This is a genomic window from Citrobacter sp. Ce006, from assembly GCF_030336535.1.
Taxonomy (GTDB): domain Bacteria; phylum Pseudomonadota; class Gammaproteobacteria; order Enterobacterales; family Enterobacteriaceae; genus Citrobacter; species Citrobacter europaeus.
In genome coordinates this window covers 115,344-173,014 of record NZ_JAOWDO010000071.1, presented here as the reverse complement: position 1 = coordinate 173,014, position 57,671 = coordinate 115,344, and the positions used below count along the sequence as shown (strand labels likewise).

Below are 57,671 nucleotides of genomic sequence, written 5' to 3'. Positions count from 1 at the left end.
GGGTCAGCGACGTCATGAAGCCGGGTAAAGATGTGGTCTGGCTGCAGGTACCGTTCTCTTCCCTGCCAGGCGAGCAGAAAGATATTGATACCAAGCTGCCAAACGGCGCCAACTACGGCTTCCCGGTGAACACGATGCATATTGTCGCCAATAAAGCCTGGGCGGAGAAAAACCCGGCTGCAGCGAAACTGTTTGCCATCATGAAGCTGCCGCTGGCGGATATCAACGCGCAGAACGCGATGATGCATGACGGTAAAGCGTCTGAAGCCGACGTGCAGGGTCACGTTGACGGCTGGATCAAAGCCCACCAGCAGCAGTTTGACGGCTGGGTGAACGAAGCGCTGGCCGCGCAGAAATAACCGGCTCGCAGGCCTGATGAGCGTAGTTTCATCAGGCACTGTAACCATACCAATGCCTGATGGTGGCGCGATGCGCCTTATCCGGCATAGACGCCCTCCCCCCAATCGCACAATTCATCACCCAACAAATCAGCAACATTTAATCACTTCCGTTATGATTGTTTTCTGCAACCCATTACTCAGTTGAAAACAATGACGAAAACCACTCAGGGACTTAGCCCTTCGCTGATCCTGTTAATGTCTATCGCCACCGGCCTCGCCGTCGCCAGTAACTATTATGCTCAGCCGTTGCTCGACACCATCGCCCGTAACTTTTCACTATCTGCCAGTACCGCAGGGTTTATCGTCACCGCGGCCCAACTCGGCTATGCCGCTGGCCTGCTGTTTTTAGTCCCGCTTGGCGATATGCTCGAACGTCGGATGCTGATCGTCTCCATGACGCTGTTAGCGGCAGGCGGCATGCTGATTACCGCCAGCAGCCAGTCGCTGGGCATGCTGATCCTCGGTACCGCCCTGACCGGGTTGTTCTCGGTAGTCGCACAGATTTTAGTTCCGCTGGCGGCGACACTTGCCACGCCAGACAAGCGCGGTAAAGTCGTCGGCACGATTATGAGCGGCCTGCTGTTGGGCATTCTGCTGGCGCGCACCGTAGCGGGATTACTGGCCAATTTGGGCGGCTGGCGCACTGTGTTTTGGGTGGCATCGGTATTAATGGCGCTGATGGCGATTGCGCTGTGGCGCGGTCTGCCGAAGATGAAATCAGAAACGCATCTTAACTACCCGCAACTTCTGGGTTCGGTATTCAGCCTGTTTATCCACGATAAACTGCTGCGTACCCGCGCGATGCTGGGCTGTCTGACCTTTGCCAATTTCAGTATCCTCTGGACATCAATGGCGTTTTTGCTCGCCGCACCGCCGTTTAACTATTCAGAAGGCATGATTGGTCTGTTTGGCCTGGCGGGGGCCGCCGGGGCGTTAGGCGCGCGTCCGGCGGGCGGTTTTGCCGATAAAGGTAAATCTCACCTGACCACCACCCTTGGGCTGTTATTGCTGCTGCTCTCCTGGCTAGCTATTTGGTTTGGGCACGCTTCCGTCCCCATGCTGATTATCGGCATTCTGGTGCTGGATCTCACCGTTCAGGGCGTACATATCACCAACCAGACGGTTATCTATCGCATTCATCCGGACGCGCGTAATCGCCTGACCGCCGGATACATGACCAGCTATTTTATTGGCGGAGCAGCAGGGTCGCTGATTTCAGCCTCCGCCTGGCAGCATGCCGGGTGGGCTGGCGTTTGTCTGGCCGGTACGACCGTTGCCCTACTCAATCTGTTGGTCTGGTGGCGAGGTTTTCACCGTCAGGAAGCCGTAAATTAAGCGTATAGTGCATGTTTACCGCTGATTGGGCTCCACAGGGTGTTAAGGAGCCCATCAGTCTGCTAAGGTTATAACTCATTGAACCAAGTTATATTAATTTCGGTAATGAAACCTATAACCCTATGGAAAGCCCTATACCCCAGTCTGAACCCAGTTCTGCAACGCTAACTGAAGGATTCAAAGACAGCCTGCCAATAGTCATTAGCTATATTCCGGTCGCTTTTGCATTTGGTCTCAATGCCACTCGCCTTGGCTTTTCTCCCGTTGAAAGCGTCTTTTTCTCCTGCATTATCTATGCGGGAGCCAGCCAGTTTGTCATCACCACGATGCTCGCTGCAGGCAGTTCTCTGTGGGTTGCCGCTCTGACCGTCATGGCCATGGATGTACGCCATGTTTTGTACGGCCCTTCCCTGCGTAGCCGAATCGCCCAGCGACTGAGCAAACCCAAAAGTGCGCTGTGGGCCTTTGGCCTCACCGATGAAGTCTTTGCCGCCGCAACCGCAAAGCTGGTACGGGATAACCGGCGCTGGAGTGAGAACTGGATGATTGGCATTGCGCTATGCTCATGGGCCTCCTGGGTATTTGGCACGGTGATCGGCGCGTTTTCCGGCAGCGGTTTACTTAAGGATTACCCGGCCGTTGAGGCGGCGCTGGGCTTCATGCTCCCGGCGCTGTTCATGAGCTTCCTGCTGGCCTCTTTCCAGCGTCAGCAGGCGCTCTGCGTCACTGCGGCGCTAGCCGGGGCGCTGGCTGGCGTTATGCTGTTTTCTATTCCTGCCGCCATCCTTGCCGGCATTGTCTGCGGATGCCTGACGGCACTCATCCAGTCATTTTGGCAGGGGGGTCCTGATGAGCTATGAGGTCCTGCTGCTTGGCCTGTTGGTCGGCTGCGTGAACTACTGCTTTCGCTATTTACCGCTGCGCCTTCGAGTGGGTAATGTTCGCCCGACCAGGCGCGGCGCAACGGGCATATTACTCGACACCATTGGCATAGCATCAATTTGCGCCCTGTTGGTGGTGTCTACCGCGCCAGAAGTGATGCACGACGCTCGTCGGTTCGTACCGACGCTGGTGGGGTTTGTCATACTGGGCGCAAGCTTCTATAAGACCCGCAGCATCATCATTCCAACCTTACTGAGTGCTCTGGGCTACGGATTAGCCTGGAAAATGCTGGTTGGCTTATAGATAAAAGAAATCAATTTAAATAAATAATACATTTACTTTATTTGTCACTGTCGTTACTATATCGGCTGAAATTAATGAGGTTATACCCAAATGGATAGTTCGTTTACGCCCATTGAACAAATGCTAAAATTTCGCGCCAGCCGCTACGAAGAGTTCCCTTATCAGGAAGTGCTTCTGACTCGTCTCTGCATGCACATGCAGGGTAAGCTGCTGGAAAACCGCAATAAGATGCTGAAAGCTCAAGGGATTAACGAGACGTTGTTTATGGCGTTGATTACGCTGGAGTCTCAGGAAAACCACAGTATTCAGCCCTCTGAACTGAGTTGCGCGCTCGGCTCGTCACGCACTAACGCTACCCGCATCGCGGATGAGTTAGAAAAACGTGGCTGGATCGAACGTCGCGAAAGCGATAACGATCGCCGCTGTCTGCATCTGCAATTGACCGAGAAAGGCCATGCATTTTTGCAAGAGGTATTACCGCCTCAGCACAACTGCCTGCATCAGCTCTGGTCGTCTCTCAGCACCACCGAAAAAGATCAGCTCGAGCAAATTACCCGTAAACTTCTGACCCGTCTTGATCAGATGGAGCAGGATGGTGCGGTGTTAGAAGCGCTGCGCTAAGGCGCCGACTCGCTCAGAAATCCAGATTTATAAATGAAAAAACCGACAGGCCAGCACGCACACTGCTGGCCTGTCTGATAAACAGGTCGGCTCAGCCGATGTGAAAAAAAAGAAGATCGTGGAGAACAACATGAGCGCAAATGCGGAGACTCAAACCCCGCAGCAACCGGTCAAGAAGAATGGCAAACGTAAAAGTACGCTGCTCCTTCTGACCTTGCTCTTTATTATCATTGCCGTGGCATATGGGATTTATTGGTTTTTAGTACTGCGTCATGTCGAAGAGACAGACGATGCGTACGTGGCAGGGAACCAGGTTCAAATCATGGCGCAGGTATCAGGCAGCGTGACGAAAGTCTGGGCTGATAACACTGATTTTGTAAAACAAGGCGATGTACTGGTCACCCTTGATCAGACGGACGCAAAACAGGCATTTGAAAAAGCCAAAACTGCGCTGGCTTCCAGCGTGCGTCAGACGCACCAGTTGATGATCAACAGCAAGCAGTTGCAGGCCAGCATTGAAGTGCAGAGAACCGCACTGGCGCAGGCGCAAAGCGACTTTAATCGCCGTGTTCCACTGGGCAACGCCAACCTGATTGGCCGCGAAGAACTGCAACATGCGCGTGATGCTGTCGCCAGCGCGCAGGCCCAGCTTGATGTCGCAATTCAACAATATAATGCTAACCAGGCGATGATTCTGGGTAGCAAGCTGGAAGACCAGCCCGCCGTGCAACAGGCTGCCACTGAAGTACGCAATGCCTGGCTGGCACTGGAACGTACTAAAATTGTCAGCCCAATGACCGGCTATGTTTCCCGTCGTGCCGTGCAGCCTGGCGCGCAAATTAGCCCAACCACGCCGCTGATGGCAGTTGTTCCGGCCACTAATCTGTGGGTGGATGCTAACTTTAAAGAAACACAGCTCGCGCACATGCGTATCGGCCAACCGGCGACCGTTATCAGTGATATTTACGGCGATGACGTGAAATACACCGGTAAAGTAGTCGGCCTGGATATGGGTACGGGCAGCGCCTTCTCCCTGTTACCAGCGCAAAACGCGACCGGTAACTGGATCAAAGTCGTCCAGCGTCTGCCGGTACGTATCGAACTGGATGCGCAGCAACTGGCGCAGCATCCGCTGCGTATTGGTTTGTCTACGCTGGTAACCGTTGATACCGCTAATCGTGACGGGCAGATTCTGGCAAGCCAGGTTCGCACCACGCCGGTAGCAGAAAGTAATGCACGTGAAATCGACCTTGCTCCGGTCAATAAGATGATCGAAGAGATCGTGCGGGCCAACGCGGGCTAATTAAAGGTGCGTGTGATGCAACAGCAAAAACCGCTGGAAGGCGCGCAGCTCGTCATTATGACGATCGCGCTGTCCCTGGCGACATTCATGCAGGTGCTGGACTCCACCATTGCTAACGTGGCGATCCCCACTATCGCCGGGAACCTGGGCTCTTCGCTGAGCCAGGGAACCTGGGTGATCACCTCTTTCGGGGTGGCGAACGCTATCTCTATTCCGATCACCGGCTGGCTGGCAAAGCGCTTTGGCGAAGTCAGGCTCTTCATGTGGTCCACAATTGCCTTCGTCATTGCGTCCTGGGCATGTGGGATGTCCACCAGCCTGAACATGCTCATTTTCTTCCGCGTGATACAAGGGATTGTCGCCGGTCCATTAATTCCTCTGTCACAGAGCCTGTTGCTGAATAACTATCCTCCCGCCAAGCGTTCCATCGCCCTCGCGCTATGGTCGATGACGGTAATTGTTGCTCCGATATGTGGCCCTATTCTTGGGGGCTATATCAGCGACAACTATCACTGGGGCTGGATATTTTTCATCAACGTGCCAATCGGTGCTGCGGTGGTATTGATGACCCTGCAAACCCTGCGCGGACGGGAAACCAAAACCGAGCAGCGGCGCATCGACGCCATTGGTCTGGCTCTGCTGGTCATCGGTATCGGCAGTTTGCAGATTATGCTCGACCGCGGCAAAGAGCTGGACTGGTTCGCCTCGCAGGAGATTATCATCCTGACGGTGGTCGCGGTTGTCGCTATCAGCTTCCTGATCGTCTGGGAGCTTACCGACGAGCACCCCATCGTCGATCTCTCGCTGTTTAAGTCGCGTAATTTTACCATCGGCTGCCTGTGTATCAGCCTGGCCTATATGCTCTACTTCGGCGCAATCGTCCTGCTGCCGCAGCTATTGCAGGAGGTTTACGGCTATACGGCAACCTGGGCCGGTCTGGCGTCCGCGCCGGTAGGGATCATTCCGGTGATCCTGTCGCCAATTATCGGCCGCTTTGCGCACAAGCTGGATATGCGTAGGTTGGTGACGTTCAGTTTTATTATGTATGCCGTCTGTTTCTACTGGCGTGCGTGGACGTTCGAACCGGGTATGGACTTTGGCGCATCAGCCTGGCCGCAGTTTATTCAGGGGTTCGCGGTAGCCTGCTTCTTTATGCCGCTGACGACCATCACGCTGTCCGGCTTACCGCCTGAGCGTCTGGCCGCAGCATCAAGTTTGTCGAACTTTACGCGAACGCTGGCAGGTTCTATCGGCACGTCGATTACGACAACGATGTGGACGAACCGCGAGTCGCTGCACCATGCGCAGTTAACGGAATCCGTAAACCCCTACAACCCAAATGCGCAGGCCATGTACGATAAGCTGCAGGATTTAGGGATGACGCAGCAGCAGGCGTCAGGCTGGATAGCTCAGCAGATCACCAATCAGGGTCTGATTATTTCCGCCAACGAAATCTTCTGGATGTCGGCGGGGATCTTCCTGGTTTTGCTTGGCCTGGTGTGGTTTGCCAAACCGCCCTTCGGCGCAGGCGGTGGTGGCGGCGGCGCACACTAAGCTTCTGATAAAAGGGATCTGCGGATCCCTTTTTTATTAGACTCGCGATCAGAAGTAATATTTAAATCTCAGGCGCCCGCCGTAGCGTGCATCTTCGCTGTTATCGCCATTATTCGGATCGGCCTCAACCCATGAGGCATAGGCACCGAGGTAGATGTTAAAGTTTTTCATATCCAGTACGTTGGGGAACAGATATGAGGCATGAATGGTGTGAATATCATAACTGCCAGGATCGGTTATCCAACAATCTTCCTCGCAAACGGCTTCAAGATTAGTGGCGTTGAAGGCGTCAATGTTGTTATGCGCATAGATATAACCCAGCTCAAACCGGTGCCACAACGCATTCACCCCGGCGGTAAAATCGGTCTCGTCGGTCGCATCCATATAGGCGGTGTTCAGGTTAATCACCGCACCATCTTCTGGATCGGTTTTCTGACCATCCCAGGTCATAGTAAAACCATAGCCTGTACGATCGGACTGATCGATCCACTTCCCATTCTCATAATAGCCATAGGCGTTGTTGACGACGTTACTTTCCATCGCCACCGCCGTCGAGAAGCGTCCGCTTTGCCAGGCTATCACCGGACGCACATAGGCCACGTTTTTATCGTTGGTTAAGTCCATTCCGTGGTACTGCTTCTCGGTATAGAGCGTACTGCCATTTTCCATCAATGTGTTCACTTCGAAATACCAGTTATCGATGGTTTTGCTGATCAGGAAGTTACCACCGCTGTCGCTACGCCCCCGGCCCTCTTTCATCATATATATATAACCGTAGCCATCGCTGTACAGGTCATTCGCCGTATTACCTGAATATTCAATAAAGGTATCCTGATTCAGCGGGAACATATCGTAAGCTTCAAAGCGTCCAACCTTAATTTGCCAGTCTTTTTCTTGTCCAAAGAAGAATACTGCATCATCGAGGTTCATTTTTCCTGTCAGGTCTGCCAGGGGCTGGACCGAGAACCCGGCAAAATTACCGTTATTCAGTCGTTGGTAACCATCAAAACCCAGCAAAATACGACCGTTGATATCCCAACGCTCATTTGTTCCTGGCGCCCAATCTTTATTCACAGAGGTTCTCGTTGATGTCAGGCTGCCGGAACGGCTTGCTGCGTCCATATTAAATTCAACATCACCATAGAATTTAATATCGCTAAAACCGGATAATGTTAGTTTAGGTGGGTTTTCCGTAGCGGCGACGGGCTCAGCTGACTGCACCTGTACGGTCGGTGCTGTGGCTACCTGCTGTTGCTTCAGCGACGGATTTGCGACTCGGCATCAGCAGCCCGCTGCTCGGCATTAATCACACGCTGCTCCAGTTCGGCAAGACGCTGCTCAATAGCGGTATTCGCTGCCCAAAGGTTATGCGAAAAGCAAGCGCCGACCACTAGCGCTAAATATTTCACCTTCATTTTTTATCCCTAAAGTTAAATGTATACCAGATAAGATTTGATAAAAACCTCATCCACCGGCTATTAAAAGAGTCTTGTTATTACCCGGATATCTGGTGCATTCCATTATGTTTTTCTATTAATTATTTATGTTTTTTAATTTATGTGATCAATGCGGTCTGGCATCGTTAATCATCCGCCACTTTCTGTATACCAGATCACATTTTATTATTTCTCTGGCTATGCTTTAGTTAATACGTGATGTATTTCCTCCACAAATATAATAAATACAAATTATGTTAAGCAATAAAAAACCCCGGCTACAAACCGGGGTTAATTTAAATACTGAAACAGCTAATTAGTAAGACTAAATATGCAGTTCCTGCAGTTTCTCTTTCGGCAGCGCCAGCTCTTCATTGCTGTTAACGCGCACATCATGCTCCAGAATATGACGAGCGATATCCTGCGCTTCGCTAAGCGAATGCATCTGATACGTACCACACTGGTAAACGTTCAGTTCTGGGATCTGGTTTTGATCCTGCACTTTCAGCACGTCCGCCATCGCCGCTTTCCACGCGTCGGCAACTCGCTGCTCGTCCGGCGTACCAATCAGGCTCATGTAAAAGCCGGTGCGGCATCCCATCGGAGAGATATCGATAATCTCAACGCCGTTACCGTTGAGGTGATTACGCATAAAACCTGCAAACAGGTGTTCCAGCGTATGGATACCTTTCTCAGGCATCACTTCTTTGTTCGGAATGCAGAAACGCAGATCAAACACGGTGATTGCGTCGCCATGCGGGGTGTTCATCGTTTTTGCAACCCGGACCGCGGGAGCTTCCATCCGGGTGTGATCGACAGTAAAACTATCTAACAACGGCATTTAGCCACCTCCGATAAATTTTTTAAAAATAATCTGAACTCTTTGTTCCGGGGCGAGTCTGAGTATATGAAAGACGCGCATTTGTTATCATCATCCCTGTTTTCAGAGATGAAATTTTGGCCACTCCCGAGTGGCCTTTTTCTTTTGTATCAAGCGTGCTTTTCCAGCCACACGCTAAACGGCTCAGTATCCGCCGCTTCGATCTCCTGCTGACGACGCTTTGAAGCCTCGGTTTCAGCAATAAATTCAGCTTCCTGCAATATTTCTAACGGCTCTTCACGCAGTAGATTTCGGTAAGCCTCACCCAGCGCTTTGCCCGTGCCACCGATGCCTTCATCAATCATAGACCGAAGGATCCGTGCAGAGAAAGTCAGTTCAGGATTGTCAAAACAGGCAACCAGTTCATCACAGACCTTCTGATACTCCTCTCCCCCATCGATGCTGTCCAGCGTTTGTGCCACGCGTTTCAGATCGCGGAACAGATCTTTACCTACCTTCGGCAGCGGGAACTGGGCTGTTTCACAGCCAATACCTAGCGTCAGCCCAGGCTTACGCCCTTCGAGGATCACACGGTTCCAGTTTTTACGCGTACACAGCAATTCATCGCTGCTCATTTCCGGGGCATCGGCCAGCGCACACCAGACCATAAACAGATCGAGGAAGCGCACCTGCTGCTCGTCTACGCCAATCGGTGAGAACGGGTTGATATCCAGCGAGCGAACCTCGATGTACTCAATACCGCCGCGCAGAAGCGCGTCAGAAGGTGTTTCACCACGACGAGTGACACGTTTCGGGCGAATAGGCGCATACAGCTCATTTTCAATCTGCAGAACGTTGCTGTTGATTTGCAGACGCTTACCATCCTTCTCCAGACCGATCGCCGCGTACTCCTCGGAAGGAGTTTTAATCGCGCGCTTTAATCCTGCCACATACTCATGCAAATCGTTAAACGTAATTCCGAGATTGCTTTGCGACTTATTGGTATAGCCTAAATCACTCAGACGCAGCGACGTCGCGTATGGCAGGTAATACATCCCACAGTCGGTTTTTTCAAACGGCAGGGTTGTCGGTTTTCCTTGCAGGAAGGAGGAACAAATGGCCGGAGAGGCACCAAACAGATACGGGATAACCCAACCAAAACGGTAGTAGTTGCGGATCAGGCGGAAGTAACCTGCGGAGATCTTCTCTTTCGCATCTTCACCGTCCGTTACGCCGCATTTCGCCTGCCAGAAAGCCATCGGCAGCGAGAAATTGTAGTGTACGCCAGAGATAGTTTGCATCAACGCGCCGTAACGGTTTTTGAGGCCTTCACGATACAGCGTTTTCAGACGACCAGTATTCGACGTACCATACTGCGCCAGTTCGATATCCTGGCCTTCGGCAATATAGCAAGGCATGCTCAATGGCCACATACGCTCGTCGCCCAGATTTCTGGCGGTATAACGATGCAGATCGCGCATGAACGTGAGCATTTTCTCAATATCGTCGCCAGGAGGCGTAATAAACTCCAGCAGCGCTTCGGCAAAGTCAGTGGTTATCCATTTATGCGTTAGCGCTGAGCCTAACACCTCAGGATGACCTGTCGTTGCTAATGACCCGTCTGCATTAACGCGCAGCGTTTCGCGCTCCAGCCCACGTTGAATCCCCTTTAACGCCTGAGGATGGTTTTCCAGCCAGGCCAGCGCCTGTGATACGTCCGGGATCAAATTGACCTCCCGCCTGTCAAAATCGTTTTAATTAGCATAATGGTATTGGTTACCCTGTAGGCTATCTCACAACACAATTAGTGCCACCACATAATGCCTTGCGTCGTAACCGCTGCGACAACAACATAGCGCAGCGCCTTGCCAAGACATAAGAAAAAGAGTACCGGGCCCCACGAGATGCGCATCCATCCAGCTAACAGGCACAGTAAATCACCCACAACCGGCATCCAGCTTAATAATAGTGTGACAGCGCCATAGCGCCGCAGCCAGCCAGTGGCTTTTTCTTGCCAGCGCGATGTTTTACGCAATGGAAAGAAACGCCCAAGGATAACGTTAGTTAACCCTCCAAGGCTATTACCCATTGTTGCTGTTAAGACTAAGACCCAGGGATGACTTACCCCAGAAACCAGCAAAGCAACTAAAACAACCTCAGAATTACCGGGTAATAGCGTAGCGCTGAGAAAACTGCTGGCAAACAGTGACAGGAGCGATAGTCCATCACTCACAATAACCGGACATCCACAGCATCCATTCCCGCGGCACGCGCCGCCTGCAGTCCAAAATCAGCATCTTCAAACACCACACAGCGCGCCGGAACAACGCCCATACGTTCAGCACAGAGCAAAAACGTATCAGGAGCAGGTTTATGGCGTTGAACGTGATCGGCTGCGACTACAGCATCAAAATAGCGACGCAGCCCAAGATGAGCGAGCAGAGCTTCTGCAATCGCGCTTTCACTCCCCGTACCTACCGACATAGGACGGCGACCATGCCAGGCCTTCACGACGTCAACCAATGGCAAAGGTTGGACGCTATCCAGCAGCATGCTTCTCACCTTATCGGTTTTTTCACGTGCCAGGGCATGTGGGTCAAGATCGGCATGATTCAACTCAATTACCGACTGGGCAATACGCCACGTTGGGGAGCCATTGAGGGCGACCATGGCTTGTTCATCAAAACGTAGCCCATAATGCCCCAATACCTCATGCCACGCCTTACGGTGCGTAGGCTCGGTATCCAGGATGGTGCCATCCATATCAAAAATCAAACCCGCATAACGTTCGTACATCGTCTTCTCACAAGCCGATTGACCAGACGTTATTTTATCGTAATTGATTGATTTTGTCGCTGACAGCGAATTAAAGGGTGTTCCGGGAGTATGAGGAAATGATTCGAAAGGGGGAAGATGGTGCTGGCGATTATCTCGCAGACCATGAAAAAACAGTTTCGCTGTTATCTCGGAGAAGATGGTGCATCCGGGAGGATTCGAACCTCCGACCGCTCGGTTCGTAGCCGAGTACTCTATCCAGCTGAGCTACGGATGCATCGGTGAAACTTGCTTTACTGCCGACATTGATACCACTGCCAAAGCGCTATCAAGTAATATGGTGCATCCGGGAGGATTCGAACCTCCGACCGCTCGGTTCGTAGCCGAGTACTCTATCCAGCTGAGCTACGGATGCAAATGGCGGTGAGGCGGGGATTCGAACCCCGGATGCAGCTTTTGACCGCATACTCCCTTAGCAGGGGAGCGCCTTCAGCCTCTCGGCCACCTCACCAACACGCCTCTTGCGAGTGCTTCGAAGAACTTGTTTCTGCTCATCGTCGCTGCGTGGCGCACATATTACTTTCTGGGACTTATAAGTCAAACAATTTTTCCAGAGCTTTTATCGTTTGCACATTTCACGCGCAATTAGTCTGCAAAAACGGCAAAAAGAGTGTTTTATCAACAGATAAATTGGCAATTTCCTGAAGCAGTGAACAAACGGAAACGTCGCAGGAAAAGGCAATACGCGCAGTGGAATCGAAAAAATGGGGAAGACAAAATAGAAAAGAGAAGAAAAAGGACTATTCAATCAGGTTGCGCCTCACCAGAAAGGTGAGACGCGAAAACCTTAGTAACTGGACTGCTGGGATTTTTCAGCCTGGATACGCTGGTAGATCTCTTCACGATGGACAGAAACTTCTTTCGGGGCGTTTACGCCAATGCGCACCTGGTTGCCCTTCACCCCTAAAACTGTCACGGTGACCTCATCGCCTATCATGAGGGTCTCACCAACTCGACGAGTCAGAATCAGCATTCTTTGCTCCTTGAAAGATTAAAAGAGTCGGGTCTCTCTGTATCCCGGCATTATCCATCATATAACGCCAAAAAGTAAGCGATGACAAACACCTAAGTGTAAGCAGTCACGGCATCACATTCTGTTAAACCTAAGTTTAGCCGATATACACAACTTCAACCTGACTTTATCGTTGTCGATAGCGTTGATCCAACCGCTGCGGACTGAAGTCCGCAGCGTCGGCTTACGCTTATAATTATTACAGTTTTGCGCTGACCCAGCCTTTCACACTGGCTAACGCTGCAGGCAGAGCCGCTGCATCCGTACCACCGGCTTGCGCCATGTCCGGACGACCGCCACCCTTACCGCCTACCTGCTGAGCGACCATGCCAACCAGTTCCCCTGCTTTCACGCGATCTGTCACGTCCTTAGACACACCCGCAATCAGAGAAACCTTACCTTCCACTACCGTTGCCAGAACGATAACGGTAGACCCCAGTTGATTTTTCAGATCATCAACCATGGTACGCAACATTTTCGGCTCAACGTCCGCGAGTTCGCTGACCAGCAGCTTCACGCCGTTGATATCAACTGCTTTGCTGGAAAGATTTGCACTCTCCTGCGCCGCAGCCTGTTCCTTCAATTGCTGCAATTCTTTTTCAAGTTGACGCGTACGCTCCAGTACGGAACGAACTTTGTCACCGATATTCTGGCTATCGCCTTTCAGCAGCTGCGCAATATCGCTTAAGCGATCGCTCTCAGCATGCACGGTTTGGATAGCGCCTTCACCGGTTACGGCTTCGATACGACGAACGCCCGCCGCGGTGCCTGACTCGGACACTATGCGGAACAGACCGATATCCCCCGTACGGCTGGCGTGAGTACCGCCACACAGTTCGGTAGAGAAATCCCCCATGCTCAGAACACGCACGTGATCGTCATATTTCTCACCAAACAGCGCCATTGCGCCTTTGGCTTTCGCCGCTTCGAGATCCATGATGTTCGTTTCAATCGGCAGGTTGCGACGAATTTGCGCATTCACCAGATCTTCAACGGCACGGATTTCATCAGGCTTCATAGCTTCGGTATGAGAGAAGTCGAAGCGCAGCACTTTATCGTTAACCAACGAGCCTTTCTGCGCTACATGCGTACCGAGTACCTGGCGCAGCGCCGCGTGCATCAGGTGCGTTGCGGAGTGGTTCAGGCGAATACGCGCACGACGTGCATCATCAACATCGGCCTGTACTGCATCGCCAATTTTCAGAGAACCCGTAGACAGCTTGCCGATGTGACCAATGGCCTGGCCATATTTCTGTGTGTCGCTGACCGCAAAGCTAAAGCCCGCGCCTTTCAGTTCACCCTTGTCGCCAACCTGACCGCCAGATTCCGCATAGAACGGCGTCTGATCCAGAACGACAACTGCGTCCTGACCTGCGTTAATTGCGTCTACTGCTTTACCATCAACAAACAGCGCGGTCACTTTGCCGTTCAGTTCCAGGTGTTCGTAGCCTTTAAATTCAGAGGCGCCATCAACGCGAATCATCGCATTGTAGTCTGCGCCGAAGCCGCTGGCTTCACGCGCACGACGGCGCTGTTCTTCCATTGCAGCTTCAAAACCGGCTTCATCAACCTTAATGTTGCGCTCACGGCAAACGTCTGCCGTCAGGTCAACCGGGAAACCGTAGGTGTCATACAGACGGAATGCGGTTTCGCCATCCAGCGTATCGCCGGACAGTTTTGCCAGTTCTTCATCCAGCAGCGCCAGACCACGCTCCAGAGTACGTGCAAACTGCTCTTCTTCGGTTTTCAGAACCTGCTCAACCATAGCCTGCTGACGCTTCAGTTCTTCACCTGCTGAGCCCATGACTTCCACCAGCGGACCAACCAGCTTGTAGAAGAAGGTATCCTTCGCGCCCAGCATATTGCCATGACGTACCGCGCGACGAATGATACGGCGCAGCACATAGCCACGGTTTTCATTCGACGGAACAACGCCATCGGCAATCAGGAATGCGCAGGAACGGATATGGTCGGCGATAACGCGCAGCGACTTGTTGCTCAAATCGGTCGCGCCAGTAACTTTTGCCACGGATTCGATCAGTGAGCGGAACAGGTCGATTTCATAGTTGGAGTTAACGTGTTGCAGCACTGCCGCAATACGCTCCAGACCCATACCGGTATCCACGGACGGTTTCGGCAGCGGTTCCATGGTGCCGTCAGCCTGACGGTTGAACTGCATGAAGACAATGTTCCAGATCTCAATGTAGCGATCGCCATCTTCTTCTGCGCTTCCCGGAGGGCCACCCCAGATGTGGTCGCCATGGTCGTAGAAAATTTCGGTGCACGGGCCGCAAGGACCGGTATCACCCATCTGCCAGAAGTTGTCGGAAGCATAAGCCGCGCCTTTGTTATCACCGATGCGGATGATACGTTCGCGTGGAATACCGACTTCTTTCTCCCAGATTTCATAGGCTTCATCGTCAGTTTCATAGACGGTGACCCACAGACGCTCTTTTGGCAGGGCAAACCAGTTTTCACCGGTCAACAGCTCCCACGCGTATTGAATGGCGTCGTGTTTGAAGTAATCGCCGAAGCTGAAGTTGCCCAGCATTTCGAAGAAAGTGTGGTGACGTGCAGTGTAACCGACGTTTTCCAGGTCGTTGTGCTTACCGCCCGCACGTACGCAACGCTGCGAGGTGGTTGCGCGGGAATAATTACGCTTGTCGAGGCCAAGGAAAACATCCTTGAACTGGTTCATCCCGGCGTTGGTAAACAACAAAGTAGGGTCATTGTTCGGTACCAGGGAGCTGCTGGCAACTACCTGATGTCCTTTACTATGGAAAAAATCGAGAAACGCCTGACGGATCTCAGCGGTGCTCTTGCTCATAATTATCCTGAAGAAATCAAGCTAACGAAATGTCATTACCAGCATCGGCACGTAAACTGCGCCTCTGGCAATCGAAAAGTGGGAATAAGATAAGTTTTCTTTACTGGGAAGTAAAATCCCGTATGCGCTCAATCGTCAAAATTTCGCCATATTGCCTGAATATCTTCCATCAGATAGCCACGATAGAGCAAAAAACGCTGGACCTTTACCTTATCTGAAAAATCTACAGGTAAAGGTTCTCCGTATTTCCGAATGGCCTGATCGCGCGCAAGAACTGCCCAGTCAATTTCGCATTCGCGCATGGCCCGCTCGATAGCCTCACGCGTGATCCCCTTTTGGTTTAGTTCCTGACGTACGCGCGCAGGTCCATAGCCCTTACGGCTACGGCTGGCGATAAACTGCTGAACGAAGCGGCCATCATCCAGATAACGACTTTCAATACACCAGGCGATGACCTTGTCGTAATCCTCTGGCGTAGCATCAATGTCTTCCGGTCCATTTTTCCCCATCACTGGAGCGGCCAGCTTGCGCCGCAGTTCCTGCTCGCTGTGATCGCGCATTGCCAGAATACGTACGGCGCGGTCAAGAAGTCGTGAATAAGCCGAACGGCGAGAAGTTGCTTCTGTCATAGTGAGCCTTCAGAAATGAAAAAGGGCTGCATGATATGCAGCCCTTTACTATATGCGATTCAAAACATGCGATTCAAAACAGATTATCAGAAATCTTCGTTCGTTTCTTTTACGTCTTCACCGCTGTCATCAACGGAGAAATCAGGCGTTGAATCCTGGTTGTTGAGCAGTAACTCACGTAACTTCTTCTCAATTTCTTTCGCAGTTGCCGGGTTTTCTTTCAGCCAGTTGGTCGCATTCGCTTTACCCTGACCGATTTTCTCACCGTTGTAGCTGTACCATGCACCTGCTTTTTCAATCAGCTTCTCTTTCACGCCCAGGTCAACCAGTTCGCCGTAGAAGTTAATACCTTCACCGTAAAGAATCTGGAATTCAGCCTGTTTGAACGGCGCTGCAATTTTGTTTTTCACGACCTTAACACGGGTTTCGCTACCAACCACGTTGTCGCCTTCTTTCACCGCGCCAATACGACGGATATCCAGGCGGACAGAAGCATAGAACTTAAGGGCGTTACCACCGGTGGTGGTTTCCGGGTTACCGAACATCACGCCAATCTTCATACGGATCTGGTTGATGAAAATCAGCAGCGTGTTGGACTGCTTAAGGTTACCGGCCAGCTTACGCATTGCCTGGCTCATCATACGTGCCGCAAGGCCCATGTGAGAGTCACCAATCTCGCCTTCGATTTCTGCCTTCGGCGTCAATGCGGCAACAGAGTCGACAACGATAACGTCAACCGCGCCGGAGCGCGCCAGCGCATCACAGATTTCCAGCGCTTGCTCACCGGTATCCGGCTGAGAACACAGCAGGTTGTCGATATCAACGCCAAGTTTGCGCGCATAGACAGGATCCAGCGCATGTTCCGCATCGATGAACGCACAGGTTTTACCTTCGCGCTGTGCGGCGGCAATAACCTGCAGGGTCAGCGTCGTTTTACCGGAGGATTCAGGCCCGTAGATTTCGACGATACGGCCCATTGGCAGACCGCCCGCGCCCAGTGCGATATCCAGAGAAAGCGAACCGGTGGAGATGGTTTCCACATCCATGGAACGGTCTTCACCCAGGCGCATGATGGAGCCTTTACCGAATTGCTTTTCGATCTGACCCAGCGCTGCCGCCAACGCTTTCTGTTTGTTTTCGTCGATAGCCATTAATTACTCCTGTCATGCCGCTTTCGGGTTAAACCGCGAAACGTGATAGATAATGTTCTGTTGAGGCAATTATACTGTATGCTCATACAGTATCAAGTATTTTGTAGAAATTGTTGCCACAGGGTTTGTAACGCGTAGGCGGTCGCCTGTCGACGTACCGCGTCGCGATCGCCGCTGAAGCATTCCCGGCGGGTAATCCCCTCGCCGCTCACGCTGGCAAAAGCGAACCATACCGTCCCCACGGGCTTTTCTTCACTGCCACCATCCGGCCCCGCAATACCGCTTATCGAAACAGCGAAATGCGCGCGGGCGGCTTTTAGCGCGCCAATCGCCATCTCCACCACGACAGGCTCGCTCACCGCGCCATGCTGGGCCAGCGTCTCTTCGCGCACGCCAATCATCTGCGCTTTAGCTTCATTGCTGTAGGTCACAAACCCACGCTCAAACCAGGCGGAGCTGCCGGCAATATCCGTAATCACTTTGGCTACCCAGCCGCCAGTGCAGGATTCCGCCGTTGTTACGGTTGCACCGCGCGCCTTCAGCGCCAGGCCAACCTTCTCGCTTAACTGCATCAGTTCACTGTCAGTCATTTCAGCCTCTGTCAGTTAAAAAAATATGCCGGACAAGATAGCACTTTCATAACCAATGTGGGGATGGAGAGAACGATTTACGAGGAGGATTCCAAAAATTGCTCCGTGGCATAAATAAGACCTGCCGGATGGCGATACCAGGGCGTCTTATCCGGCCTACAAGAGATATCTTCCGGTAGGCCGGTGGAGCGATTACTGCACGCGCGCCAGTGCGACAGCCTGACCCAATTGCCACACGGCCATCGCGTAGTGGGTACTGTGATTGTAGCGGGTGATGGTGTAGAAGTTCGGCAGTCCATACCAGTACTGATAACCAGTACCGATATCCAGGCGCAACAGGCTGGCCTGCTGATGATTCCCCAACGACTGCTGCGGCGTCAGGCCCGCGGCGGCAAGCTGAGATATGCTGTACTGGGTTTTAAAGCCGTTCGCCAGCCCAGGCGCCTGACCATTGGCCGGAACCGCAACCGTATCGCCTTTCACCCAGCCGTGACCTTTGAAATAGTTTGCCACGCTACCGATAGCATCAACCGGATCCCACAGGTTAATGTGGCCATCGCCATTAAAATCAACGGCATATTGTTTATAGGAAGATGGCATAAACTGGCCATAGCCCATCGCCCCGGCGAAAGAACCTTTCAAATCAAGCGGATCGTCGCTTTCATCTCGCGCCATCAGCAGGAAGGTTTCCAGTTCACCAGAGAAATATTCTGCACGACGAGGATAGTTAAACGACAACGTCGCCAACGCATCCAGAATCCGCGTTTTACCCATCACGCGGCCCCAGCGAGTCTCTACGCCAATAATGCCAACGATAATTTCCGGCGGTACCCCATAGACCTGCCAGGCACGGTTAAGGGCATCTTCATATTGGTTCCAGAAGGCCACGCCGTTTTGCACATTATCCGGCGTGATGAACTGTTTACGATACCGCAACCATGCGCCGTTAGGCCCGGCTGGCGGTTGAGTCGTCGGTGCCTGGCGGTCCATCAATCGCAATACCGAGTCCAGACGCTTGGCCTGCGACAGGATCTCTTGCAACTGCTGGCGGTCAAAGCCGTGCTTGTTCACCATTTTCTCGATGAACTGCTGCGCGTTCGGATTATTGGCAAAATCGCCGCCCGTTTGCATGACATTATGCTGTGGCTCAAGCAGGAAACCGCCGGAAGGCGTACCCGTAGTCGTTTGAGTCTCTGAAGGTTTAGGTTTGCTGCTACAAGCAGCAAGCAATACGAAAAGGGGAAGTAACGCTACATAACGACGCTTGAACATGAGACATCCATTAAACAAATTCAGCCTGGGAGAAGTATGGTAAAGCATCCTCCTCCATACAAGGAAGTAGTAGTCACTCTCCTTCATAGAATTTCCCCCCTCTTGCCCCCCCGACCGGCACATTTGCGATCCCTTACGCACAATCTTTCAAATTAAAATATTTATCTTTCATTTTGAGATCAAAATAACACTTTTAAATCTTTCGATCTGATTAAAATTAGTTACCGTTTGGCAAGATAATTAAAAACCCTACAGGAGAGAATAATGATCGACACCATCACACTCGGTGCTGAGTGGTTTATCGGGTTGTTCCAGAAAGGCGGAGAGGTCTTTACCGGCATGGTAACCGGTATTCTGCCCCTGCTGATCAGTCTGCTGGTCATCATGAATGCGCTAATTAACTTTATCGGTCAGCAGCGCATTGAACGTTTTGCCCAGCGCTGCGCCGGAAACCCGCTGTCCCGCTATCTGCTGCTGCCATGCATCGGCACATTTGTGTTTTGTAACCCAATGACGCTGAGCCTGGGCCGCTTTATGCCAGAAAAGTACAAGCCCAGCTACTACGCCGCCGCCTCATACAGTTGCCATTCCATGAACGGCTTATTCCCACACATCAACCCTGGTGAACTGTTCGTCTATCTGGGGATCGCCAGCGGACTGACCACGCTGGGTCTTCCGCTCGGCCCGCTGGCGGTGAGCTATTTGCTGGTCGGTCTGGTGACCAACTTCTTCCGCGGCTGGGTGACTGATTTCACCACCGCCATCTTTGAGAAAAAAATGGGCATTCAACTTGAGCAGAAAGTGCATCTGGCGGGAGCAACATCATGACACGTATTCGTATTGAAAAAGGCACCGGCGGCTGGGGCGGCCCGCTTGAACTGGATGCCGAACCGGGCAAGAAAATTGTCTATATCACCGCCGGGACTCGCCCCGCAATAGTCGACAGGATAGCAAGTCTGACCGGTTGGCAGGCCGTTGATGGCTTCAAAGAAGGCGAGCCGCCGGAAAACGAAATTGGCGTGGCGATCATCGACTGCGGCGGCACGCTGCGCTGCGGGATCTATCCCAAACGTCGTATACCGACGGTGAATATTCACGCTACAGGTAAATCAGGCCCACTGGCCCAGTACATTATCGAAGACATCTATGTCTCTGGCGTAAAAGAAGAAAATATTACCATTGTCGGTGAAGCATCCGCTGCGACAACGCCTGCAAGCAGCACGATTGGTCGCGAGTACGACGCCAGCAAGAAAATTACGGAACAAAGCGACGGTCTGCTGGCAAAAGTTGGGATGGGAATGGGTTCAGCAGTTGCGGTTCTGTTTCAGGCCGGACGCGACACTATCGATACCGTTCTGAAAACCATTCTGCCATTTATGGCGTTCGTCTCGGCGCTGATCGGCATCATCATGGCTTCTGGTCTGGGGGACTGGATTGCCCATGGACTCGCACCACTGGCCAGCCATCCGCTGGGACTGGTCACTCTGGCGCTGATCTGTTCTTTCCCGCTGCTGTCACCTTTTCTCGGCCCCGGCGCGGTTATCGCCCAGGTTATCGGCGTTCTGATCGGCGTACAGATTGGTTTGGGGAACATCCCTCCACATCTGGCGCTACCTGCCCTGTTCGCCATTAACGCCCAGGCTGCATGCGATTTTATTCCTGTCGGGTTGTCGCTGGCCGAAGCGCGTCAGGACACGGTCCGCGTCGGCGTGCCATCTGTTCTGGTGAGCCGTTTTCTGACCGGCGCGCCTACCGTTCTCATCGCCTGGTTTGTTTCCGGCTTTATTTACCAATAAGAGGCACTCAAAAATGACCGTGATTTATCAAACCACCATCACCCGCATCGGACAGAGTGCCCCGGATGCGCTCTGCGACCAGATGCTGATTACCTTTCGTGAAGGTGCCCCTGCGGATATCGAGGAGTTTTGCTTCATCCATTGCCACGGAGAACTAAGCGGCTCATTGCAAGCAGGGATCCAATTTGTGCTGGGTCAGCATCACTACCCGGTCACGGCCGTTGGCAGCGTGGCGGAACAAAACTTACGTGAACTGGGCCATATCACCCTGCGTTTTGACGGACTGAGTGAAGCGGAATTCCCTGGCACCGTACACGTTGCGGGTCCTGTACCAGACGGTATAGCGCCGGGCTGTATTTTGAAGTTTGTTGCTTAAGATTGAAGGAGATAAAGATGAATCAGGTTGCCGTTGTCATTGGTGGAGGCCAGACCCTGGGGGCATTCCTTTGCCGTGGGCTTGCGACAGAAGGATACCGCGTCGCGGTAGTGGATATTCAAAGCGATAAAGCCGCCAACGTCGCGCAGGAAATTAACGCCGAGTTTGGCGAAGGCACCGCCTACGGTTTTGGCGCAGATGCCACCAGCGAGCAGAGCGTGCTGGCGTTATCGCGCGGAGTGGATGAAATATTTGGCCGCGTCGATCTGCTGGTTTACAGCGCGGGTATCGCTAAAGCCGCGTTTATCAGCGACTTTCAGCTTGGGGATTTCGACCGCTCGCTGCAAGTGAATCTGGTTGGCTACTTCCTCTGCGCACGTGAATTCTCACGCCTGATGATCCGCGATGGCGTTCAGGGGCGCATTATCCAGATCAACTCCAAATCAGGGAAAGTGGGCAGTAAACACAACTCAGGTTATAGCGCGGCAAAATTTGGCGGCGTGGGCCTAACCCAGTCGCTGGCGCTGGATCTGGCGGAATACGGGATTACCGTGCATTCGTTGATGCTCGGTAATCTGCTGAAATCACCGATGTTTCAGTCGTTATTGCCGCAATATGCGACCAAGCTTGGCCTTAAGCCAGACGAAGTTGAGCAGTATTACATTGATAAGGTTCCGCTCAAGCGCGGCTGCGATTATCAGGACGTGTTGAATATGCTGCTGTTTTACGCCAGCCCGAAAGCCTCTTACTGCACAGGGCAGTCCATCAACGTCACCGGCGGTCAGGTGATGTTTTAATGTTGAATTGCCGGATGGCGACTGCGCTTATCCGGCAAAATCAAAGGAGTACATATGGTTTCCGCACTGATTACCGTCGCCGCTATCGCCTGGTGTTTGCAACTGGCGCTTGGCGGCTGGCAAATATCCCGCTTTAACCGGGCGTTTGATAAACTCTGCCAACGGGGTCGGGTTGGCGTCGGTCGTTCCGGCGGACGGTTTAAACCACGCGTGGTAGTCGCCATCGCGCTGGATGAGCGGCAACGGGTTACCGATACGTTGTTTATGAAAGGTCTTACGGTATTCGCCAGACCCGGCAAAATTGCCACAATAATGGGCAAACATCTTGATGATTTACAGCCTGATGTGATCTTTCCCCATGATCCGTTAGCGCAGAATGCACTATCATTGGCGCTTAAACTGAAACATGGGTAATTTCGTTGTGAATGCTAATAGCTTGCGAAATTATCATTTTGCAACCTATTAAGTCAGGGTAATCACGCCTATGAAACCTCGTCAGCGTCAGGCTGCCATACTGGAGCATCTGCAAAAGCAGGGAAAATGCTCGGTTGAAGAACTGGCCCACTACTTTGACACGACCGGAACGACCATTCGCAAAGACCTGGTCATTCTGGAAAATGCCGGAACCGTCATTCGTACCTATGGCGGCGTAGTATTAAATAAAGACGAATCCGACCCGCCAATCGATCATAAAACGCTAATCAATACGCATAAAAAAGAGCAGATTGCCGAAGCCGCCGTCCGTTTTATACACGATGGCGACTCTATTATTCTGGATGCGGGTAGCACCGTATTGCAGATGGTGCCGATGCTCACACGCTTTAGCAACATCACCGTCATGACCAACAGTCTGCACATTGTTAACGCCCTTTCGGAGCTGGACAACGAGCAAACCATCCTGATGCCCGGCGGGACCTTTCGCAAAAAATCTGCGTCATTTCACGGTCAGCTGGCAGAAAACGCCTTTGAGCAGTTCAGCTTTGATAAACTCTTCATGGGAACCGACGGCATTGACCTCAATGCCGGCGTGACCACCTTTAATGAGGTGTTTAGCGTCAGTAAAGCGATGTGTAATGCTGCTCGTGAAGTGATTCTGATGGCTGACTCGTCAAAATTCGGGCGCAAAAGCCCCAATGTTGTGTGCAGTCTGGAAAGCGTCGACAAGCTGATTACCGATGCGGGTATCGACCCTGCGTTTCGTCAGGCGCTGGAAGCAAAAGGGATTGAAGTAATCATAACCGGAGAAACCAATGAGTGATGCACTACTGAACGCGGGCCGCCAGACGTTAATGCTGGAACTACAGGAAGCCAGCCGACTGCCTGAGCGGCTGGGCGATGATTTTGTCCGTGCCGCCAATACTATCATCCACTGCGAAGGCAAAGTGATCGTCTCCGGGATTGGAAAATCCGGCCATATTGGCAAAAAAATCGCAGCGACCCTCGCCAGTACCGGCACGCCCGCCTTTTTTGTGCATCCGGCGGAAGCGCTGCACGGTGACTTAGGGATGATTGAAAGCCGCGATGTCATGCTATTTATCTCCTACTCTGGCGGCGCAAAAGAGCTGGATCTCATCATCCCACGCCTGGAAGACAAATCCGTCGCCCTGCTGGCAATGACCGGAAAACCGACCTCACCGCTGGGTCTGGCCGCCAAAGCCGTGCTGGATATTTCCGTTGAGCGCGAAGCCTGTCCGATGCGTCTGGCACCAACGTCCAGCACCGTGAACACTTTAATGATGGGTGACGCACTGGCAATCGCCGTAATGCAGGCGCGCGGCTTTAACGAGGAAGATTTTGCCCGCTCGCATCCGGCAGGTGCGCTGGGCGCTCGTCTGTTAAATAAAGTGCATCATCTGATGCGCCGTGACGATGCCATTCCGCAGGTGACGCTTACCACCAGCGTCATGGACGCGATGCTGGAACTCAGCCGCACGGGTCTTGGCCTGGTGGCGGTCTGCGACGACGCGTCACTGGTGAAAGGGGTCTTTACCGACGGCGACCTGCGCCGCTGGCTGGTTGGCGGCGGAGCGCTCACCACTCAGGTTAGCGAAGCAATGACCCATAATGGCATTACGCTGCAGGCGCAGAGCCGCGCGATTGATGCCAAAGAGATCCTGATGAAGCGCAAAATCACTGCCGCACCGGTGGTAGATGAAAACGGTAAACTCACCGGTGCTATCAACCTGCAGGATTTCTATCAGGCCGGTATTATCTAATCCTTCAGCCCCAGACGTTTCGCCAGCCGGTGCAGGTTGGCGACGTCTGTTTCCAGCGCTCGCGCACTTGCCGCCCAACTATGGTTATTTTGCGCCAGTGCCCGACGGATCATTTCCCGCTGGAAAGACTCTGTTGCCTCACGCAGGCTGTGATGCTGTGGGATCTCCGCAACAACTTCTGCCGCCTGCGGAGCCGGACCTTCATCCAGCAGGGCAAAATGCTGCGCCTCCAGTACCACTTCATCCCCTGCCCTGGTCGCCCTTGCCAGAACCACCGCCCGGTGAATGGCATGTTCCAGCTCGCGCACGTTTCCAGGCCAGCCATAATTCAGCAGATGGCTACGCGCGCCGGGGCTTAACACTACGCGGGAAAGCCCCAGCCGCAGCCGACATTGCTCGCAAAAATAGCCGGCCAGCAGCACCACATCTTCGCCGCGTTCGCGAAGAGGCGGTACGGAAAGGGGAAAGACGCTCAGACGGTGGAACAGATCCGCACGGAAATTCCCGGCCAGCACCTCTTCGCGTAAGTCACGGTTCGTCGCCGCCAGCACCCGCACATCCACGCGCAGACTGCGATCGTCACCCACACGCTGAATATCACCGTACTGCAATACGCGCAGCAGCTTAGCCTGTAGTGCTAACGAGAGTTCGCCAATCTCATCAAGAAACAGCGTCCCATTGTCGGCCATTTCAAACTTACCGCTACGATTGCTGATAGCCCCGGTAAACGCGCCTTTTACGTGCCCAAACAGCTCACTTTCGGCTACGGTTTCCGGCAACGCCGCGCAGTTCAGATACACCAGCGGGTTTACCGCGCGCGGCGAACCTTCATGGATAGCTTTAGCCACCAGCTCCTTCCCGGTCCCCGTTTCGCCGCTAATCAGTACGTTGAGATCGGACCCTGCCACAATCTCAATCTCTTTTTTCAGCTGCATCATATTGGGCGACAGACCAATCATCTGCGTTTCAGTCACCTGCTCGAAAGCCGTTGATGAGCCTGGCAGCATATTCTGGCTTTCCAGTTGTTCAATCAGCAGCGCATTGCTCAGCGCGCCCGCCGCCAGCGCGGCAATCAGTCTAAGCTCTTCATCGCTGAAAACATCGAACTGATCGGGCTCCATGCCATCCAGGGTTAACGCGCCAATCAGATTTTGACCGGCGAACAGCGGTAAGCCAATGCAGGCGTGTACCTTCAGGCTTTCCTGCCCCGGAATCAGCCCATCGTAAGGGTCTGGCAAATCGCTGTCGGCAGGGAAACGAACCACGTCCCCGGCGCGGGCAATCGCCTCCAGACGCGGATGCCCCTCCAGGGTAAAGCGTCTGCCGAGAACATCCTGCGCCAGCCCATCGATCGCCAGCGGAATAAACTGTCGGGACTCATAGCGCAGCAATGCCGACGCGTCGCACTCCAGCACCTGGCGCAAGGTGGTTATCAGGCGTTGAAAACGGTCCTGATGTCCAATACCGCTTTGTAATTCAATGGCGATGCCCGCCAGCACGTCTACGGAAAAGCTCATGACTACCTCATTGTCATTTTGACAATTCATATTGTCATATTGACAATAAAATGAATAGTCATTTTGACTACCACCTAATAAGCATCAAACAATAAAACCTTTAAAATCAATAAAATAAAAAGTTGGCACACAACCTGCAATAAGCAAAACATCTTTTTTAGAAAAACGCTGAATTAATTACTGAGGTTGCTATGTCTATTCTGGTTAAAAATAACATTCATTGGGTTGGCCAACGTGACTGGGAAGTTCGTGATTTCCACGGGACTGAATACAAAACGCTGCGCGGTAGCAGCTACAACAGCTATCTCATCCGTGAAGAAAAAAATGTCCTGATCGATACAGTAGACCACAAATTTAGCCGTGAATTCGTGCAGAACCTGCGCAGTGAAATTGACCTCGCGGATATCGACTACATCATCATTAACCACGCGGAAGAAGACCATGCCGGGGCGCTGACCGAGCTAATGTCCTGCATCCCGGATACGCCGATTTACTGCACAGCCAACGCCATTGACTCCATCAACGGGCACCACCATCACCCGGAGTGGAATTTCAACGTGGTGAAAACCGGTGATTCACTGGACATTGGTAACGGCAAACAGCTGATCTTCGTTGAAACGCCGATGCTGCACTGGCCTGACAGCATGATGACCTACATGACCGGCGACGCGGTGCTGTTCAGTAACGACGCCTTCGGTCAGCACTACTGCGACGAACGTCTGTTTAACGACGAAGTTGACCAGACCGAACTGTTCGAACAGTGCCAGCGTTACTACGCCAATATCCTGACGCCGTTCAGCCGTCTGGTTACACCGAAAATCACTGAGATCCTCGGCTTCAACCTGCCGGTCGATATGATTGCCACTTCTCACGGCGTGGTATGGCGCGACAACCCAACGCAAATCGTTGAGATGTACCTGAAATGGGCGGCGGATTACCAGGAAGACCGGATCACCATTTTCTACGACACCATGTCCAACAATACCCGCATGATGGCGGACGCCATTGCCCAGGGCATCAACGAAGTTGACCCGAACGTGGCGGTGAAAATCTTTAACGTCGCCCGTAGCGATAAAAACGAAGTTCTGACTAACGTCTTCCGCTCTAAAGGCGTACTGGTCGGTACTTCGACGATGAACAACGTGATGATGCCGAAAATCGCGGGTCTCGTGGAAGAGATGACCGGCCTGCGTTTTCGTAACAAACGCGCCAGCGCTTTTGGCTCACACGGCTGGAGCGGCGGAGCGGTAGACCGTTTATCCACGCGCCTGCAGGATGCAGGTTTCGAGATGTCGCTGAGCCTCAAAGCCAAATGGCGTCCGGACCTGGATGCGTTGGAACTGTGCCGCCAGCACGGCCGTGAAATTGCTCGTCAGTGGGCGCTTGCTCCACTGCCGGAAACAACCGTGAAAGCAGCATCCAAAGAAGAAGAGTGCGCCTGCGCAGCAGCCGCAGCAGCCGATCTCGGTCCATGCATGCAATGCAGCGTGTGCCAGTGGATTTACGACCCGGCAAAAGGTGAACCGCTGCAGGATGTTGCGCCGGGAACGCCGTGGAGCGACGTGCCTGACAACTTCCTGTGCCCGGAATGTTCATTAGGTAAAGACGTCTTCGACGTACTGGCAACGGAGGCAAAATGAGCCGCGGAATTGTCATTATTGGTTCGGGCTTCGCTGCCCGCCAGTTAGTCAAAAATATCCGTAAGCAGGATGCAAATGTCCCGCTGACCCTGATTGCTGCGGACAGCATGGATGAGTACAACAAGCCCGATCTAAGCCATGTTATCAGTCAGTCGCAGCGTGCAGACGACCTCACCCGCCAGTCGGCGGGAGAGTTTGCCGAACAGTTTAATTTACGCCTGTTCCCGCACACCTGGGTAACCGACATCGACGCTGATGCTCACGTAGTGAAAAGCCAGGATCATCAGTGGCAGTACGACAAGCTGGTACTGGCGACGGGCGCTTCAGCCTTTGTACCGCCCGTTACCGGACGTGAGTTAATGCTCACGTTGAACAGTCAACAAGAGTACCGCGCCTGTGAAACTCAGCTGCGCGACGCACAGCGGGTACTGATTGTCGGCGGCGGCTTGATTGGCAGCGAACTGGCGATGGATTTCTGTCGTGCCGGTAAAGCGGTGACGCTTATCGACAACGCCGCCAGCATTCTGGCTTCGCTGATGCCGCCGGAAGTCAGCAGTCGCTTACAGCATCGTCTGACCGATATGGGTGTACATCTGCTGCTGAAATCGCAGCTTCAGGGGCTGGAGAAAACGGCGTCGGGTATTCTCGCCACGCTCGATCGTAGCCGCAGCGTAGAGGTCGATGCGGTGATCGCCGCAACCGGTCTGCGCCCGGAAACTGCATTGGCACGCCGCGCCGGATTGAACATCAACCGTGGCGTCTGCGTCGACAGCTACCTGCAAACCAGCCATCCGGATATTTACGCACTCGGCGACTGTGCGGAAATTAACGGTCAGGTACTTCCGTTCCTGCAACCGATTCAACTGAGCGCCATGTATCTGGCGAAAAACCTGCTCGGCGGCAATACGCCGTTGAAGCTGCCAGCCATGCTGGTAAAAGTCAAAACGCCGGAACTGCCATTGCATTTGGCTGGGGAAACCCAGCGCCGCGATTTGAACTGGCAAATTGCCGCCGAAACGCAGGGGATGGTCGCCAGAGGGATGAACGACGAAGGTCAGTTGTGCGCGTTCGTCGTCAGTGAAGACCGCATGAAAGAGGCCTTTGCGTTGCTGAAAACGTTGCCCGTGTAAATCGTGATGCCGGATGGCGGCTTTGCTTTATCCGGCTACGCTGCTACTGGTTTATTAACCTCACGCACATGGATGTGCGTTGCCATTTGTCGGTATGCCCCGACATGTTTTTCTTGCCCCGCCAGTCCCGGGGCTTTTTTTATTTTTGTGCCAACGCTCGCGCCGCGGCAATCACGCCTTGCCCCAACGACAACCCACCGTCGCCCGCCGGTAAACGCTGGGGAAACAGTAAAGTAAAATCATGCAGATAAATAGCCAGACGGGCTGACAATAAACGGTTATGCATCACGCCGCCGCCAAATACTAACGTCTTGATTCCGCGCGCTTCGGCCTGCTCTTGCATCAGAGTAGCAAACCCACGCGCCAGCGCGTCGTGAAACGCCCACGCTCTTTCCGCTGGTTTGGCCTGCCAGTTCAGCCATTGCTGCCAAAAAACCGCTAAGTCCAGTTCATTGCCATCAAGCGGCACCGTAACAGGGTGATCAACATCATCACACTGCGATGCCAGCGCCTCCAGCGCGCAGGCCGCTTCTCCTTCATAACTCAACGAGTCCGGCGCACATTGCAGCGCAGCGGCAACGGCGTCAAACAACCGTCCGCACGATGACGCCAGCGGAGCGTTGATCCCCCGTTCAATAGCGCGCGCCAGCACATTCCAGTTTTGATGCTGCAGCGCAGATGTTTCCGGATAACGCTGCCAGTCAGGAACAAAACGCAGGCACTGCGCGAGCAGGTTACGCCACGGCTGTTTTGCCGCCAGATCGCCGCCCGCCAGCGCTACCGCAGGTAGGCCGCCAAGGTGTTCGCATTCACGATAGTTGACCCGCAAACACTCTCCCCCCCACAGCGCGCCGTTTTCCCCCATGCCGATACCGTCTAACGTCAGAGCAATCACGTCGCCACCGTCGAGCGGCCAGCCGTGCTCGGCAAGACACGCAGCGGCATGCGCATGGTGATGCAGCGCCGTTTCAACTGGCAGCTCCATTTCGCTGGCCCACTGGCTGGAAACATAGCCAGGGTGTGCATCGTGCACAATACGCTGCGGCGTAAAGTCATAAATGCTCTGGATCAGGCGCAGCGCATCACGCCACTGCTGCTGAATGCCGTCATCGCTGAGATCGCCCAAATGCTGGCTGATAACCGCCTGTTCGCCACGCATCAGACAGAAAGTATTTTTCAGATCCGCGCCTAAGCACAGCATCGGCGGCACATCGCGAAATCCTGGCGGCAGTGCTACCGCATCCGGTACGTAACCCCGGGAACGACGCAGCATTTCCCCACTTTCACGCACCACCGAGTCATCCATCCGCTGCACAATTTCGCGGTTATGCAGCAGGAAACCGTCAGCAATGTCGCGTAAATCTTCCAGCGCCTGCGCGTTGGTAATGGCCGGCGGCCTGCCGCTGAGATTGCCGGAGGTCATCACCAGTGGGCAATTCATCTCTTGTAAAAGTAAATGCTGTAACGGATTCGCGGGCAGCATGACGCCAACTTCCGTTAACCCTGGCGCAATTCCTTCGCTCAATGCCGCGACATAGCGCTTCTGTACCAGCACGATCGGCGCGGCAGGGGTAGTCAGCAAACGACGAGCGGGTTCAGGTAGCCCGTCATCACCTGGCAGCATTACCGCCAGAGGTTTTGCCGGACGGCGTTTGCGCAACCTGAGCAACGCTATGGCATCATCATTTCGCGCATCACACACCAGATGAAACCCGCCAATGCCTTTAACGGCCACAATACCGCCTGCTTTCAGCCGCGATACCGCCGCCTGCAGCGCCTCTTCTTTCTCCGCCCGCTCATCCGCGCTGAACCACTCAAGATGAGGGCCGCAGGCCGGACAGGCAACGGGCTGGGCATGGAAGCGACGATCATACGGGTCGCGATACTCTTTATCGCATTGCGCACAGAGTGGGAACGACGCCATCACGGTGAACGGCCGGTCATAGGGCATGGCGCGGATAATCGTAAAACGTGGACCACAGTGGGTGCAGTTGATAAAGGGGTATCGGTAGCGACGTTCGCCGGGGGTGTTCATTTCAACAAGGCATTCGGGACAGGTCGCGGCGTCAGGAACGATTTGCGTATTCATCGTACCGCCAGCGCTTTGACGAATCGAGAAATCGGCAGGCTGCTGCGTCCAGGCGAATGGTTCGCTCTCTACGCTGTCAATACGCGCCAGCGGTGGGCAGTGTTGATGCAACTGTGCAATAAACTCCGCCGGATCTTCCTGCACACGCACAACCACACCGTCACCGTCGTTACACACATCGCCATGCAGTTGTAACCGCTGCGCCAGTTGCCAGACGTAGGGGCGAAATCCGACACCCTGTACCTTACCGCGAATACGCAGTTGTACGCCGGAGTGGTTGTTTATTGTCATTAAGTAGTCCCGCAGTCATCTATCCCCGTAGGCCGGATAAGGCAAAGCCGCCATCCGGCATAAGTACTACCGTATTTTACGCGGATTTTCAGATATCAGAACAGCAAAGATGCGGTGGAATCCAGCGCCGCGCGACGGCGTTTTTCCGCGCTCAATTGCTCAAGCTTATTGCGATCCACATAAATCAGCGCGTGAGTCGGGCAGACTTCCATACAGGCAGGGCCGGCCTCACGGTGGTGGCACAGATCGCACTTATTGGCTTCTGCTTTTTCTGCACGGACGTTCAGACCCGCGCCGCTGTTACGCACAACCGGGCGCACAACCACTTCCATTGCGCCATAAGGGCACGCCACAACGCAGGTTTTACACCCAATGCAGCGTTCCTGCATCACGTGGACAAAGCCTTTATCACGGCTGATAGCACCGTTCGGGCAGACGTTAGCGCACGGCGCGTCTTCGCACTGGCGGCACAGCGTCGCCGTGGAGACATTAACGCCTTTGATGACGTGAATGCGGGGTAAAAAAGTTTCAGGGGTCAGCGATGCGCAGTCCTGGTTATCCTGATGGGATACCACGCAGGCCACTTCACAGGTACGGCAACCAATGCATTTATTGGCGTCTGCAATGATGAAACGGTTCATCAATTTCTCCAGCAATGACAGAATATCTGCCGAAGCATTCACAAATCGTGCCAGATTTTAATTGACTGTTATTAAAGGTTTTTTATTCTGACGAATGCAGGAAAGGCGTGTCATCGTCACTAGTGACGATGACAAATGACAGCCGTCAGCGCAAGACAAGCGGCGCAACAGAGTCGCGTTGGATGAGTTCGCCGGTGAAGGTTTTTGGCGGCGTAAATGCCCCGTCATCCAGCATAAAGATCAGACGTCCAATCGTTTCCTGAATCATTTCCGTCACCGGTATTTTGACGCTGGAAAGCGCCGGAATAGTGTATGGCGCGAGGGCGATATCATCGAAGCCAATCACCGACACCTGTGCAGGAACGCGCACGCCATGCACGTGCAACTGCTTCATCGCGCCGATCGCCATATCGTCATTACTGGCCACCAGCGCGGTGAATTTGACCTTGCGCGAAAGTAAAGTATCCACACCCGCTGCGCCGCAGGCTGGCGTCCATTTCCCGTTAACAATCAGATCATTGTTTAGCGGGATACCATGATGCGCCAGCGCGTCTTTATAACCTGAAAGTCGCTCCACGCCGGTAGGGGAATCCATTGAGCCGGTAATAAATCCAATCTCTTTATGCCCGGCGGCAATGAGCTGAGTAACGGCGTTGAAGCTGGTTTGCTTTTGATCGCACCACACACTGTGGCTACTGTTTTTCCGCAGGCGTCGATTAAGCACCATAATCGGCTGGCTGTGGGCGTCGATGATATCGTCTATCTCATCCACGCTGAGAAAACGCGGATAGATCATAATCGCGTCACAGCGCAGGTCGAGCAGGTACTGGATTGCCTGACGCTCTTCCTCAGCGCTGTGTTTACCGTCAGCCAGTAACAGCTGGCGTCCTTTATCTTCCGCCATCCGCGCGGTATGAAACAGCAGCTCGCTGAAATAGACGCCGTGATAAAGGGTATTTGTTACCACCAGACCCAGCGTCTGCGTGGTTTTCGCTGCGAGACTGCGGGCCAGCAAGTTTGGGCGGTAACCACTCTCTTCAATGGCCTGAAACACGCGGTCTTTGGTCTCCTGGCTGACATAGCCGTTTCCGGAAAGCACCCGGGAAACGGTCGCTTTCGACACCCCGGCACGCTTCGCCACCTCCAGCATCGTGGTCATATTACTCATCCCTATTCTCTCAATGTGACGCAGTGTACTGCACCGTTTCGCCGCTGTCCTTGCTGCTAAATCGCAGACGCTGACATCTGGTGATCGGAGTCACAATTACAAAAAGTGATCAAAATTAAATCTTGCTCATTATTCATAATTTAAACATGATTTTGTGGAACCGGTTTCCTATCTGTGTTTCATTCACTCAGAAAAGCGACCAACGTAAACGGATAAAACATAACGTACTCTACTGATAAAACAGGATTAAATCCGATGTCCAAGAATTATGCAGCGCTGGCGCGCTCCGTTGTGACGGCTCTGGGAGGCGTCGACAACATCACAGCAGTGACCCACTGCATGACCCGTTTGCGTTTCGTTATCAAAGATGACTCGCAGGTCGATAGCGCGACACTGAAAACGCTTCCTGGCGTGCTGGGCGTGGTGCGTAACGATAACCAGTGCCAGGTGATTATCGGCAACACCGTTTCGCAGGCGTATCGTGAAGTGGTCAGCCTGTTGCCTGCCAACATGCAACCTGCTGAGCCGCAAACCAAACCCCGACTGACGCTGAAGCGGATTGGCGCGGGGATCCTCGACGCGCTGATCGGCACCATGTCTCCGTTGATCCCGGCAATTATCGGCGGATCAATGCTCAAGCTGCTGGCGATGGTTCTGGAAATGACCGGCGTGCTGGTGAAAGGTTCGTCCACACTCACCATTCTGACCGTTATCGGCGACGGCGCATTTTTCTTCCTGCCGCTGATGGTCGCCGCTTCTGCAGCCATCAAATTCAAAACCAACATGTCGCTGGCTATCGCCATCGCAGGGGTACTGGTGCATCCCAGCTTTATCGACCTGATGGCGAAGGCCGCGCAGGGTGAACACGTTGAGTTCGCCCTGATCCCGGTGACGGCGGTGAAGTATACCTATACGGTGATCCCGGCACTGGTCATGACCTGGTGTCTGTCTTACATCGAACGCTGGGTCGATCGCATCACTCCGGCGGTGACCAAAAACTTCCTGAAACCGATGCTGATCGTACTGATCGCCGCCCCACTCGCCATCGTCATCATTGGCCCGGTAGGCATCTGGATCGGGAGTGCGATTTCCGCGCTGGTGTATACCATTCACGGCTATCTCGGCTGGCTGTCGGTAGCCATTATGGGCGCGCTGTGGCCGCTGCTGGTAATGACCGGTATGCACCGCGTCTTTACGCCAACCATCATTCAGACTATTGCCGAGACCGGAAAAGAAGGCATGGTGATGCCGTCTGAAATCGGCGCCAACTTGTCGTTAGGCGGTTCATCGCTGGCAGTAGCATGGAAAACTAAAAACCCGGAGTTGCGTCAGACGGCGTTAGCGGCAGCTGCCTCAGCCATTATGGCGGGTATTTCCGAACCTGCGCTGTATGGCGTGGCGATCCGCCTGAAACGTCCGCTGATTGCGAGCCTTATCAGCGGCTTTATCTGCGGCGCCGTTGCCGGAATGGCCGGACTGGCAAGCCACTCCATGGCGGCTCCGGGCCTGTTCACCAGCGTACAGTTTTTCGATCCGGCCAATCCGATGACCATCGTCTGGGTATTTGGCGTGATGGCGCTGGCAGTAGTGCTTTCCTTTGTATTAACACTGATTCTCGGCTTTGAAGATATTCCTGTCGAAGATGCAGCCGCGCAGGCCAGAAAAAATCAGGCCGCACAACCGGGCAATATCAATGGAGCCAGCATTTGACTGGTATCAACTGAGGTTAATTATGTCTGTTTTTCCGCAAGGATTTTTATGGGGCGGCGCACTGGCCGCCAACCAGTCTGAAGGGGCATACCGGGAAGGCGGCAAAGGGCTGACCACCGTCGATATGATCCCTCACGGCGCACACCGGATGCCCGTCAAACTGGGTCAGGAAAAGCGCTTTACGCTTCAGGATGACGAATTTTATCCCAGCCATCAGGCGATCGACTTTTATCATCGCTATAAAGAAGATATCGCGCTGATGGCGGAAATGGGGTTTACGGTTTTTCGTACTTCCATTGCCTGGAGCCGTCTCTACCCTAACGGCGATGAACTGACGCCGAATGAAGAGGGCATCGCGTTTTACCAGAGCGTGTTTGCCGAGTGTAAAAAATACGGAATTGAGCCGTTGGTCACGCTGTGCCATTTCGATGTGCCAATGCATCTGGTCACCGAGTACGGCTCCTGGCGTAACCGCAAAATGGTGGAGTTCTTTACCCGCTACGCCCGTACCTGCTTCGAGGCGTTCGACGGTCTGGTGAAGTACTGGCTGACCTTCAACGAAATCAACATTATGCTGCACAGTCCCTTTTCTGGCGCCGGGCTGGTATTTGAAGAAGGTGAAAATCAGGATCAGGTTAAATACCAGGCCGCGCACCACGAACTAATAGCCAGCGCCCTGGCGACTAAAATTGCCCATGAAATTAATCCGCAAAACCAGGTCGGTTGTATGCTGGCTGGCGGCAATTTTTATCCTTACTCCTGTAAACCGGAAGATGTATGGACCGCGCTGGAAAAAGACCGCGAAAACCTGTTCTTTATTGATGTGCAGGCGCGCGGGGCTTACCCCGCTTACTCTGCCCGTGTGTTTCGCGAAAAAGGCGTGGTGATAGAAAAAGCCCCGGAAGATGACGACATCCTGAAAAACACCGTCGATTTTGTCTCGTTTAGCTACTACGCATCGCGCTGTGCCTCTGCTGAAATGAACACCGGCAATACCAGCGCCGCCAACGTGGTGAAATCGCTGCGTAATCCATATATTGCCACCAGCGAATGGGGCTGGGGCATCGATCCGCTCGGTCTGCGCATTACCATGAACATGATGTATGACCGCTACCAGAAACCGCTGTTTCTGGTGGAAAACGGGCTGGGGGCGAAAGATGAAATCGATGCTAACGGCGAGATCAATGACGACTATCGCATCAGCTATTTACGCGAGCACATTCGCGCCATGGCAGACGCTATTGAGGATGGCGTGCCGCTGATGGGTTACACCACCTGGGGCTGTATTGATCTGGTTTCTGCCTCAACCGGTGAGATGAGCAAACGCTACGGTTTTGTGTATGTGGACCGCGATGACGCGGGTAACGGCACGCTGGCGCGCACCCGCAAGAAATCATTCTGGTGGTACAAAAAAGTGATCGCCAGCAACGGTACCGATCTGGCCTGACGGGCCTGCCGGAGGGGTCTACAGCCCTCCGGCAGAAGTACGTATTTTCATTTCATTTATTGCATTCAAAATGTGGAATCATCCTTCCAGTTTCAGGTTTGCTCGCGCCCTTTTTTACTGGCATTTTATTCAGTAGTTTTTATTCCTGGCCGTTCACCACAAGGAAACGTGTATGACTGATAAAAATGGCAAAATAGCAGTGGCTATCACCAAACCCGTACGTCGTTTGAAAGTCGGCTATGTAAGAAAACGCCATGAAGATCCCAAAACGGGTTTCACGCGACGAATCAGTCGGCACGCTTCACTCACGCTGAACGGTGACTGGCTGGAACAAGCTGGGTTTCCTACCGGTACGGCAGTAAAAGTGTCAGTGATGCAGGGGAAATTAATTATTGAGCAGGCCATTGAGTGACGAGGATACGCAGGGAAACAGGCCGGATGTCGCTCACATCCGGCACTGATACGGTTTACTCTTCCGGCGCTTCCAGCTCGGAGAATCCGCCGTGTCCTTCCCAGCCAGCTAATCGCTGATAGACGGTATCAACCGCATCTTTAATCGGTTGTGTCATCGGGTAGTAAAAACCGACAATATCTGGCTGAATGCCAAGGAAAATTACCTCGCCTACATCGTCTTTCAGTTGATCGACCAGGTAGTTCAGCGGCATGTTGTGGGTGGTCATCATGAACATCTCAGCAATATCATCAGGATCGATAATACGGATTTCACCGGGGTTTAGCCCCATGTCGGTGGCATCCACGATCAACAGACGCTGCGGGCGCAGTTCACGGATGGCGACGATGTCGTTCTCCGGCGCGCTACCGCCGTCGATGACAACCCATTGACCTTGAGGGTTTGCGGCACACATTTCGGCCAGCAGCGGACCCGCGCCGTCATCGCCCATCATGCTGTTACCTACACATAATAAAACGTCAGTCACGGTGTCTCCTCACCATCAGATAGATAGCGCTTTCCTGGTGGATATCGTGCAGCATGCTGAGCATCAGCTTGCTCCACTCCTGCTGCTGCGGGGTCTGCACGGCACGCGCATCATCGAACGCGCGCGCCAGCATTTGCACATGGTTGAAATCGATGACTATCTCACCATACTTCGGCACGCCTTCCATTTTCCGGCGAGCTTCACTGCCTTCGGCAAGCGTAGCAATCCACGCCAGATATTCATCCCACGGACAGGTTAACGCCGCTTCCAGGCAATCGATGATCCCAAGGTGGTGACCAATCGCCAGGCTGTAATAGACAACCTGCTGCGCCTCAGCGGGCGTTGCATCGTTCTCATCAATAAACTTACGGCTCAGTTGACTGAACACCACCGTTTCACTCATCGGATACGCGCCTCTTCGACAACATGATTAAGATGCGTGACGATCTCGGTCAGACGCGGATCGTTTTCCGCTTCCAGCCAGCGCGCCACCTGATGCTCGCCCTGCCCTAACTGCGTCAAATAGTCATCAGCAATCTGGCGGCCATAGCGGTATCCCGCCAGACGACGTGCTTCGCGGTCCACCTTCACACGCAGCGGCTGAACCATATCCGGATGCAGAATTTCCGCCGGCTGTTCGTCCAGTTCACCCGGCGCACGCGCGTGAATTTTTTGTTCCAGCAGTCCCAGCGCCATGGCAAAGCCGTACAGCGTTGCCGCAGGCGTCGGCGGGCAACCTGGAATATACACGTCCACCGGTACGATTTTGTCCGTGCCGCCCCATACGCAGTATAAGTCGTGGAAGATACCGCCGCTGTTACCGCAGGCACCGTAAGAGATACAAATTTTCGGATCCGGCGCTGACTGCCAGGCGCGCAACGCCGGAGAGCGCATGGCACGCGTTACCGCGCCGGTAAACAGCAGAATATCCGCATGGCGCGGCGACGGTACCACTTTGATACCAAAACGTTCGGCATCAAACAGCGGAGAAAGCGTGGCGAAAATTTCGATTTCACAGCCGTTGCAGCCGCCGCAGTCCACACGGTAAACGTAAGCTGAACGCTTGATGCTTTTAAGCAGCGACGCTTTCATGCTGGCAATGGATTCATCCACCGTCATCGGCACTGGAATACCGTTGGCGTCACGTGGGCCTAATAAATTGCTCATCAGCTGGCCTCTTTCATATGGCGAGTCAGTTCAATACGGTCAGACGGCACCAGACATTTCTGGCGCTTACAATCCGGGCAGGTCTCAAAGCTTTCGCGGTGGTTTTCCGCACGGCTGTCACCGTTGTGCTTCAGCAGCGCAATGGCGTAGTCGATCTCTTTTTGTACCGCAAACGGGCGGTTACATACGCGGCAATTACACAGCGCAAAGCGGGACTGCTGCAGGAAATCCTCTTTCTTCCACACCGCCAGTTCATACTCCTGCGACAGTTTGATTGCCGCCGTCGGACAGACTTCTTCGCAGCGGGCGCAGAAGATGCAGCGACCAAGGTTGAACTGCCACGCCAGCTCATGGGTAACCAGATCGGTTTCTACCGTCAGCGCGTTCGACGGGCATGCATTCACACAGGCCGCGCAGCCAATGCACTGCTGCGGATTATGTTCCGGTTTGCCACGGAAGTTTTTATCGACCGCAATCGGCTCCAGCGGATACGACGACGTCGGCGCCCCGGTTTTGATGACTTTTTTGATAAAGGTAAACATGGCGATTCCTTATTTCAGCGGCGAGTTTTTACGCTCGATGCTGTAGCGCTCAAGTTCTTTGTATGGCACGACTTTGCTCTTCTTCTTACGCACATCAACCACGGTCATACGGTCAGTACAGGAGTAGCAAGGGTCGAGGCTACCGATAATCAGCGGGGCATCGGAAACGGTGTTGCCACGCAGCATATAGCGCAGCGTCGGCCAGTTGGCGTACGTCGCCGCACGGCAGCGCCAGCGATACAGTTTCTGGTTGTCGCCGGTCATGCTCCAGTGGATGTCATCTCCGCGCGGCGCTTCAGCAAAGCCCAGTGCGAAGCGGTGAGGAATATAGGTAAAGCCTTCCACCATCAGCGGGCCGCCCGGCAGGTTGTCCAGACCAAAGTCGATCATATTCAGTGCGGTGTAGACTTCATTGATACGGACTTTCAGACGAGAAATAACGTCGCAACCCTGCTCGCTATGAACTTCCATCGGCAGCAGACCATAACCGACAAACGGGTGATCGGCACGGGTGTCACGCGCGTGACCGCTGGCGCGTACCATCGGGCCGACGTTACTGAAGTCTCGAGCAATTTCCGGATCCAGACGACCAATACCAACGGTACGTTGTTCCATGTTCGGCGTGCTGAGCAGCATATCGACCAGTTCCTGCACGTCACGGCGCATCTGCTGCGCCAGTTGACGGGTCTGGATCATATCCTCTTTCAACAGGTCGCGACGAATACCGCCGATCAGGTTCAGACCGTAGGTTTTACGTGCCCCGGTGAGGATCTCGGCCATCTTCATCGACGTTTCGCGCACGCGGAAGAACTGCATAAAGCCGGAGTCAAAACCGGTAAAGTGACAGGCCAGGCCGAGGTTCAGCAGATGCGAGTGCAGACGCTCAACTTCCAGCAGAATGGCGCGGATCATCTGCGCACGCTCTGGCACCACGATGCCCATCGCATTCTCAACGGAGGTGGTATATGCGGTGCTATGCGCAAAACCGCAGATACCGCACACGCGATCCGACAGGAACGTGACTTCGTTATAACCCATACGGGTTTCCGCCAGTTTCTCCATGCCGCGGTGAACATAGAACAGACGGTAGTCGGCGTCGATGATGTTCTCGCCGTCAACGAACAGGCGGAAGTGACCGGGTTCATCGGAGGTGACGTGCAGCGGACCAATTGGCACCACGTTGTTTTTCTTGTCGCCCAGTTCGTTGATGAACTCGTAGGTTTCGGCATCGGTGGTCGGGGCCGGGCGCTGACGATAATCCATACTGTCTTTACGCAGTGGGTAGAGTTCGTCCGGCCAGTCATCCGGCAGTACCAGACGACGTTCATCCGGTAAACCTACCGGGATCAAACCGTACATATCGCGCACTTCGCGCTCGCCCCAGACTGCAGCCGGAACGCGCGGCGTGACGGACGGAAACTCCAGCTTATTGGCATCGACCTCAACGCGGACGGTTATCCAGCACTTGGTGCCCTGCTCCATCGACATCACGTAGTAAACGGCATAATGGCCGCACAGCTGGCGTTCGTCGTTACCAAACAGCACGGACAACCAGCCACCCTGTTTGTAGTACAGGAACTCCACCACTTCCGGCAGGTAGTTCACCTTGACGGTGATCGTCAGCTGATCTTTGGTCTGCCAGGCTTCATCCAGTACGACACCCGGAAAGGCCTGGTGCAGCGCAGCGAGATATTGTTGACCTAATTTTTCTTCAGACATGCTCAAACTCTCTTAAATCACGCCACCAGCAAGGAGACGAACGCTAAAAACGCAAACCCAAAACCGGCCCAGGTCACGCGTGAAGTGGCGCAAAAACGCAGACGCGCCATGCTGTTTTCGAACAGGGCGATAACCAGCACGCCGAGGACCAGCTTGACGACGGCAATCACCAGCGCCAACAGCAGCCCACCGGCGGTGAAGGTTTCCATCTGTCCCCACGGCAGGAACACGCCGACGAACATTTGCAGAACGACCAGTTGCTTGAGGCTAATGCCCCATTTCAGCACCGCAAAACCGCTGCCGCTGTATTCGGTCAATGGACCTTCCTGCAGCTCCTGCTCTGCTTCCGCCAGATCGAACGGCAGTTTGCCCATTTCGATAAAGGTGGCGAAAGCACAGGCGCACAGCGCCAGAATCAGCGGGATGCTGCGCGCAGCAGGCCAGTGATAAATGGTATCGGCGATATTGCTGATATGAGTTGAGCCAGCAACCTGCGCCGCTACCCACAGCCCCAACAGCAGGATAGGTTCAACCAGTACGCCGAGCATCGCTTCGCGGCTGGCACCAATAGCGGTAAATGGGCTACCGGTATCCAGACCCGCGATAGAGAAGAAGAAACGGGCGATGGCGAACAGGTAAATCAAGGTGATCAGATCGCCCAGTTGCGGCAGCGGCGAGCCAACGGTCACTACCGGCAACGCGGTGGCGATAGTCAGCATCACGCCCACCATCACGAACGGTGTCAGGCGGAAAACCCAGCTGGAATCCGCAGGCGCAATGCTCTGACGGCCCAGCAGTTTGATAATGTCGCGGTATTCCTGCAAAACGCCCGGACCACGGCGATTGTGCAAACGCGCACGCGCCACGCGGGTAACACCGGAAAGTAGCGGCGCAACGGCAAACAGCACCAGCGCCTGAATTAACGGATATAAAACACTCATTCTCAGGCTCCTCGTGAAACCACAATCACCACCAGCACCGCCAGCTCAATCAATGCCAGACGACGGAACAGCACCGGGGCAGCCGCATTCTGCCAGCCCGGAACCAGTGATACCGGGTTTAGCCATTTACGCAGTTTGAGTACCGGGGCAAAGGCTTCTTTCACCGGCATGGCAAAACCGTGCGCGGTAATGACCATTGACTGCTCATGATCGTAACCACACACCCATGCCGCACCGCGTGAACGCGACGGCAGACGGTTGCCTTTGAAAATTGCCATGATGATGAACGGCAGCAGCGGACATGCGATCAGCAGCAGCGTGATCATTGGCTGAGAAACGGTGGTGTTCGCAGTTTCCAGCGGCAGCGGAACGGCAGAGGAGATCATCGGCAGCAGCCACGGCGCCGCCACGCCGCCAATCACGCAACAGATAGCCAGCGCAACGACGCTCACCCCCATCAGGATTGGCGCGCAGCAGGCGTTTTCAGCTTCCTTCGTGCGCGGTGCGCCAAGGAACGTAACGCCATAGACTTTCGCCATACACATCACCGCCAGCGCGCCGGTAATCGCCAGTCCTACCGCCAGCAACGGTCCTAACAGACGGCCGACAAACGCGCCGCTGTTGCCAAGCTTAAAGAAGGACTGGTAGATAACCCACTCACCGGCAAAACCGTTCAGCGGCGGCAGTGCGGCCATCGCCATCAGGCCAACCAGCATCGCCAGAGAGATAACCGGCATACGTTTACCAATACCACCCAGTTTTTCGATATCACGATGACCGGTACGGAACCAGATGCTACCTGCGCCCAGGAACAGAACGCTTTTGAACAGGCTGTGGTTTACCAGGTGGTACAGACCGCCGGTCAAACCTAGCGCAATCAGCGCCGGTTGATTCAGGGAAATCCCGGTCACGCCAGCACCCAGACCCAGCAGAATAATGCCGATGTTTTCCAGCGTGTGGTACGCCAGCAGACGCTGAATGTTGTGTTCCATCAGCGCATACAGACCGCCGACAAATGCGGTGATCATACCCAGCACCAGCAGCGTAATCCCCCACCACAGCGGCGCGTTACCGCCCAGCAGCGACAGGGAGAGAATACCCAGCAGCCCCACCTTCATGACGACGGTAGAGAACAGCGCCGCAGCCGGTGCGCTGGCGTTGGCGTGCGCCTGTGGCACCCATCCGTGCAGCGGAATAATCCCGGCCAGCAGGCCAAAACCCGCCACGCCCAGCAGCCAGATGTCAGAGCCAAGGGGCAGCTCCTGAGTACGCAGGTCAAGCAGGCGCAACTCCAGGGTGCCGTAACGTTGCCACACCAGGTAACAGGCAATAGCCAGCAGCAGCGTACCAACGCGTCCCAGCGCAAACCACAGTTTGCCCTCTTTACTGCAGCCGGTGAGGAACACGGCGCACAGCGCCATGATTTCCGCCATCACCACCAGCGTTCCGAGGTTGCTGGCCACCACCGCACATACCGCCGCGGCCATCAGCAGATTCACCAGCAGGCCGTTAGCTTTCACCTGCGGATGACGATGCCAGTCAATGTTGTACAGGCTGACAAACAGGCCGCACAGGCCCAGCGTAATAAGCCAGATAGCGTTCAGCGGCGTGACTTGCAGACTGTGGCCGATAAACGGCATCACGCCGCTAATCGCAACGGCGCGGGTCAGTACGAGAAATCCCGCAGCCGCCGTACACAGGCTGCCCACCGCACCGCCAACCCCGGCAATCCAGCCGCTCAGCGGTTTATGAAACGAAAACAGAAATGCCAGAACCGCAGCCGCTGTAAACCAGGCCACGCCGCTGTTAATTAGTGAAATTGCGCTCATTTTGCATCTCCACTCTGAGCCTGCTGAAACAAGGTGAGATCGCCGAAATCGGTATTGAAAGTCAGCTCACGCTTACGTTTGCTGGCGCGGGCGATATCCATGTTGCTCACCAGATGCAGGGCTTTGGTTGGGCACATGCGTACACAGGCCGGACCAAGCTCATCAAAACTGCACAGATCGCATTTCACCGCGATGGCGCGAACGCCCGGAACCCAATCCAACAGCGTGCTCACGCGGGCAGGCGCTGGCGGAGCCGGAGGCGCTTTTGGCGTATTGGCGTTTGCCGGGATATGCAGCGGACGGCTACCGGAAAACTCAATTGCGCCAAACGGACAGGCAATCCCGCACAGTTTGCAGCTTACGCACAGGCTTTCATTCAGTTGCACGGCACCATCAACGCGATTAATCGCATTAACCGGACAAACGGTGGCGCAAGGCGCATCTTCACACTGGTGGCAAAGCTGCGGGGCGGATTCTTTTTCATTTAACATCACTTTCAGGCGCGGCATTGACTGCAGGCCATGCTGGCGATGTGTCTCTGAGCAGGCAGCTTCACAGGTGTGGCAGCCGATACAAAGAGTGGAGTCAGCAATTACAAAACGATTCACCAGGCATTCCTCAGGTGATAGTCATTTTTGACGAAAACATGTCTGGTAAATGTCATTTCGACATTTTTCGACATGCCCATTCCCTAAACTGTCGTGACGCAATATGAAAGCGCATCATGACAAAAGTGGGCAGCGCCCGAGGCTTAAGCCGGGCTGTGTCCCTCAACCAGTTGGCTTAAATTCACCGGCATATTGTTCTCAACCGCGGTGTAGAGGCTGTCGTAGACGGTGGCGATTTTTTCGAGATAGTGCTCCAGCACCTGCTCGCGATCGCGGTTGCTGATACGCTCATCGACTTTACCGTCGATGGTCAACTCTGCCCGTGCAATCAGTTGTTTATCATCACCATCTTTCGTTTCAACGTAGTATTCGATGGTGTGGCTGTTAAAGCCGTCCGCCAGCGTGACGTAGATAGTGAAGTGTTCAAAAAGGACGAAGCAGAGATCCTTGTCCGGTGCGCAGCTCATTGCATGATGCAAACGCGCTTTTGACAGGGTGATCCCCTGAACCAGCGAGTTACAGTAAATACGCCACTGGTCCTGTAGGCGACGGTGCCGTTCAGCGATGTAATCGGCTTTTTCGCTTATTTCCCAAATAGTCATGTCAGGTTACCCGTTTAGCAGAGATAAACACCCTTAAGCACATTTCATGCCAAAATTAAAATTCTTTATTTTCATATAGATAAAAAACATAAACCCGGTGACGACGTGTCATTTCGTCATCGTCGTCATTGTCACTCGCGGGAAATTTCAACCTGGCATGTTTATTGCTTTTAATATCGCAACTTCACAGGAGGCGGTATGCACGAAATAACCCTCTGCCAACGGGCACTGGAATTGATTGAACAACAGGCCACGCAATACGGTGCTCAGCGAGTAACTGGGGTCTGGCTCAAAATTGGCGCATTTTCTTGCGTAGAAACCAGCGCTCTCGCCTTTTGTTTTGATCTGGTATGCCGCGGGACCCTTGCAGAAGGTTGTAAACTCCACCTCGAAGAACAAGAAGCCGAATGTTGGTGCGAATCTTGTCAGCAATACGTCACCTTACTGACGCAACGCGTGCGCAGATGTCCGCAATGCAACAGCGATATGCTGAGAATTGTGGCCGATGACGGCTTACAGATTCGACGTATTGAAATAGATGAAACTCCAGCGCCGGATGCCGACGCCTAAGCGTCTTGTCCGGCCTACAGGAATGGCCTGAGTTGTTGGCCGGAAAAGACGAAGCCGCCATCCGGCAACAGATATACCGCAAGATAAAGATCAGGAGTGAGCGATGTGTACGACATGTGGTTGCGCTGAAGGCAACCTTTATATAGAGGGTGATGAGCATAATCCCCACTCGGCGTTTCGCAGCGCGCCATTTGCCCCGGCAGCTCGTCCGGCGCTGAACATAACCGGTGTGAAGACCTCCAGTTTCACGCCAAGCCAGACCGAAGAAGGCGATTTGCACTACGGTCACGGAGAAGCTGGCACCCACGCGCCAGGCATGAGCCAGCGCCGGATGCTGGAAGTGGAAATTGACGTGCTGGACAAAAACAACCGTCTGGCCGAGCGCAACCGCGCCCGCTTTGCTGCCCGTCAACATCTGGTGCTGAACCTTGTCTCAAGCCCTGGCTCCGGTAAAACCACGCTACTGACCGAAACGCTGATGAAGCTTAAAGACAGCGTGCCGTGCGCCGTGATTGAAGGCGACCAGCAGACGGTTAATGATGCCGCCCGTATTCGCGCCACAGGCACCCCAGCCATTCAGGTCAACACCGGTAAAGGCTGTCACCTCGACGCCCAAATGATTGCTGACGCCGCGCCGCGTTTGCCGCTTGAAGACAACGGCATTCTGTTCATTGAAAACGTCGGGAACCTGGTTTGCCCGGCCAGCTTCGACCTCGGCGAGCGTCATAAAGTGGCGGTGCTTTCCGTCACCGAAGGTGAAGACAAGCCGCTAAAATACCCACATATGTTTGCCGCCGCGTCGCTGATGCTGCTCAACAAAGTCGATCTGCTGCCGTACCTCAATTTTGACGTAGAGAAGTGCATCGCCAGCGCCCGGGAAGTGAACCCGGAAATTGAGATTATCCTGATTTCTGCCACCAGCGGCGAAGGCATGGATCAATGGCTCTCCTGGCTGGAGGCGCAGCGATGTGCATAGGTGTTCCGGGTCAAATCCGCACCATTGATGGCAACCAGGCTAAAGTCGACGTTTGCGGTATTCAGCGTGACGTCGACCTGACGCTGGTCGGAAGCTGCGATGAACATGGTCAACCTCGTCTGGGTCAGTGGGTACTGGTCCACGTCGGTTTTGCCATGAGCATCATTAATGAAGCTGAAGCGCGCGACACGCTCGACGCGCTGCAAAATATGTTTGACGTTGAGCCGGATGTCGGCGCATTGCTGTATGGCGAGGAAAAATAATGCGTTTTGTTGACGAATACCGCGCACCAGAACAGGTGATGCAGTTGATAGAGCACCTGTGTGAACGTGCCGCACTCCTCCCCTACACGGCTGAACGCCCGCTGCGCATCATGGAAGTTTGTGGTGGTCATACCCACGCTATCTTCAAGTTCGGTCTCGACCAGTTATTGCCTGAAAATGTCGAGTTTATTCATGGACCAGGCTGCCCGGTTTGCGTTCTGCCGATGGGCAGAATCGACAGCTGTGTTGAAATCGCCAGCCATCCAGAAGTGATTTTCTGCACCTTTGGCGATGCGATGCGCGTCCCGGGTAAACAAGGTTCTTTGCTACAAGCCAAAGCACGCGGCGCAGATATCCGCATCGTCTATTCACCGATGGATGCGCTGAAGCTGGCGCAGGAAAACCCAACGCGTAAGGTAGTGTTCTTTGGCCTGGGTTTTGAAACCACAATGCCAACCACCGCCATCACCCTGCAGCAGGCAAAACAGCGTAACGTGCAGAACTTTTACTTTTTCTGCCAGCACATCACGCTTATTCCTACGCTGCGCAGTCTGCTGGAGCAGCCGGACAACGGCATCGACGCCTTTTTAGCGCCAGGCCACGTCAGCATGGTGATTGGTACCGATGCCTATAACTTCATTGCGTCAGACTTCCATCGTCCGTTAGTGGTCGCCGGTTTCGAACCGCTCGATTTGCTGCAGGGCGTGGTGATGTTGATTGAACAGAAGATTGCCGAGCATAGTCAGGTCGAAAACCAGTACCGCCGCGTGGTGCCGGACGCCGGTAACGCGTTAGCGCAAAAGGCTATCGCCGACGTGTTCTGCGTCAATGGCGACAGTGAATGGCGCGGCCTGGGCGTAATTGAATCCTCTGGCGTTCACCTGACGCCAGACTATCAGCGTTTTGATGCCGAAGCGCATTTCCAGCCAGCGCCGCAGCAGGTGTATGACGATCCGCGCGCCCGTTGCGGAGAGGTATTGACCGGCCGATGCAAACCGCATCAGTGCCCGCTATTTGGCAAAACCTGTAACCCGGAGACCGCGTTTGGCGCCCTGATGGTCTCCTCAGAAGGCGCATGTGCCGCCTGGTATCAGTATCGTCAGCAGGAGTGTGAAGCATGAACAGCGTACAACTCGCCCACGGTAGCGGCGGTCAGGCTATGCAGCAGTTGATCAACAGTCTGTTTATGGAAGCTTTTGCTAATCCGTGGCTGGCAGAACAAGAGGATCAGGCACGTCTGGAACTGGCGCAGCTGGTGGCAGAAGGCGATCGTCTGGCATTTTCAACCGACAGCTATGTTATCGATCCGTTGTTCTTCCCGGGCGGCAATATCGGCAAGCTGGCTATTTGCGGTACGGCTAACGACGTAGCGGTCAGCGGCGCAATCCCGCGCTACCTCTCCTGTGGTTTTATCCTCGAAGAGGGTCTGCCGATGGAGACGCTGAAAACCGTCGTTAACAGCATGGCAGCAACCGCGCACGAAGCGGGCATCGCCATCGTAACCGGCGATACCAAAGTCGTGCAGCGCGGCGCAGCAGACAAGCTGTTCATCAACACCGCCGGAATGGGGGCGATCCCCGCCAACATCCACTGGGGGGCACAGACCCTCAGCCCGGGCGATGTGCTGCTGGTCAGCGGTACGCTTGGCGATCACGGCGCAACTATCCTTAACCTGCGCGAACAGTTGGGTCTTGATGGTGAACTGGTCAGCGACTGCGCGGTATTAACGCCGCTTATCCAGACGCTACGTGATATTCCCGGCGTGAAGGCGCTGCGTGACGCGACCCGTGGCGGCGTGAATGCGGTAACGCATGAATTTGCCGCCTCATGCGGATTTGGTATTGAGCTGTCTGAAGCGGCCCTGCCCGTGAAGCCCGCGGTGCGCGGCGTTTGCGAACTGCTGGGTCTGGATGCGCTCAACTTTGCTAACGAGGGCAAGCTGGTGATTGCCGTTGAGCGCCAGGCGGCTGAAATGGCGCTTGCCGCGCTGCGCGCGCATCCGTTAGGGCGCGATGCCGCAATGATTGGTGAAGTGGTGGAACGCAAAGGTGTACGTCTTGCCGGACTCTACGGCGTGAAACGAACCCTCGATTTACCGCACGCCGAGCCATTGCCTCGTATATGCTAACAGCCGGTTGGCAGCAAGCTGTAGGCCGGATAAGACGCATTTGCGTCGACATCCGGCATTAACGATGCATTTTCGCCCGATGGCGCTTTGCCGATCGGGCCTACGGTTCGTGTAGCCGGACCAATCCGGCAATAAATTACGACTTATACCTATAATTCATTTACCGTTTTCGCACCGTTCTGCGGTGCTTTTCCTGGAAAAGCAATATGTCGTATACACCGATGAGTGACCTTGGACAGCAAGGCCTGTTCGATATTACTCGTACATTATTACAGCAGCCCGATCTCCCGTCTCTCAGCGAGGCGCTTTCGCAGCTGGTCAAGCGTTCAGCGCTGGCCGACTGTGCGGCTATTGTCTTGTGGCAGGCACAAACGCAGCGTGCGCGTTATTTTGCGACGCGTGAAAATGGTAAACCCATCGATTATGAAGACGAAACGGTGCTGGCGCATGGCCCGGTACGCCGTATTTTGTCTCGCCCCGATGCGCTGCACTGCAACTATCATGAGTTTACGGAAACCTGGCCGCAACTGGCCTCAGGCGGGCTGTATTCTGAATTTGGCCACTACTGTCTGTTGCCGCTGGCGGCAGATGGGCGAATCTTTGGCGGCTGCGAATTCATCCGTAATGAAGATCGGCCGTGGAGTGAAAAAGAGTACAACCGGCTGCAGACCTTCACGCAAATAGTCGGCGTTGTTGCTGAACAAATTCAAAGCAGGGTCAGCAACAACGTCGATTACGATTTACTGTGCCGCGAGCGCGACAACTTTCGCATCCTGGTCGCCATCACCAATGCGGTGCTCTCGCGTCTCGACATTGATGAACTGGTTAGCGAAGTCGCCAAGGAGATCCATCACTACTTCGACATTGATGCTATCAGCATCGTGTTACGCAGCGATCGCAAGAATAAACTCAGCATTTATTCCACCCATTATCTGGATGAACATCATCCGGCGCACGAACAAAGTGAGGTGGACGAAGCAGGCACACTCTCTGAACGGGTCTTCAAAAGCAAAGAGATGCTGCTGATTAACCTGAGTGAACGCGATACCCTTGCTCCTTACGAACGGATGCTGTTCGAAACCTGGGGTAACCAGCTACAGACTCTGTGCCTGCTGCCGCTGATGTCCGGCAATACTATGCTCGGCGTACTGAAGCTGGCGCAGTGCGAAGAGAAAGTGTTCACCACCGCCAACCTAAAACTACTGCGTCAAATCGCCGAACGCGTGGCGATCGCCGTAGATAACGCCCTCGCCTACCAGGAGATCCACCGCCTGAAGGAACGTCTGGTCGACGAAAACCTGGCGTTGACGGAACAACTCAACAACGTGGAGAGTGAGTTCGGCGAAATCATTGGCCGCAGCGAAGCGATGTACAGCGTACTCAAGCAGGTCGAAATGGTGGCGCAAAGCGACAGCACCGTCCTGATTCTGGGTGAAACCGGAACGGGTAAGGAGCTGATCGCGCGGGCAATTCACAACCTGAGCGGACGCAACGCCCGCCGAATGGTGAAAATGAACTGCGCGGCAATGCCTGCCGGATTGCTGGAAAGCGATCTGTTTGGCCATGAGCGCGGCGCGTTTACCGGGGCCAGCACGCAGCGGATTGGGCGTTTCGAACTGGCGGACAAAAGTTCGTTGTTCCTCGACGAAGTTGGCGACATGCCGCTGGAACTTCAGCCGAAGCTGCTGCGCGTTCTGCAGGAGCAGGAGTTTGAACGTCTGGGCAGCAATAAGCTGATCCAGACCGACGTTCGCTTGATCGCCGCCACCAACCGCGATCTGAAAAAGATGGTCGCCGATCGCGAGTTTCGTAACGATCTCTACTATCGGCTGAACGTCTTCCCGATCCATCTGCCGCCGCTGCGTGAGCGCCCGGAAGATATTCCGCTACTGGTGAAAGCCTTCACCTTTAAGATTGCCCGCCGGATGGGGCGCAATATCGACAGTATTCCCGCCGAAGCTCTGCGTACGCTGAGCAATATGGAATGGCCGGGTAACGTGCGTGAACTGGAAAACGTGGTAGAGCGCGCGGTTCTGCTCACCCGAGGCAACGTGCTGCAACTGTCCCTGCCGGATGTTGTCGCGTTGACGCCATCCACCCCACCAGTGGCGACCGAAGTCGCGCAGGACGGCGAAGATGAATATCAGCTGATAATGCGCGTGCTAAAAGAGACCAACGGCGTCGTTGCCGGTCCGAAAGGCGCGGCGCAAAGACTGGGGCTGAAACGCACAACGTTACTCTCACGCATGAAACGATTGGGCATTGATAAGGATGCACTGGTTTAGCCAGTGTGGTTATACTGGGTGATATCTCAACGAAAGGAGGCAGTATGGCGGTATCAGCACGTAATCAATTAACCGGTACGGTGAGCGCAGTCGCTACGGGCGCAGTGAATGATGAAGTTGAACTGACGCTGGCTGGCGGCGCAAAACTGGTCGCGATTGTAACCCATAGCAGCCAGCAGGCGTTGGGTCTGGCAAAAGGGAAAGAGGCGATTGCCCTGATTAAAGCGCCGTGGGTAACGCTGGCAACAGAAGACTGCGGCCTGAAGTTCTCTGCCCGTAACCAGTTTGCCGGTAGCGTTTCCCAGGTCACCGAAGGCGCAGTCAACGCCACGGTACATATCAAAACTGACGCAGGCTTTGAGATTGTTGCCGTCGTCACCAACGAAAGTCAGCAAGAAATGAAACTGAGCCAGGGAAGCCGCGTTGTTGCGCTGATCAAAGCCTCAGCCATTCTGATTGCCACCAAAGCGTAATCGCCATCGTCAACGCATGGCCAGTTTGCCCGATAGCGCTGTGCTTATCGGGCCTACGCGGCAGGAGCGCTTGCTCTCGTAGGCCAGATAAAGCATCGCCGCCATCCGGCATAGAATTACTTCTTCCGCTGGTATTTCTCTGGCAATTCCGGTACCGGACGTTTGTCATCAATCAGATGACGCACGGTCAGAATCGGATGACGCCAGAGCATTCTTGGTCCAGCCCAGCGCATAATTTGCTTCATCTCTTCGCGTTTAGCAGGTTGATAACAGTGCACAGGGCACTGTTTACAGGCCGGTTTTTCCTCACCAAATACGCACTTATCGAGGCGCTTTTGCGCATAGGCAAACAACGCATCGTAATGCCCCGGCTCGTCTGAAGCCTGCGGACACTGGCTTTCATACAGCGAGATCATTCTCTGGATCGTCATTTTTTCACGTGCAATACGTTTGCCGGACATGATGCCTCCACAATTAAGTTGCATAAATAATACACCTTAACAGTGAAGGCAACCATCACATGAGATCAATTCCCCACGAGAATGACTAAATTGCCCTGCGTTTATAAGGACGGTAGTGCGGTAGCCAAAAGTTATCGTTGATGCTCTGCAACAGCGCGTCGTCGCTCATCTTCTCTGCCACACCTGACTGCTGCGCCGTCTTGCCGACCTCGAAGGCAATGCGGCGCGTCACGTCACAGATTGTCCCAATCTCCGGCAACAGAGCGCCTTCCCCGTTATGCACCAGCGGAGAAGCATCGGCCAGCGCACGGCTTGCCGCCATCAACATGGCTTCTGTTATTCGCGCCGCGCCGCTGGCGATAGCCCCCAGACCGATGGCCGGGAAAACATAAACGTTATTGCACTGCGCAACCGGAATGGAACACCCATTAAATTCAACCGCATCGCAGGGACTGCCGGTCGCGATGATGGCCCGTCCCTCGGTCCAGCGAACAATATCTTCTGGCCGCGCTTCCATTCTCGAGGTGGGATTCGACAACGGCATAACAATCGGCCGATCGCAGTATTGGTACATCGTGCTAATCACCTCCTGCGAAAATAATCCGGCCTGGCCCGACACACCCAGCATCACCGAAGGTTTGGCATTGTGGATAACCTCCAGTAACGACGGAGTCTGCCCCTCATACAGCCAGTCAGATAAGGCCACGGGAGGCTGCGCCAGCGGTTGCTGGAAATCCGCTAATCCATGATTGGTGGTCATCACCAGACCGTCACGATCCACCATAAAAATGGTCCGTCGGGCTTCGGCCTGGCTCATTCCTTCAGAGATGCGGCAGGCGATAATATGTCGGGCGATCCCACATCCGGCAGCACCCGCGCCCACAATCACAATCGATTGCTGACGGAAATCGCGGCCGCTGCCACGACAGGCAGCAACCACGGTCGCCAGAGCCACCGACGCCGTGCCCTGAATATCATCATTAAAACAGCACAGCTCATCGCGATAGCGGTCCAGTAACGGTACAGCGGTATGCTGGGCGAAATCTTCAAACTGCAGCAGAACGTTAGGCCAGCGCCGTTTTACGGCAGCAATAAACATACCAATGAATGCGAAGTAGTCTTCGCCAGTTATGCGCGGATGACGCCAGCCGATATAGCGCGGATCGTCCAGCAGTCGCGTATTGTTCGTACCGACATCCAGCAGAATGGGTAGCGTATTCGCCGGATTAACCCCGCCACAGACGGTATAGAGCGACAGTTTCCCGATAGGGATCCCCATACCGCCAACGCCCTGGTCACCTAGTCCCAGAATGCGCTCACCATCAGTGACGACGATGACCTTGATATCGTGTCGTGGAATATCATGCAAAATATCGTCAATACGATCGCGATCGGGCCAGGAAATAAAGACACCACGCGCCCGACGATATATCCAGGAGAATTTTTCGCAGGCAGCCCCGACTACTGGGGTATAAACGATTGGCAACATCTCGGGCAGGTACTTTTTCAACAGGTAATAAAATAAAGTTTCGTTGGTATCCTGGATATTACGCAGGTAAATATGTCGAGCGTTGTGGGATTCAGCCTCAAGATATTGTTGATACGCCCGCTCAGCTTGTTCATCAATATTCTCAATCGCGCAAGGCAGTAGCCCACTCAGGTTAAAGTCATGTCTTTCTTGCTGCGTGAAGCTACTTCCCTTGTTTAATAACGGAGACTCAAGCAGTAACTTCCCCGTAAACGGGACGTATAAAACATCGTTTGTCACGTTGCCATCCATAAATTACAACCAGATAAAAAAATAAGAGCCTGCATTAACAGGCTCTCGGGATTCAAATCAGGACATAGTTGGCAACCAGCATCGCCGCGATACCGGCCAGCGCTGGAAGCAGCGTTCTTCTGACAATCATAAACGGTGAGCATTCCCCTGCCTTGCTTACCGCAATAATGATGCCAGCCACCGGAGACATTGAGCGCCCCATTCCCGCCATCAACTGCATTGGCAGGATCATATTGACAGCGCTCTCACCGAATTTTGCCGCAATCGAAGGTGCCAGGCCGGAGAAAGAGAAAAAGGCTGCAACGCCAGAGCCAGTCAGGACGGCGGTGACGCCCACCAGCGCGGTCATTACCAGCGTCATGCTGGTAAAACCCAGCCCTGCGTTTTGCACGGACTGCAACAGGTAGTCCACAGCGCCAATTTTCTGCAGCCCCTGGGCATAAATATCCGCACATACCAGCAAGGAAACGATGCTGGTAAACATGCTGCCCATCCCTTTGAAAAAGACCTGTAATCCTTTGCAGCAGCTTTTGAAATCTCGGGTAGCCACCAGTTCGAAGAAAAAAGCGACGACCGCGCCAAGGATCATTGCTGTGACCACGTCAATTTTGATGGATTTGATAACCAAAGGGCTAAAGACCAGCACCAGTACCACAGGCAAGACGGGCAACAGCGCATAAATGACGGGCACCTTACGGCCTTCTTCTTCCGCTTGTGCTACGCTTTGCGCTCCAGGAACAAAGCCATCTTTTTTGTCGAAATACTTCGCGCTGAAGTAAATCACCACCGCCACGGCCAGCATTACGACCACCGCCACTGGCATCTGGTAATGAGCAAAGTAGATAGCGCTTTCCATGCCAGCATGCTTGGCTGCCAGATTCGCCGTACCAACCGCGGGCCCTAAATCCATAAACGCGCACAGACCGATCATCGCGGCCGCGGAGGCTTTACTGACTCCCAGGCGTACCAGGACCGGGAAGAATGTTACCAGCAGCAACATTGCCAGACCTGCCGCACTTGAAATTGCCACGTGCAGAAGCTGTGCGCAGATATACCCTAACGCAAGGATCAGGTATGGCGCTTTAATCACCTGCAGCGGTCGAATGCACATATTCACCATCGCGTTCGACGCTTTAATGTGATCCATATAGCTGGCAAATCCACCCGCCGCCATGATGATAAGACCAATACCCGCGATTTGTGTGGTAAGCGATTCTTTTGCAAAACTAAAGATATCCAGCCAGGTTGACCCCGTGGATTTTGCTTTATCATAAAGAATGCTGTTTTCAGGATAAAACAGTACGGTAATGGTCAATAATGCCAGTCCAGCGAGTAATAGAACAGTTTGCGGCTGATAGTTTTTCACAATTAACCATGCAGCAATAACTGTTATCACTATTGCTATAATAAACGCCGTCATAATAACAATTCCTATGCCATACAAATCGGGTAGGGTTTTCTGACATATCATCATAGCTTATGTAGGATAGTAAAAAATCACACCTATATATAAGCAGCTATAATATGCACGTAAATTTAACGTATTACATACTCAAATATTGAGATTTAATTGTAATGGGTTGTGCGGTTGTAAAATACGGGAAAGGTGTTTTCCCACCACTTTTTGTGAGTAAGATCGCAACTCATCTGAATGCGGTCGCATCCCTTAGAAAAGGCTGGATGCGGGTTTCCAACATATTCATTCTATGATTGACGTCGAAAGCGTATTCCCCTATAACAACGTTGATATACAGCAGCCATCGGGTGTTATCTATGTACAAAAAAAACACGTTAAGTCTGGATGAGTATAACTCACTTACTCTTAATATGGGTGATCTGACTGAATCTGAGTGCCGACTTAATGAGTACATTAATAAACACTTCAATGAACTCCCCTATCATGGCATTGTTGATCTCTCGCAAAATGCGATGGTAAGCAAAGCCACCATTGGCCGATTTTTAAATAAAATTGGGTTTACGGGTTATGCTGCTTTTCGCAAAGCATTAGACATTACGCTATCAAAAAATAAAATATCCGCACCCTTTGAGAAAAACATCAAACTACGTAACAACCCCAGCATTACCACTGAAAGTATCGTTACCGATTTCACCCACAAAGTATCAGAATTATTTAATCAATTTAAAAATAATATCGATATTGAAAGCCTTAATGCGTTTATCGATCTGGTATTGAACAATCAACGTCATATTTATGTCGTCGGCCCTTCATCATCTCATGCAATGGCAACGCACTTTTGTACACTGCTAAAGTACTTTCGCAGTGACATCACCCTGTTACCGACGGACATCAGCGAACTCCCCAAATGCCTCCTCAATATTGAGGAGGAGGATGTCTTGATTGTGTTCTCCTACTACCGATTTAACCGGGTAGCGCTCAATATTGCAAAGTGGTTCAGAAAAAAGAATGCCGTCGTGGTCCTGGTTACCAACTCAGAGGCGAATCCTTACGGTAAGTTCTGCGATCTGCAGTTCGTTCTTCCCAGCGACGTACAATCCATTTTTCAAAGCCGTATTCTTGGCTTCTTTTTTATCGAACTTATATTGCATCTGGCGTATGAGAAAGGTGAGAGCGAGGGGAATTTTGCCCAACTGGAGGAGTTGTTTGTCTTTTTCGAAACATTTTCAGCATCAGCCCACAATACTTAGACCCACCAGCAGCCAGGAGTGTTCTCACTCCTGGCAACAGGATGCATCAGGCTATCTCTGGGGTTTTCACGCGATCGAACTCAGCTATAGTTTCAGCGATTAGCGCGTCGTTCGCTCCGATATATGACAGCGGCTCGCAGGCGTCGGCAATTTCCTCTACAGATAATGATGCGCGGATTTCCGGGCTAGCCTGGACAATCTCCATGAAACTCTGCTCACCGTTTGCATGCTTCAGCAGGTCTTTAACTAAGTTATAGGCAGACTCTCTGCCAATTTTGGCGGCAAGCCTCATCGTCAGCGATTCCGACATAATAAAGTGCTTCGAACAGTCAAAATTGGCGCGCATCTTCTCTTCATTAATAATGAGATGCGCAAGCAGATTCTTTGCGCGTGTCAGGCTGGTCGATAAAGCATTAGAGGCCTCCGGGAGGATTGTCCAGTTTAATACCCTCATTGAGGCAGCCCGTACGTCCTGTTGATCCAGCATTGCTGGGGCGCCAGACGCATACATCCATCCCATCCTTGCCAGCGTTTGCATCATGTTACTGGCACGCGGATTAACTTTGTGCGGCATCGTGCTCGACCCTCCGCCGCCCTCACCCTCAAGCACTTCAGCAATCGGCGTGCGTCCCATTGTTTCGACATCGTTGGCCAGACGACACAGCGTGCCGTGAACAAGGGCAAAAAACTGCACGACTTCAACAACCGCATCCTGGCTGGCATTATTAATGCCGCAGGGCACGTTCAGACCCAGCGCTCGCATCAGCCGTTCACGCGTTTCCATTCCCTGCTCGCCCACCGAGGCCAGATTACCTACCGCGCCGCCAAAGAGCCCGGTGACCGCGCGCGGGTACAACTGCTGGAGTCTTATCAGATGGCGGTTAACCTCCGCCAGATAACTGCAAACATGTAGCCCCCATGTTGTCGCAGAGGCATCCACCGAATTGGTGCGCGCAACCATCACCGTCCTGGTATGACGTATTGCCATCGCTTTCATCGCTTCGCCAACATCAAGTAATTGCTCGCGCAGCAGATGCAGCGTTTGTTGTAGTCTCATCGCCATGCCAGAGTCCAGCAGGTCCTGAGTGGTACATCCCCAGTGCAGAAACTGGCTGACCAACGGTGTGCCGCAAGCAGAGATCTGATCGATCAACGGTTTTATCGCCATACCAACCGTCTGTGTTTCCTGTGCCAGGGCCGGCCAATCTATCTGTATATCCCTGCACGTTTTTTCAATTTCGACGGCGGCTTGCTCAGGGATAATCCCCAGCTCGCCTTGCACGCGAGCGACAGTCGCCTCAAACCGCAACCAACACCGCAGCAGATTGTCGTCAGACCATATTTCCCGCATCCGCCCCTGGGTGAACAATGAAGAATAAAGATCAGAATCAAATACCGTTGTTTGCTTACCGAACATACAGCGCCTCTCCGGCCAATGAATGCGTCAAAATCGAAAATGTGATTAATCAAGTTTGCGGGATCTGTTTTCCAAATTATAGGGGAAAATAGTATTCCCACCCCAAAATGGCCATGAGAATGCAATATTCCCATTTTCATTTTTCTCACCAAGTAGAAGTGCGATGTACTTCACAGTAATTTGTGAATTACACTTTAAACAACCGTAATATTTCCAAAAAAATGCTTATTAAATATAAGAACCATTAATACAATAGTGAAAACGGAGATATTTATGCGTGAATAATCACATTTCATCACGAGAAAAAATAATTCCCATACCGCTGTCATTCCATTTCCACAAACAATTACCTCGCTGTGAACTTTATTTTTATGGTCAGGAAATTAATGCTTGTTTGAGGGATGACATGAAGCTAAAAAATTATTCACTAATATTACTTATGGGTATGAGTTCCTCGGCGTTCGCCTTAAACGTCTATAATAAGGATGGCAATACTCTGGATATCTATGGCCGCGT

55 protein-coding genes, 3 tRNA genes and 1 pseudogene (2 of these 59 cut by a window edge) are annotated in these 57,671 nt (G+C 53.4%); 28 read left to right on the top strand and 31 right to left on the bottom strand.

Annotation, left to right across the window (positions count from 1 at the left end; all coding sequences use genetic code 11):
• From proX to emrB, 7 genes are all read left to right on the top strand, one after another.
• Window positions 1–359, top strand: partial view of a glycine betaine/L-proline ABC transporter substrate-binding protein ProX gene (gene proX / locus OGV94_RS14075; protein ID WP_043017315.1) — the 3' end only. 637 nt of this gene lie to the left of the window's left edge; 359 of the gene's 996 nt are visible here — the last part of the coding sequence; its start codon lies beyond the left edge, outside the window; the stop codon is at window positions 357–359.
• 192 nt (window positions 360–551) lie between these two features.
• A complete protein-coding gene (locus OGV94_RS14070) occupies window positions 552–1,736 on the top strand; it encodes an MFS transporter (protein ID WP_286523594.1) in 1,185 nt (394 codons plus the stop codon).
• Between the two features lie 122 nt (window positions 1,737–1,858).
• Window positions 1,859–2,596, top strand: coding sequence for an AzlC family ABC transporter permease (locus OGV94_RS14065; protein ID WP_047409251.1), 738 nt, complete (start codon window positions 1,859–1,861; stop codon window positions 2,594–2,596).
• On the top strand, window positions 2,586–2,921 hold the full coding sequence (gene ygaH / locus OGV94_RS14060) for an L-valine transporter subunit YgaH (RefSeq protein ID WP_043017318.1): 336 nt from the start codon (window positions 2,586–2,588) through the stop codon (window positions 2,919–2,921). Before OGV94_RS14065 ends, ygaH begins: the two co-directional genes overlap by 11 nt.
• Before the next feature lie 90 nt (window positions 2,922–3,011).
• Window positions 3,012–3,542, top strand: coding sequence for a multidrug efflux transporter EmrAB transcriptional repressor EmrR (emrR, locus tag OGV94_RS14055; protein ID WP_003037300.1), 531 nt, complete (start codon window positions 3,012–3,014; stop codon window positions 3,540–3,542).
• Between the two features lie 130 nt (window positions 3,543–3,672).
• A complete protein-coding gene (gene emrA, locus OGV94_RS14050; RefSeq protein ID WP_043017319.1) occupies window positions 3,673–4,845 on the top strand; it encodes a multidrug efflux MFS transporter periplasmic adaptor subunit EmrA in 1,173 nt (390 codons plus the stop codon).
• A 15-nt stretch (window positions 4,846–4,860) separates the two neighbouring features.
• Entirely contained in the window at window positions 4,861–6,399 is a 1,539-nt protein-coding gene (gene emrB, locus OGV94_RS14045; protein ID WP_043017320.1) for a multidrug efflux MFS transporter permease subunit EmrB, read from the top strand.
• Between the two features lie 48 nt (window positions 6,400–6,447).
• Here emrB and OGV94_RS14040 read toward each other — a convergent pair.
• The 14 genes and pseudogenes from OGV94_RS14040 to mltB all read right to left on the bottom strand — a co-directional run bounded on the left by OGV94_RS14040 (window position 6,448) and on the right by mltB (window position 18,971).
• Window positions 6,448–7,814 (bottom strand): annotated as a pseudogene (locus tag OGV94_RS14040) (carbohydrate porin).
• A gap of 346 nt (window positions 7,815–8,160) precedes the next feature.
• A complete protein-coding gene (luxS, locus tag OGV94_RS14035; protein ID WP_016154160.1) occupies window positions 8,161–8,676 on the bottom strand; it encodes an S-ribosylhomocysteine lyase in 516 nt (171 codons plus the stop codon).
• 149 nt (window positions 8,677–8,825) lie between these two features.
• Window positions 8,826–10,382: a glutamate--cysteine ligase gene (gene gshA / locus OGV94_RS14030; protein ID WP_016154161.1), complete on the bottom strand. Its 1,557-nt coding sequence runs from the start codon at window positions 10,380–10,382 to the stop codon at window positions 8,826–8,828.
• A 77-nt stretch (window positions 10,383–10,459) separates the two neighbouring features.
• Entirely contained in the window at window positions 10,460–10,888 is a 429-nt protein-coding gene (locus tag OGV94_RS14025) for a YqaA family protein (RefSeq protein ID WP_003825961.1), read from the bottom strand.
• Window positions 10,885–11,451: a fructose-1-phosphate/6-phosphogluconate phosphatase gene (gene yqaB / locus OGV94_RS14020; protein ID WP_043017322.1), complete on the bottom strand. Its 567-nt coding sequence runs from the start codon at window positions 11,449–11,451 to the stop codon at window positions 10,885–10,887. Before yqaB ends, OGV94_RS14025 begins: the two co-directional genes overlap by 4 nt.
• Before the next feature lie 179 nt (window positions 11,452–11,630).
• Window positions 11,631–11,707: transfer RNA gene (locus OGV94_RS14015), tRNA-Arg, on the bottom strand.
• A 61-nt stretch (window positions 11,708–11,768) separates the two neighbouring features.
• Window positions 11,769–11,845: transfer RNA gene (locus OGV94_RS14010), tRNA-Arg, on the bottom strand.
• A gap of 3 nt (window positions 11,846–11,848) precedes the next feature.
• A tRNA-Ser gene (locus tag OGV94_RS14005) sits at window positions 11,849–11,941 on the bottom strand.
• Between the two features lie 336 nt (window positions 11,942–12,277).
• A complete protein-coding gene (gene csrA / locus OGV94_RS14000) occupies window positions 12,278–12,463 on the bottom strand; it encodes a carbon storage regulator CsrA (protein ID WP_000906486.1) in 186 nt (61 codons plus the stop codon).
• Window positions 12,464–12,701: 238 nt separating this feature from the next.
• Window positions 12,702–15,329: an alanine--tRNA ligase gene (gene alaS / locus OGV94_RS13995; protein WP_080626192.1), complete on the bottom strand. Its 2,628-nt coding sequence runs from the start codon at window positions 15,327–15,329 to the stop codon at window positions 12,702–12,704.
• A 128-nt stretch (window positions 15,330–15,457) separates the two neighbouring features.
• A complete protein-coding gene (gene recX, locus OGV94_RS13990; RefSeq protein ID WP_193145228.1) occupies window positions 15,458–15,958 on the bottom strand; it encodes a recombination regulator RecX in 501 nt (166 codons plus the stop codon).
• Window positions 15,959–16,044: 86 nt separating this feature from the next.
• On the bottom strand, window positions 16,045–17,109 hold the full coding sequence (recA, locus tag OGV94_RS13985; RefSeq protein WP_003037330.1) for a recombinase RecA: 1,065 nt from the start codon (window positions 17,107–17,109) through the stop codon (window positions 16,045–16,047).
• Between the two features lie 92 nt (window positions 17,110–17,201).
• Complete coding sequence (gene pncC / locus OGV94_RS13980; RefSeq protein ID WP_043017326.1) at window positions 17,202–17,699, bottom strand: nicotinamide-nucleotide amidase; 498 nt, start codon at window positions 17,697–17,699, stop codon at window positions 17,202–17,204.
• Window positions 17,700–17,891: 192 nt separating this feature from the next.
• Window positions 17,892–18,971 (bottom strand): lytic murein transglycosylase B, encoded by a 1,080-nt coding sequence (gene mltB, locus OGV94_RS13975; RefSeq protein WP_032947148.1) that lies wholly within the window; start codon window positions 18,969–18,971, stop codon window positions 17,892–17,894.
• Between the two features lie 264 nt (window positions 18,972–19,235).
• Here mltB and srlA point away from each other — a divergent pair, with 264 nt between their 5' ends.
• The 7 genes from srlA (at window position 19,236) to gutQ (ending at window position 24,156) form a co-directional block, all read left to right on the top strand.
• Window positions 19,236–19,799 (top strand): PTS glucitol/sorbitol transporter subunit IIC, encoded by a 564-nt coding sequence (srlA, locus tag OGV94_RS13970; RefSeq protein WP_003825953.1) that lies wholly within the window; start codon window positions 19,236–19,238, stop codon window positions 19,797–19,799.
• Window positions 19,796–20,767, top strand: coding sequence for a PTS glucitol/sorbitol transporter subunit IIB (gene srlE, locus OGV94_RS13965; RefSeq protein ID WP_075145739.1), 972 nt, complete (start codon window positions 19,796–19,798; stop codon window positions 20,765–20,767). Before srlA ends, srlE begins: the two co-directional genes overlap by 4 nt.
• A gap of 13 nt (window positions 20,768–20,780) precedes the next feature.
• A complete protein-coding gene (srlB, locus tag OGV94_RS13960; RefSeq protein ID WP_043017328.1) occupies window positions 20,781–21,143 on the top strand; it encodes a PTS glucitol/sorbitol transporter subunit IIA in 363 nt (120 codons plus the stop codon).
• 17 nt (window positions 21,144–21,160) lie between these two features.
• Complete coding sequence (gene srlD / locus OGV94_RS13955; RefSeq protein ID WP_003037345.1) at window positions 21,161–21,940, top strand: sorbitol-6-phosphate dehydrogenase; 780 nt, start codon at window positions 21,161–21,163, stop codon at window positions 21,938–21,940.
• A 54-nt stretch (window positions 21,941–21,994) separates the two neighbouring features.
• Window positions 21,995–22,354: a transcriptional regulator GutM gene (gutM, locus tag OGV94_RS13950; RefSeq protein WP_043017330.1), complete on the top strand. Its 360-nt coding sequence runs from the start codon at window positions 21,995–21,997 to the stop codon at window positions 22,352–22,354.
• A 70-nt stretch (window positions 22,355–22,424) separates the two neighbouring features.
• Window positions 22,425–23,198: a glucitol operon DNA-binding transcriptional repressor SrlR gene (gene srlR, locus OGV94_RS13945; RefSeq protein ID WP_003037350.1), complete on the top strand. Its 774-nt coding sequence runs from the start codon at window positions 22,425–22,427 to the stop codon at window positions 23,196–23,198.
• Window positions 23,191–24,156 (top strand): arabinose-5-phosphate isomerase GutQ, encoded by a 966-nt coding sequence (gutQ, locus tag OGV94_RS13940; RefSeq protein ID WP_038633059.1) that lies wholly within the window; start codon window positions 23,191–23,193, stop codon window positions 24,154–24,156. The genes srlR and gutQ overlap by 8 nt, the downstream gene beginning before the upstream one ends.
• Here the strand turns inward: gutQ and norR are convergent.
• The gene (gene norR, locus OGV94_RS13935) at window positions 24,153–25,673 is read right to left on the bottom strand and encodes a nitric oxide reductase transcriptional regulator NorR (protein WP_075145737.1); all 1,521 of its coding nucleotides are present in this window, start codon (window positions 25,671–25,673) and stop codon (window positions 24,153–24,155) included. The two genes, gutQ and norR, sit on opposite strands and share 4 nt — an antisense overlap.
• A 191-nt stretch (window positions 25,674–25,864) precedes the next feature.
• Between norR and norV the strand changes: the two genes are divergently transcribed.
• A complete protein-coding gene (norV, locus tag OGV94_RS13930; RefSeq protein ID WP_075145736.1) occupies window positions 25,865–27,313 on the top strand; it encodes an anaerobic nitric oxide reductase flavorubredoxin in 1,449 nt (482 codons plus the stop codon).
• A complete protein-coding gene (gene norW / locus OGV94_RS13925; RefSeq protein ID WP_043017333.1) occupies window positions 27,310–28,443 on the top strand; it encodes an NADH:flavorubredoxin reductase NorW in 1,134 nt (377 codons plus the stop codon). The genes norV and norW overlap by 4 nt, the downstream gene beginning before the upstream one ends.
• A 139-nt stretch (window positions 28,444–28,582) precedes the next feature.
• Here norW and hypF read toward each other — a convergent pair whose 3' ends face one another.
• The 3 genes from hypF to OGV94_RS13910 form a co-directional block, all read right to left on the bottom strand.
• The gene (gene hypF / locus OGV94_RS13920; protein WP_286523591.1) at window positions 28,583–30,823 is read right to left on the bottom strand and encodes a carbamoyltransferase HypF; all 2,241 of its coding nucleotides are present in this window, start codon (window positions 30,821–30,823) and stop codon (window positions 28,583–28,585) included.
• Window positions 30,824–30,918: 95 nt separating this feature from the next.
• The gene (gene hydN, locus OGV94_RS13915; RefSeq protein WP_003037366.1) at window positions 30,919–31,464 is read right to left on the bottom strand and encodes an electron transport protein HydN; all 546 of its coding nucleotides are present in this window, start codon (window positions 31,462–31,464) and stop codon (window positions 30,919–30,921) included.
• Between the two features lie 145 nt (window positions 31,465–31,609).
• Window positions 31,610–32,623, bottom strand: a complete 1,014-nt coding sequence (locus OGV94_RS13910; protein ID WP_043017976.1) for a LacI family DNA-binding transcriptional regulator — start codon at window positions 32,621–32,623, stop codon at window positions 31,610–31,612.
• 264 nt (window positions 32,624–32,887) lie between these two features.
• On the opposite strand from OGV94_RS13910, the gene ascF reads away from it, so the two are divergent.
• The 3 genes from ascF (at window position 32,888) to OGV94_RS13895 (ending at window position 36,201) form a co-directional block, all read left to right on the top strand.
• On the top strand, window positions 32,888–34,342 hold the full coding sequence (gene ascF, locus OGV94_RS13905; RefSeq protein ID WP_200001188.1) for a PTS cellobiose/arbutin/salicin transporter subunit IIBC: 1,455 nt from the start codon (window positions 32,888–32,890) through the stop codon (window positions 34,340–34,342).
• 22 nt (window positions 34,343–34,364) lie between these two features.
• Window positions 34,365–35,789, top strand: coding sequence for a 6-phospho-beta-glucosidase (locus OGV94_RS13900; RefSeq protein ID WP_043017977.1), 1,425 nt, complete (start codon window positions 34,365–34,367; stop codon window positions 35,787–35,789).
• Window positions 35,790–35,961: 172 nt separating this feature from the next.
• Complete coding sequence (locus OGV94_RS13895; RefSeq protein ID WP_075145731.1) at window positions 35,962–36,201, top strand: SymE family type I addiction module toxin; 240 nt, start codon at window positions 35,962–35,964, stop codon at window positions 36,199–36,201.
• Between the two features lie 55 nt (window positions 36,202–36,256).
• Here the strand turns inward: OGV94_RS13895 and hycI are convergent, their stop codons facing one another.
• From hycI to hycA, 9 genes are all read right to left on the bottom strand, one after another.
• Window positions 36,257–36,727 (bottom strand): hydrogenase maturation peptidase HycI, encoded by a 471-nt coding sequence (hycI, locus tag OGV94_RS13890; protein WP_043017337.1) that lies wholly within the window; start codon window positions 36,725–36,727, stop codon window positions 36,257–36,259.
• A complete protein-coding gene (locus tag OGV94_RS13885) occupies window positions 36,720–37,130 on the bottom strand; it encodes a formate hydrogenlyase maturation HycH family protein (RefSeq protein WP_003037385.1) in 411 nt (136 codons plus the stop codon). Before OGV94_RS13885 ends, hycI begins: the two co-directional genes overlap by 8 nt.
• Complete coding sequence (gene hycG / locus OGV94_RS13880; protein WP_080626188.1) at window positions 37,127–37,894, bottom strand: formate hydrogenlyase subunit HycG; 768 nt, start codon at window positions 37,892–37,894, stop codon at window positions 37,127–37,129. The genes OGV94_RS13885 and hycG overlap by 4 nt, the downstream gene beginning before the upstream one ends.
• Window positions 37,894–38,436, bottom strand: a complete 543-nt coding sequence (hycF, locus tag OGV94_RS13875; RefSeq protein WP_016154185.1) for a formate hydrogenlyase subunit HycF — start codon at window positions 38,434–38,436, stop codon at window positions 37,894–37,896. Before hycF ends, hycG begins: the two co-directional genes overlap by 1 nt.
• A gap of 9 nt (window positions 38,437–38,445) precedes the next feature.
• Complete coding sequence (gene hycE, locus OGV94_RS13870) at window positions 38,446–40,155, bottom strand: formate hydrogenlyase subunit HycE (RefSeq protein WP_003037393.1); 1,710 nt, start codon at window positions 40,153–40,155, stop codon at window positions 38,446–38,448.
• 17 nt (window positions 40,156–40,172) lie between these two features.
• Entirely contained in the window at window positions 40,173–41,096 is a 924-nt protein-coding gene (locus OGV94_RS13865; RefSeq protein WP_003825914.1) for a respiratory chain complex I subunit 1 family protein, read from the bottom strand.
• 2 nt (window positions 41,097–41,098) lie between these two features.
• On the bottom strand, window positions 41,099–42,925 hold the full coding sequence (gene hycC, locus OGV94_RS13860) for a formate hydrogenlyase subunit 3 (protein WP_043017340.1): 1,827 nt from the start codon (window positions 42,923–42,925) through the stop codon (window positions 41,099–41,101).
• Window positions 42,922–43,533, bottom strand: a complete 612-nt coding sequence (gene hycB, locus OGV94_RS13855; protein WP_043017341.1) for a formate hydrogenlyase subunit HycB — start codon at window positions 43,531–43,533, stop codon at window positions 42,922–42,924. Before hycB ends, hycC begins: the two co-directional genes overlap by 4 nt.
• Window positions 43,534–43,676: 143 nt before the next feature.
• The gene (gene hycA / locus OGV94_RS13850) at window positions 43,677–44,135 is read right to left on the bottom strand and encodes a formate hydrogenlyase regulator HycA (RefSeq protein WP_043017342.1); all 459 of its coding nucleotides are present in this window, start codon (window positions 44,133–44,135) and stop codon (window positions 43,677–43,679) included.
• 198 nt (window positions 44,136–44,333) lie between these two features.
• Between hycA and hypA the strand changes: the two genes are divergently transcribed.
• The 7 genes from hypA (at window position 44,334) to OGV94_RS13815 (ending at window position 50,830) form a co-directional block, all read left to right on the top strand.
• Window positions 44,334–44,705, top strand: a complete 372-nt coding sequence (hypA, locus tag OGV94_RS13845; RefSeq protein WP_016154191.1) for a hydrogenase maturation nickel metallochaperone HypA — start codon at window positions 44,334–44,336, stop codon at window positions 44,703–44,705.
• A 103-nt stretch (window positions 44,706–44,808) separates the two neighbouring features.
• Window positions 44,809–45,681: a hydrogenase nickel incorporation protein HypB gene (gene hypB / locus OGV94_RS13840; RefSeq protein WP_043017343.1), complete on the top strand. Its 873-nt coding sequence runs from the start codon at window positions 44,809–44,811 to the stop codon at window positions 45,679–45,681.
• Window positions 45,672–45,944, top strand: a complete 273-nt coding sequence (hypC, locus tag OGV94_RS13835) for a hydrogenase 3 maturation protein HypC (protein WP_003037411.1) — start codon at window positions 45,672–45,674, stop codon at window positions 45,942–45,944. The genes hypB and hypC overlap by 10 nt, the downstream gene beginning before the upstream one ends.
• On the top strand, window positions 45,944–47,065 hold the full coding sequence (gene hypD, locus OGV94_RS13830; RefSeq protein ID WP_043017344.1) for a hydrogenase formation protein HypD: 1,122 nt from the start codon (window positions 45,944–45,946) through the stop codon (window positions 47,063–47,065). The genes hypC and hypD overlap by 1 nt, the downstream gene beginning before the upstream one ends.
• Complete coding sequence (hypE, locus tag OGV94_RS13825; RefSeq protein ID WP_286523588.1) at window positions 47,062–48,072, top strand: hydrogenase expression/formation protein HypE; 1,011 nt, start codon at window positions 47,062–47,064, stop codon at window positions 48,070–48,072. The genes hypD and hypE overlap by 4 nt, the downstream gene beginning before the upstream one ends.
• Window positions 48,073–48,278: 206 nt before the next feature.
• Entirely contained in the window at window positions 48,279–50,357 is a 2,079-nt protein-coding gene (flhA, locus tag OGV94_RS13820; protein WP_043017346.1) for a formate hydrogenlyase transcriptional activator FlhA, read from the top strand.
• Between the two features lie 44 nt (window positions 50,358–50,401).
• The gene (locus OGV94_RS13815) at window positions 50,402–50,830 is read left to right on the top strand and encodes a TOBE domain-containing protein (protein WP_003825890.1); all 429 of its coding nucleotides are present in this window, start codon (window positions 50,402–50,404) and stop codon (window positions 50,828–50,830) included.
• 116 nt (window positions 50,831–50,946) lie between these two features.
• On the opposite strand, the gene OGV94_RS13810 is transcribed toward OGV94_RS13815, so the two are convergent.
• The 3 genes from OGV94_RS13810 to dcuC all read right to left on the bottom strand — a co-directional run bounded on the left by OGV94_RS13810 (window position 50,947) and on the right by dcuC (window position 54,491).
• Window positions 50,947–51,291, bottom strand: coding sequence for a nitrous oxide-stimulated promoter family protein (locus OGV94_RS13810; protein WP_003825888.1), 345 nt, complete (start codon window positions 51,289–51,291; stop codon window positions 50,947–50,949).
• 85 nt (window positions 51,292–51,376) lie between these two features.
• Window positions 51,377–53,071 (bottom strand): NAD-dependent malic enzyme, encoded by a 1,695-nt coding sequence (locus tag OGV94_RS13805; RefSeq protein ID WP_043017347.1) that lies wholly within the window; start codon window positions 53,069–53,071, stop codon window positions 51,377–51,379.
• Between the two features lie 52 nt (window positions 53,072–53,123).
• Window positions 53,124–54,491 (bottom strand): C4-dicarboxylate transporter DcuC, encoded by a 1,368-nt coding sequence (gene dcuC, locus OGV94_RS13800; RefSeq protein ID WP_043017348.1) that lies wholly within the window; start codon window positions 54,489–54,491, stop codon window positions 53,124–53,126.
• A gap of 353 nt (window positions 54,492–54,844) precedes the next feature.
• On the opposite strand from dcuC, the gene OGV94_RS13795 reads away from it, so the two are divergent.
• Window positions 54,845–55,738 (top strand): MurR/RpiR family transcriptional regulator, encoded by an 894-nt coding sequence (locus tag OGV94_RS13795; RefSeq protein WP_043017349.1) that lies wholly within the window; start codon window positions 54,845–54,847, stop codon window positions 55,736–55,738.
• Window positions 55,739–55,784: 46 nt separating this feature from the next.
• On the opposite strand, the gene OGV94_RS13790 is transcribed toward OGV94_RS13795, so the two are convergent.
• A complete protein-coding gene (locus tag OGV94_RS13790) occupies window positions 55,785–57,155 on the bottom strand; it encodes a class-II fumarase/aspartase family protein (RefSeq protein ID WP_193145240.1) in 1,371 nt (456 codons plus the stop codon).
• 406 nt (window positions 57,156–57,561) lie between these two features.
• Between OGV94_RS13790 and OGV94_RS13785 the strand changes: the two genes are divergently transcribed.
• On the top strand, window positions 57,562–57,671 hold the 5' portion of the coding sequence (locus tag OGV94_RS13785) for a porin (protein ID WP_047409196.1). It continues 931 nt past the right edge of the window; 110 of the gene's 1,041 nt are visible here — the first part of the coding sequence; it begins with the start codon at window positions 57,562–57,564; its stop codon lies beyond the right edge, outside the window.

Coding starts and splice junctions, on each gene's coding strand:
- OGV94_RS13895 (WP_075145731.1), top strand. CDS start 35,962: ATGACTGATAAAAATGGCAAAATAGCAGTGGCTATCACCAAACCCGTA.
- recA (WP_003037330.1), bottom strand. CDS start 17,109: ATGGCTATCGACGAAAACAAACAGAAAGCGTTGGCGGCAGCGCTGGGT.
- OGV94_RS13885 (WP_003037385.1), bottom strand. CDS start 37,130: ATGAGTGAAACGGTGGTGTTCAGTCAACTGAGCCGTAAGTTTATTGAT.
- luxS (WP_016154160.1), bottom strand. CDS start 8,676: ATGCCGTTGTTAGATAGTTTTACTGTCGATCACACCCGGATGGAAGCT.
- OGV94_RS13805 (WP_043017347.1), bottom strand. CDS start 53,071: ATGGATGGCAACGTGACAAACGATGTTTTATACGTCCCGTTTACGGGG.
- gutM (WP_043017330.1), top strand. CDS start 21,995: ATGGTTTCCGCACTGATTACCGTCGCCGCTATCGCCTGGTGTTTGCAA.
- recX (WP_193145228.1), bottom strand. CDS start 15,958: ATGACAGAAGCAACTTCTCGCCGTTCGGCTTATTCACGACTTCTTGAC.
- yqaB (WP_043017322.1), bottom strand. CDS start 11,451: ATGTACGAACGTTATGCGGGTTTGATTTTTGATATGGATGGCACCATC.
- emrR (WP_003037300.1), top strand. CDS start 3,012: ATGGATAGTTCGTTTACGCCCATTGAACAAATGCTAAAATTTCGCGCC.
- srlR (WP_003037350.1), top strand. CDS start 22,425: ATGAAACCTCGTCAGCGTCAGGCTGCCATACTGGAGCATCTGCAAAAG.
- hypD (WP_043017344.1), top strand. CDS start 45,944: ATGCGTTTTGTTGACGAATACCGCGCACCAGAACAGGTGATGCAGTTG.
- hypA (WP_016154191.1), top strand. CDS start 44,334: ATGCACGAAATAACCCTCTGCCAACGGGCACTGGAATTGATTGAACAA.
- hycG (WP_080626188.1), bottom strand. CDS start 37,894: ATGAGCAATTTATTAGGCCCACGTGACGCCAACGGTATTCCAGTGCCG.
- hypB (WP_043017343.1), top strand. CDS start 44,809: ATGTGTACGACATGTGGTTGCGCTGAAGGCAACCTTTATATAGAGGGT.
- srlE (WP_075145739.1), top strand. CDS start 19,796: ATGACACGTATTCGTATTGAAAAAGGCACCGGCGGCTGGGGCGGCCCG.
- hypF (WP_286523591.1), bottom strand. CDS start 30,823: ATGACAATAAACAACCACTCCGGCGTACAACTGCGTATTCGCGGTAAG.
- hycE (WP_003037393.1), bottom strand. CDS start 40,155: ATGTCTGAAGAAAAATTAGGTCAACAATATCTCGCTGCGCTGCACCAG.
- pncC (WP_043017326.1), bottom strand. CDS start 17,699: ATGACTGACAGTGAACTGATGCAGTTAAGCGAGAAGGTTGGCCTGGCG.
- OGV94_RS13910 (WP_043017976.1), bottom strand. CDS start 32,623: ATGACCACGATGCTGGAGGTGGCGAAGCGTGCCGGGGTGTCGAAAGCG.
- OGV94_RS13865 (WP_003825914.1), bottom strand. CDS start 41,096: ATGAGTGTTTTATATCCGTTAATTCAGGCGCTGGTGCTGTTTGCCGTT.
- OGV94_RS13810 (WP_003825888.1), bottom strand. CDS start 51,291: ATGTCCGGCAAACGTATTGCACGTGAAAAAATGACGATCCAGAGAATG.
- norR (WP_075145737.1), bottom strand. CDS start 25,673: ATGAGCTTTTCCGTAGACGTGCTGGCGGGCATCGCCATTGAATTACAA.
- OGV94_RS13815 (WP_003825890.1), top strand. CDS start 50,402: ATGGCGGTATCAGCACGTAATCAATTAACCGGTACGGTGAGCGCAGTC.
- emrA (WP_043017319.1), top strand. CDS start 3,673: ATGAGCGCAAATGCGGAGACTCAAACCCCGCAGCAACCGGTCAAGAAG.
- norW (WP_043017333.1), top strand. CDS start 27,310: ATGAGCCGCGGAATTGTCATTATTGGTTCGGGCTTCGCTGCCCGCCAG.
- emrB (WP_043017320.1), top strand. CDS start 4,861: ATGCAACAGCAAAAACCGCTGGAAGGCGCGCAGCTCGTCATTATGACG.
- hypC (WP_003037411.1), top strand. CDS start 45,672: ATGTGCATAGGTGTTCCGGGTCAAATCCGCACCATTGATGGCAACCAG.
- OGV94_RS13790 (WP_193145240.1), bottom strand. CDS start 57,155: ATGTTCGGTAAGCAAACAACGGTATTTGATTCTGATCTTTATTCTTCA.
- hycF (WP_016154185.1), bottom strand. CDS start 38,436: ATGTTTACCTTTATCAAAAAAGTCATCAAAACCGGGGCGCCGACGTCG.
- alaS (WP_080626192.1), bottom strand. CDS start 15,329: ATGAGCAAGAGCACCGCTGAGATCCGTCAGGCGTTTCTCGATTTTTTC.
- OGV94_RS14065 (WP_047409251.1), top strand. CDS start 1,859: ATGGAAAGCCCTATACCCCAGTCTGAACCCAGTTCTGCAACGCTAACT.
- srlD (WP_003037345.1), top strand. CDS start 21,161: ATGAATCAGGTTGCCGTTGTCATTGGTGGAGGCCAGACCCTGGGGGCA.
- norV (WP_075145736.1), top strand. CDS start 25,865: ATGTCTATTCTGGTTAAAAATAACATTCATTGGGTTGGCCAACGTGAC.
- ascF (WP_200001188.1), top strand. CDS start 32,888: ATGTCCAAGAATTATGCAGCGCTGGCGCGCTCCGTTGTGACGGCTCTG.
- hycA (WP_043017342.1), bottom strand. CDS start 44,135: ATGACTATTTGGGAAATAAGCGAAAAAGCCGATTACATCGCTGAACGG.
- ygaH (WP_043017318.1), top strand. CDS start 2,586: ATGAGCTATGAGGTCCTGCTGCTTGGCCTGTTGGTCGGCTGCGTGAAC.
- hypE (WP_286523588.1), top strand. CDS start 47,062: ATGAACAGCGTACAACTCGCCCACGGTAGCGGCGGTCAGGCTATGCAG.
- srlA (WP_003825953.1), top strand. CDS start 19,236: ATGATCGACACCATCACACTCGGTGCTGAGTGGTTTATCGGGTTGTTC.
- gutQ (WP_038633059.1), top strand. CDS start 23,191: ATGAGTGATGCACTACTGAACGCGGGCCGCCAGACGTTAATGCTGGAA.
- mltB (WP_032947148.1), bottom strand. CDS start 18,971: ATGTTCAAGCGTCGTTATGTAGCGTTACTTCCCCTTTTCGTATTGCTT.
- OGV94_RS13795 (WP_043017349.1), top strand. CDS start 54,845: ATGTACAAAAAAAACACGTTAAGTCTGGATGAGTATAACTCACTTACT.
- OGV94_RS14070 (WP_286523594.1), top strand. CDS start 552: ATGACGAAAACCACTCAGGGACTTAGCCCTTCGCTGATCCTGTTAATG.
- dcuC (WP_043017348.1), bottom strand. CDS start 54,491: ATGACGGCGTTTATTATAGCAATAGTGATAACAGTTATTGCTGCATGG.
- flhA (WP_043017346.1), top strand. CDS start 48,279: ATGTCGTATACACCGATGAGTGACCTTGGACAGCAAGGCCTGTTCGAT.
- srlB (WP_043017328.1), top strand. CDS start 20,781: ATGACCGTGATTTATCAAACCACCATCACCCGCATCGGACAGAGTGCC.
- hycC (WP_043017340.1), bottom strand. CDS start 42,925: ATGAGCGCAATTTCACTAATTAACAGCGGCGTGGCCTGGTTTACAGCG.
- csrA (WP_000906486.1), bottom strand. CDS start 12,463: ATGCTGATTCTGACTCGTCGAGTTGGTGAGACCCTCATGATAGGCGAT.
- OGV94_RS13900 (WP_043017977.1), top strand. CDS start 34,365: ATGTCTGTTTTTCCGCAAGGATTTTTATGGGGCGGCGCACTGGCCGCC.
- hydN (WP_003037366.1), bottom strand. CDS start 31,464: ATGAACCGTTTCATCATTGCAGACGCCAATAAATGCATTGGTTGCCGT.